At 46.6% G+C, this 57,671-nt stretch carries 43 protein-coding genes, 1 tRNA gene, 1 pseudogene and 1 riboswitch (1 of these 46 only partly in view); of the genes and pseudogenes, 30 read left to right on the forward strand and 15 right to left on the reverse strand.

Annotated features, from left to right (window positions below; all coding sequences use genetic code 11):
• Nucleotides 1–99 precede the first annotated feature (99 nt).
• Together holA and B5F34_RS07515 are read right to left on the reverse strand one after the other, a co-directional pair.
• A complete protein-coding gene (gene holA, locus B5F34_RS07510; RefSeq protein WP_087336784.1) occupies nt 100–1,119 on the reverse strand; it encodes a DNA polymerase III subunit delta in 1,020 nt (339 codons plus the stop codon).
• Between the two features lie 24 nt (nt 1,120–1,143).
• The gene (locus B5F34_RS07515) at nt 1,144–1,920 is read right to left on the reverse strand and encodes an AMP nucleosidase (RefSeq protein ID WP_087336787.1); all 777 of its coding nucleotides are present in this window, start codon (nt 1,918–1,920) and stop codon (nt 1,144–1,146) included.
• A gap of 96 nt (nt 1,921–2,016) precedes the next feature.
• Between B5F34_RS07515 and B5F34_RS07520 the strand changes: the two genes are divergently transcribed.
• Nucleotides 2,017–2,475: a type I restriction enzyme HsdR N-terminal domain-containing protein gene (locus tag B5F34_RS07520; protein ID WP_087336790.1), complete on the forward strand. Its 459-nt coding sequence runs from the start codon at nt 2,017–2,019 to the stop codon at nt 2,473–2,475.
• 16 nt (nt 2,476–2,491) lie between these two features.
• On the opposite strand, the gene B5F34_RS07525 is transcribed toward B5F34_RS07520, so the two are convergent.
• Together B5F34_RS07525 and B5F34_RS07530 are read right to left on the reverse strand one after the other, a co-directional pair.
• Nucleotides 2,492–3,331, reverse strand: coding sequence for a C4-type zinc ribbon domain-containing protein (locus B5F34_RS07525; RefSeq protein WP_087336792.1), 840 nt, complete (start codon nt 3,329–3,331; stop codon nt 2,492–2,494).
• A gap of 26 nt (nt 3,332–3,357) precedes the next feature.
• Nucleotides 3,358–4,140 carry a Nif3-like dinuclear metal center hexameric protein gene (locus B5F34_RS07530; protein WP_087336933.1) on the reverse strand — a complete coding sequence of 261 codons (783 nt, stop codon included), beginning with the start codon at nt 4,138–4,140 and terminating at the stop codon, nt 3,358–3,360.
• A gap of 438 nt (nt 4,141–4,578) precedes the next feature.
• Here B5F34_RS07530 and B5F34_RS07535 point away from each other — a divergent pair, with 438 nt between their 5' ends.
• Together B5F34_RS07535 and B5F34_RS07540 are read left to right on the forward strand one after the other, a co-directional pair.
• On the forward strand, nt 4,579–5,703 hold the full coding sequence (locus B5F34_RS07535; protein WP_087336795.1) for an agmatine deiminase family protein: 1,125 nt from the start codon (nt 4,579–4,581) through the stop codon (nt 5,701–5,703).
• A gap of 120 nt (nt 5,704–5,823) precedes the next feature.
• Nucleotides 5,824–6,711 (forward strand): carbon-nitrogen hydrolase, encoded by an 888-nt coding sequence (locus tag B5F34_RS07540; protein ID WP_087336936.1) that lies wholly within the window; start codon nt 5,824–5,826, stop codon nt 6,709–6,711.
• Here B5F34_RS07540 and B5F34_RS07545 read toward each other — a convergent pair.
• From B5F34_RS07545 to B5F34_RS07555, 3 genes are all read right to left on the reverse strand, one after another.
• Nucleotides 6,701–7,084, reverse strand: coding sequence for a GtrA family protein (locus B5F34_RS07545; RefSeq protein WP_087336798.1), 384 nt, complete (start codon nt 7,082–7,084; stop codon nt 6,701–6,703). The genes B5F34_RS07540 and B5F34_RS07545 overlap by 11 nt on opposite strands.
• A gap of 14 nt (nt 7,085–7,098) precedes the next feature.
• On the reverse strand, nt 7,099–8,853 hold the full coding sequence (gene aspS / locus B5F34_RS07550) for an aspartate--tRNA ligase (RefSeq protein WP_087336801.1): 1,755 nt from the start codon (nt 8,851–8,853) through the stop codon (nt 7,099–7,101).
• An 86-nt stretch (nt 8,854–8,939) separates the two neighbouring features.
• Nucleotides 8,940–9,980, reverse strand: a complete 1,041-nt coding sequence (locus B5F34_RS07555; protein WP_087336804.1) for a diacylglycerol kinase family protein — start codon at nt 9,978–9,980, stop codon at nt 8,940–8,942.
• A gap of 217 nt (nt 9,981–10,197) precedes the next feature.
• Between B5F34_RS07555 and B5F34_RS07560 the strand changes: the two genes are divergently transcribed.
• Nucleotides 10,198–11,382 (forward strand): aminotransferase class I/II-fold pyridoxal phosphate-dependent enzyme, encoded by a 1,185-nt coding sequence (locus B5F34_RS07560; protein WP_087336808.1) that lies wholly within the window; start codon nt 10,198–10,200, stop codon nt 11,380–11,382.
• 163 nt (nt 11,383–11,545) lie between these two features.
• Nucleotides 11,546–11,620 (forward strand) — tRNA-Pro (locus tag B5F34_RS07565).
• Nucleotides 11,621–11,869: 249 nt separating this feature from the next.
• Here B5F34_RS07565 and B5F34_RS07570 read toward each other — a convergent pair.
• Nucleotides 11,870–12,577: a methyltransferase gene (locus B5F34_RS07570; protein WP_087336811.1), complete on the reverse strand. Its 708-nt coding sequence runs from the start codon at nt 12,575–12,577 to the stop codon at nt 11,870–11,872.
• A 171-nt stretch (nt 12,578–12,748) separates the two neighbouring features.
• Here B5F34_RS07570 and lon point away from each other — a divergent pair, with 171 nt between their 5' ends.
• The 5 genes from lon to B5F34_RS07595 all read left to right on the forward strand — a co-directional run bounded on the left by lon (nt 12,749) and on the right by B5F34_RS07595 (nt 18,634).
• Nucleotides 12,749–15,244 carry an endopeptidase La gene (gene lon, locus B5F34_RS07575; RefSeq protein ID WP_087336814.1) on the forward strand — a complete coding sequence of 832 codons (2,496 nt, stop codon included), beginning with the start codon at nt 12,749–12,751 and terminating at the stop codon, nt 15,242–15,244.
• A complete protein-coding gene (tgt, locus tag B5F34_RS07580; protein WP_087336817.1) occupies nt 15,241–16,371 on the forward strand; it encodes a tRNA guanosine(34) transglycosylase Tgt in 1,131 nt (376 codons plus the stop codon). Before lon ends, tgt begins: the two co-directional genes overlap by 4 nt.
• Nucleotides 16,368–17,504: an LptF/LptG family permease gene (locus B5F34_RS07585; protein ID WP_087336820.1), complete on the forward strand. Its 1,137-nt coding sequence runs from the start codon at nt 16,368–16,370 to the stop codon at nt 17,502–17,504. The genes tgt and B5F34_RS07585 overlap by 4 nt, the downstream gene beginning before the upstream one ends.
• Nucleotides 17,505–17,601: 97 nt before the next feature.
• Nucleotides 17,602–18,030: a DUF1893 domain-containing protein gene (locus B5F34_RS07590; protein WP_087336823.1), complete on the forward strand. Its 429-nt coding sequence runs from the start codon at nt 17,602–17,604 to the stop codon at nt 18,028–18,030.
• A gap of 49 nt (nt 18,031–18,079) precedes the next feature.
• A complete protein-coding gene (locus tag B5F34_RS07595) occupies nt 18,080–18,634 on the forward strand; it encodes a DUF3332 domain-containing protein (RefSeq protein WP_087336825.1) in 555 nt (184 codons plus the stop codon).
• Nucleotides 18,635–18,766: 132 nt separating this feature from the next.
• Here B5F34_RS07595 and B5F34_RS07600 read toward each other — a convergent pair whose 3' ends face one another.
• The 5 genes from B5F34_RS07600 to B5F34_RS07620 form a co-directional block, all read right to left on the reverse strand.
• Nucleotides 18,767–21,079: a BamA/TamA family outer membrane protein gene (locus B5F34_RS07600; RefSeq protein ID WP_087336828.1), complete on the reverse strand. Its 2,313-nt coding sequence runs from the start codon at nt 21,077–21,079 to the stop codon at nt 18,767–18,769.
• A 237-nt stretch (nt 21,080–21,316) separates the two neighbouring features.
• Complete coding sequence (gene carB, locus B5F34_RS07605; RefSeq protein ID WP_087336831.1) at nt 21,317–24,547, reverse strand: carbamoyl-phosphate synthase (glutamine-hydrolyzing) large subunit; 3,231 nt, start codon at nt 24,545–24,547, stop codon at nt 21,317–21,319.
• A 170-nt stretch (nt 24,548–24,717) separates the two neighbouring features.
• On the reverse strand, nt 24,718–25,791 hold the full coding sequence (gene carA / locus B5F34_RS07610; RefSeq protein ID WP_087336834.1) for a glutamine-hydrolyzing carbamoyl-phosphate synthase small subunit: 1,074 nt from the start codon (nt 25,789–25,791) through the stop codon (nt 24,718–24,720).
• The gene (locus B5F34_RS07615) at nt 25,788–25,997 is read right to left on the reverse strand and encodes a hypothetical protein (RefSeq protein WP_087336837.1); all 210 of its coding nucleotides are present in this window, start codon (nt 25,995–25,997) and stop codon (nt 25,788–25,790) included. Before B5F34_RS07615 ends, carA begins: the two co-directional genes overlap by 4 nt.
• 4 nt (nt 25,998–26,001) lie before the next feature.
• The gene (locus tag B5F34_RS07620) at nt 26,002–27,885 is read right to left on the reverse strand and encodes an amidophosphoribosyltransferase (protein ID WP_087336839.1); all 1,884 of its coding nucleotides are present in this window, start codon (nt 27,883–27,885) and stop codon (nt 26,002–26,004) included.
• 441 nt (nt 27,886–28,326) lie between these two features.
• Between B5F34_RS07620 and gltB the strand changes: the two genes are divergently transcribed.
• The 16 genes and pseudogenes from gltB (at nt 28,327) to B5F34_RS07695 (ending at nt 48,887) form a co-directional block, all read left to right on the forward strand.
• Entirely contained in the window at nt 28,327–32,871 is a 4,545-nt protein-coding gene (gene gltB / locus B5F34_RS07625; RefSeq protein WP_087336843.1) for a glutamate synthase large subunit, read from the forward strand.
• 363 nt (nt 32,872–33,234) lie between these two features.
• The gene (locus tag B5F34_RS07630; RefSeq protein ID WP_087336939.1) at nt 33,235–34,581 is read left to right on the forward strand and encodes a glutamate synthase subunit beta; all 1,347 of its coding nucleotides are present in this window, start codon (nt 33,235–33,237) and stop codon (nt 34,579–34,581) included.
• Between the two features lie 21 nt (nt 34,582–34,602).
• A complete protein-coding gene (asnB, locus tag B5F34_RS07635; protein WP_087336847.1) occupies nt 34,603–36,282 on the forward strand; it encodes an asparagine synthase B in 1,680 nt (559 codons plus the stop codon).
• A gap of 59 nt (nt 36,283–36,341) precedes the next feature.
• Nucleotides 36,342–36,434: riboswitch (TPP riboswitch) on the forward strand.
• A gap of 68 nt (nt 36,435–36,502) precedes the next feature.
• Nucleotides 36,503–36,700: a sulfur carrier protein ThiS gene (gene thiS / locus B5F34_RS07640; RefSeq protein WP_087336850.1), complete on the forward strand. Its 198-nt coding sequence runs from the start codon at nt 36,503–36,505 to the stop codon at nt 36,698–36,700.
• A gap of 4 nt (nt 36,701–36,704) precedes the next feature.
• Complete coding sequence (locus tag B5F34_RS07645) at nt 36,705–37,319, forward strand: thiamine phosphate synthase (RefSeq protein ID WP_087336942.1); 615 nt, start codon at nt 36,705–36,707, stop codon at nt 37,317–37,319.
• A gap of 30 nt (nt 37,320–37,349) precedes the next feature.
• Entirely contained in the window at nt 37,350–38,126 is a 777-nt protein-coding gene (locus B5F34_RS07650) for a thiazole synthase (protein WP_087336853.1), read from the forward strand.
• Nucleotides 38,127–38,158: 32 nt separating this feature from the next.
• Nucleotides 38,159–39,856 carry a phosphomethylpyrimidine synthase ThiC gene (thiC, locus tag B5F34_RS07655; protein WP_087336856.1) on the forward strand — a complete coding sequence of 566 codons (1,698 nt, stop codon included), beginning with the start codon at nt 38,159–38,161 and terminating at the stop codon, nt 39,854–39,856.
• Between the two features lie 2 nt (nt 39,857–39,858).
• On the forward strand, nt 39,859–40,998 hold the full coding sequence (gene thiH / locus B5F34_RS07660) for a 2-iminoacetate synthase ThiH (RefSeq protein ID WP_087336945.1): 1,140 nt from the start codon (nt 39,859–39,861) through the stop codon (nt 40,996–40,998).
• Between the two features lie 175 nt (nt 40,999–41,173).
• Complete coding sequence (locus B5F34_RS07665; RefSeq protein WP_087336859.1) at nt 41,174–41,875, forward strand: HesA/MoeB/ThiF family protein; 702 nt, start codon at nt 41,174–41,176, stop codon at nt 41,873–41,875.
• A 6-nt stretch (nt 41,876–41,881) separates the two neighbouring features.
• A pseudogene (locus tag B5F34_RS17735) lies at nt 41,882–42,388 on the forward strand (thiamine phosphate synthase); the annotation flags it as partial.
• Nucleotides 42,389–42,448: 60 nt separating this feature from the next.
• Nucleotides 42,449–43,258, forward strand: a complete 810-nt coding sequence (thiD, locus tag B5F34_RS17740; protein WP_204245589.1) for a bifunctional hydroxymethylpyrimidine kinase/phosphomethylpyrimidine kinase — start codon at nt 42,449–42,451, stop codon at nt 43,256–43,258.
• Nucleotides 43,259–43,915: 657 nt separating this feature from the next.
• Entirely contained in the window at nt 43,916–45,040 is a 1,125-nt protein-coding gene (locus B5F34_RS07675) for a DUF362 domain-containing protein (RefSeq protein ID WP_087336866.1), read from the forward strand.
• Between the two features lie 28 nt (nt 45,041–45,068).
• Nucleotides 45,069–45,578, forward strand: coding sequence for an ECF transporter S component (locus B5F34_RS07680; protein ID WP_087336869.1), 510 nt, complete (start codon nt 45,069–45,071; stop codon nt 45,576–45,578).
• 100 nt (nt 45,579–45,678) lie between these two features.
• On the forward strand, nt 45,679–47,379 hold the full coding sequence (locus B5F34_RS07685; RefSeq protein WP_087336871.1) for an alpha-amylase family glycosyl hydrolase: 1,701 nt from the start codon (nt 45,679–45,681) through the stop codon (nt 47,377–47,379).
• Nucleotides 47,380–47,418: 39 nt separating this feature from the next.
• A complete protein-coding gene (locus B5F34_RS07690; protein ID WP_140392978.1) occupies nt 47,419–47,775 on the forward strand; it encodes a hypothetical protein in 357 nt (118 codons plus the stop codon).
• Between the two features lie 5 nt (nt 47,776–47,780).
• The gene (locus B5F34_RS07695) at nt 47,781–48,887 is read left to right on the forward strand and encodes a glutathionylspermidine synthase family protein (RefSeq protein ID WP_087336876.1); all 1,107 of its coding nucleotides are present in this window, start codon (nt 47,781–47,783) and stop codon (nt 48,885–48,887) included.
• A gap of 164 nt (nt 48,888–49,051) precedes the next feature.
• On the opposite strand, the gene B5F34_RS07700 is transcribed toward B5F34_RS07695, so the two are convergent.
• Both B5F34_RS07700 and rlmD read right to left on the reverse strand, forming a co-directional pair.
• Nucleotides 49,052–49,957, reverse strand: a complete 906-nt coding sequence (locus tag B5F34_RS07700; protein ID WP_087336879.1) for an RluA family pseudouridine synthase — start codon at nt 49,955–49,957, stop codon at nt 49,052–49,054.
• Nucleotides 49,958–50,005: 48 nt separating this feature from the next.
• Nucleotides 50,006–51,433 carry a 23S rRNA (uracil(1939)-C(5))-methyltransferase RlmD gene (rlmD, locus tag B5F34_RS07705; protein ID WP_087336883.1) on the reverse strand — a complete coding sequence of 476 codons (1,428 nt, stop codon included), beginning with the start codon at nt 51,431–51,433 and terminating at the stop codon, nt 50,006–50,008.
• Between the two features lie 488 nt (nt 51,434–51,921).
• On the opposite strand from rlmD, the gene ppdK reads away from it, so the two are divergent.
• The 4 genes from ppdK to B5F34_RS07730 all read left to right on the forward strand — a co-directional run.
• Nucleotides 51,922–54,648 carry a pyruvate, phosphate dikinase gene (ppdK, locus tag B5F34_RS07710; protein WP_087336886.1) on the forward strand — a complete coding sequence of 909 codons (2,727 nt, stop codon included), beginning with the start codon at nt 51,922–51,924 and terminating at the stop codon, nt 54,646–54,648.
• 975 nt (nt 54,649–55,623) lie between these two features.
• A complete protein-coding gene (locus tag B5F34_RS07720; protein WP_087336890.1) occupies nt 55,624–56,823 on the forward strand; it encodes a hypothetical protein in 1,200 nt (399 codons plus the stop codon).
• Nucleotides 56,813–57,370 carry a hypothetical protein gene (locus B5F34_RS07725; RefSeq protein ID WP_087336893.1) on the forward strand — a complete coding sequence of 186 codons (558 nt, stop codon included), beginning with the start codon at nt 56,813–56,815 and terminating at the stop codon, nt 57,368–57,370. Before B5F34_RS07720 ends, B5F34_RS07725 begins: the two co-directional genes overlap by 11 nt.
• Nucleotides 57,354–57,671, forward strand: the beginning of a protein-coding gene (locus tag B5F34_RS07730; RefSeq protein ID WP_087336948.1) for an ATP-binding protein. Its footprint extends 3,099 nt past the window's final position; only the first 318 of its 3,417 coding nucleotides appear in the window; the start codon lies at nt 57,354–57,356; the stop codon falls past the right edge of the window. The genes B5F34_RS07725 and B5F34_RS07730 overlap by 17 nt, the downstream gene beginning before the upstream one ends.

The raw sequence follows: 57,671 nt of genomic DNA on the forward strand, positions 1-57,671 counted from the left end.
CTCTGAAATAGGCGATTCTCAGGCCGTTTAAACAAAATTATCTGCCTGGTGTATATCAGTGAGCAATTTGGCCGGAGTCAAACCCTATTCATTGGGTTGTCAATGTAAAATTTTAAATACTAATTCACGCAAAATATCGGCATTACTTTGTGAGGAATTATCTACCCCTTTTGATGCGGCATCGGCATAACGGATCTCCCCGATAATCTGCATGGTTTTTATTCCGCTATATCTTTGCATGGCAATCATATATTCTTTGGATTGCCAAGCACTCTTCAATCCGAGGAAAGAAGCGATGCCCTGTTCGGTCTTTTGTGGGGCATAGTAAGCCAACATCAGATTGGAAAAGAATCCAAAAAGTAAAGATAAAGTCATTTGGATTGGGTTTGTTTTTGGATTTTCTTCAAAATATTTTACGATACGGTTGGCTTTCAGGACATCTCTTTCTATTAAGGCACTGCGAAGTTCAAAGTTATTATAGTCTTTGCTGATGCCGATATTCTGTTCTATCTGTCCGGGGGTAATTCGTGTCTGTTTGTGAGGAAGCGTAATAATAAGCTTTTCCATTTCGCCGGTCAAACGGCTCAAATCTGTCCCTACAAAATCGGCAAGCATGGACGCAGCCTTGGGTTCTATATCATATCCTCTGCGCTTTAAGTAAATATTTATAAACGATGGAAGTTGTGTCTCTTTTAGTTTTTTCGATTCAAACAGAATGCCGCATTTCTCAATTTCAAGTGCGATTTTTTTACGTTTGTCTAATGTTCCATGCTTGTGGCAGAAAACCAAAATTGTTGACTTTTGCGGTTTCTGCAAATAGTAAGACAGCTCTTCTGTGGCCCTCAGAGATTGTGCTTCTTTTACGATGATAACCTGATATTCTGACATCATCGGATAGCGCTTGGCTGCACTGATAATAGTTGGCATGTCTGTATCAGAGCCATAGACCACAGTCAGATTGAATTCTTTTTCGGCATCAGACAAAACATTTTCGGTAATATAGTCCGATAAGAAGTCGATATAATACGACTCTTCTCCCATCAGATAATATATGGGATAATAGTGTTTGGATTTCAACTCCTTGAGAATATCATCGAAGGTCACTTCTTGTTTGGGCATAATAATATGGAAGAAAACAATGATTTACCAATCAAATTTCAGATGTCTTACAGTCCGCTTTTCGTCTATAATCATACGGAGGGCAGAAATTCCGGTATCCAGATGTTCGGCAGCATAGTTTTGTGTCACCATGTTGTCGCTTTTATCTGTTTTCACTCCTTCCGGAATCATGGGCTGGTCAGAAACCAACAGCAAAGCCCCGGTTGGGATATGATTCGCAAAGCCGCATGTAAAGAGAGTGGCAGTTTCCATATCCACTGCCATGGCACGGGTTTTCAGGAGATAGGCCTTGAAACGGTCGTCGTGTTCCCAAATCCGGCGGTTGGTTGTATATACAGTTCCTGTCCAATAGTCATGAGCCTTATCACGGATAGCCGAAGAAACGGCACGTTGAAGCATAAAGGCAGGAAGCGCCGGCACTTCAGGTGGGAAATAGTCATTGGATGTTCCCTCACCTCGTATGGCGGCAATCGGCAAAATGAAATCGCCTAATTTGTTTTTCTCACTGATTCCCCCACATTTGCCCAGAAAAAGGCAAGCTTTGGGTTGGATAGCACTGAGCAAATCCATGATAATGGCAGCATTCGGACTCCCCATGCCGAAATTGATAATCGTAATGCCGTTGGCGCATGCCGAAGTCATGTTGGCATCCCGGCCTAATACCGGAACATCGAATTTTTCCGAAAAGAGATTGATATATTTATTAAAGTTAGTCAGCAGAATATATTCCGTGAAGTCTTCTAACTTTCTTTTTGTATATCGGGGAAGCCAATTTGCTACAATTTCTTCTTTAGTTTTCATTCGATTTCACTATTTTTGCACGATTAATGTTGCTTCCAGGCGAAGTGTAAATGCAACCTAATCTTTTATCCTTAATTAGTTTGACAAATATAGGAAATGTTATTGTTAAATTTACCCTCTTTCGACACCAAAATAATGAAAAGAGACGGAAAAAATGTCATCTTTGACATAATCCGGCGCAAATATGTGGCACTGACTCCAGAAGAATGGGTGCGGCAGCATTTTGTACATTTTCTCATAGAGCAAAAGGGTTACCCGCGGTCACTGCTTGCCAATGAGGTGCAATTGGTATTGAATGGCACAAAAAAGCGCTGTGATACCGTGCTTTACAAGCGCGATCTCACAGCGCAAATGATTGTGGAATATAAAGCTCCGGATGTAGAAATCACGCAATCCGTTTTTGATCAGATAGGCCGCTACAATCTGGTATTGCATGTAGACTATCTGGTGGTCAGCAACGGCATACGGCATTTCTGCTGCCGGATGGATTACGGGCAGAAAAAGTATGTCTTCCTGCCCGAAATTCCAGCTTACAAATGTCTGTCAATGGAATAAGTACAAACGGATTCTCTTATTCGCTTGTGATTCTCCGTCTGCGGGTAGGCTTATCCTTCGGAGCTTCCGACTTCACGTCAGGAGCAACGCCTGCCAATTCCGGGTCTATCATAATGCGGCCGCAATATTCGCAAACAATGATTTTCTTGCGCGAACGGATGTCCAACTGACGCTGAGGCGGAATTTTGTTGAAGCAACCGCCGCAAGCATCGCGCTGCACATAGACAATGCCCAGACCGTTGCGCGAATTCTTACGGATACGTTTGAACGACTGCAGGAGGCGCGGTTCTATTTTAGTTTCCAATTCCTTGGCTTTATCGCGCAGTTTTTCTTCTTCCTGTTTGGTTTCTGCCACAATCTCGTCCAGCTCGTTTCGTTTGGCTTCCAGGTCTTTGGTGCGCTCTTCTAATTTTTCAGAGCACTTCCCTACTTCCTTTTCTTTGTCGTTCTGCTGGTCGGTGAATTCGCGGATGCGCTTTTCGCAAAGTTCAATTTCCAATGTCTGGAACTCAATTTCTTTGCTCAAGAAATCATATTCACGATTATTGCGCACATTATCCTGCTGTTCTTTATATTTGGCAACCGAAGATTTTGCAGCTTCTATCTCTACCTTTTTCCCTGCAATAGAGGTTTTCAGTTCTGCAATCTCCGATTTCAGTCTTTCGATACGTGTGTTCAAACCGGCAATTTCATCCTCCAGGTCCTGCACTTCTAAGGGAAGCTCACCTCGAAGCGTTTTGATTTCGTCTATCTTTGACAGCATTGTTTGCAACTGGTACAAGGCTTTCAGCTTTTGTTCCACAGTTAAATCTTGAGGATTCTTTTTTGCTTCTTTTGTCGTAGTAGTTGTAGCCATATCTCGTTGATTAATAAATATTATTCTTACAAGTATTTTATAGGATTAGTATTGGTCCGCGTCTGACGCACGTCAAGCGTGGGGAACTGCTCCCGAATGATGTTCTCAAATATTTCCTTGGTATATTGCTCGCTCTCGTAATGCCCTAATGAGGCCAAAAGGATGTCATCGTCATGCCCGAAGAATTCGTGATACTTGATTTCACCCGTTACGAACACATCGGCACCTTCTTCCAATGCTTTAGGGATAAGAAACGAGCCTGCTCCGCCGCAAAGAGCCACCTTTTGTATCTCACGTCCGCGAAGCCGGTTGTGCATCAAGCACTCCGATTCGAATATCTTTTTTATCCTGCGAAGGAAATCCGTTTCGGTCTCGGGCACTTCTAAAGAGCCAATGACCCCCGACCCCGACAGACCGTCTTCGCCCTGCGGCTGCAAAATACGCAAATTGGCAAGCCCGATTTTTTCTGCCATCTTGAAATTCACTCCTCCCGGCGCATTGTCCAGATTGGTATGGGCGGCATATATGGTTATGTCATTTTTGATGGCTTTCATTACACAGCGTTCTATGTAGCTGCTGCCCGTAATGCTTTTCAATCCATGAAACAGCAACGGATGATGGGCAACAATCAGATTGTAACCCAAAGAAGCAGCTTCATCTACAACGTCTTCAGTAACGTCCAGACACAATAAAGCCCCTGTGGCGTGCGCTTCTGTCACTCCCGTCTGTAAGCCGGCGTTGTCAAATCCGTCTTGCAGGGGCAGAGGCGCAAATCGTTCAAGGGCTGCAATAATCTCCTTAATCTTCATTGCGTTGGCAAATTTTATGCAAAGGTAAGCAAAAAGTATGGTATTTTGCACTGAACACCCTGAAAAAGTGAGGTGATTTAGACTTTTTATGGAGTGCTCAGAAGCATCTGAGGGGCTGCTTGCGCCCAAAATAAACCGGAAGCAAATGTCCGGACGCTTACAAGCATCTTCCTAAGCACTTGGAAGCGCGCTCGCAAAGGCTTACGAGCAGTCCTCTGATAGGTATAGTTCAACATCCTGGTTGACAGCAAGATACAGATGCAGGTGGTATCTGTCGCTCATTTGCTGGTCTTCCAAAACCTCTTCAACGTTCTTAATTGACGCAATCGCCTGTTTTTATGCTGTATTAACAGTTTTTTTTCTCTCTATCGGTTGCCATCTTTTGGTGGTAAAGCAGGTTCCATGTATCTTTGCATAACTAATAAATGGAATATACTTATGGGTTATGTATTAGGAATGCCGCTGGAAGGCGCGGCAAACGAACAAGATTATCAGGTACGTTTTGGTAAGAACATGTCATACCAAGTTGAGATGCGTGCCCCGGTGCTGCCGGCTGAATGGGCTCTGCAGAGTGGCATCCAGCTCACTTGGCCGCATGAGCAGACGGATTGGGCATATATGCTGGACGAGGTGGAGGACTGCTTTACCCGTATAGCCCGTGAAGTAGCCCAACGCCAGCAACTGCTCATTGTGCATCCTCACCCTGAACAGGTTAAACGAAAATTAGAGCAGGCGAATGTATATCTGAATAATGTTTCTTTTGTCGCTTGTGATACCAACGATACCTGGGCACGTGACCATGGAGCAATCACGATGCTCGACGTGAACGGTCCTTCTTTGTTGGATTTTACCTTCAACGGCTGGGGACTGAAATTTGCGGCGGATAAAGACAACCTCATCACGCGACAACTGGTAAAAGCACGTGCCCTGAACGGGGCTTATGTCAACCGCTTAGGTTTTGTCTTGGAAGGAGGTTCCATAGAAAGTGACGGGGTCGGTACCCTGCTGACAACCAGCCGCTGCCTGTTGTCCCCTAACCGCAACGGGCAAATGAACCGGGCTGAAATAGAGGAATATCTGTGTTCTGTGTTTCATTTGCAACGCGTTTTATGGTTGGAGCATGGGTATTTGGCCGGCGATGATACAGACAGCCATATTGATACCTTGGCCCGTTTCTGCGATGCAGATACCCTTGCTTATGTGAAGTGTTATGACACGGAGGATGAGCATTATGAAGAATTGAGCCAAATGGAAGCAGAATTGCAGTCGTTCAGGAATCTGGCCGGAGAGCCCTATAACTTGTTGCCCCTTCCCCTGCCCGACCCTATTGTGGAGAATGGCGAGCGCTTGCCTGCTACTTATGCCAATTTCCTCATATTGAACGATGCCGTTCTTTATCCTACTTATGCACAGGCAGATAAGGATGCAGAAGCTGGCAAGATACTGAAGGAGGCTTTCCCTGGAAGAGACATCGTAGGGATTGATTGCTGTCCGTTAATCCGTCAGCACGGTTCTTTGCACTGTGTGACAATGCAATATCCCGCCGGGGTAATAAAAAGATAAAACGACGGAGAACTGGTGCTTATCCGTCTTGTATGGAACGAAAAATCAGTGTGGTTCCATGACTTTGTGTAAGATATAAGATGTATCTGATTAGTTACTTAATAAATAATGTATATAAATATGGCAAGGAAACTGAAAGTTGGAATTATACAGCAAGCCAATACGCCCGATTTGCATGAGAATTTGATGAATCTGGCACGCAGCATTGAAGCTTGCGCTTCTCACGGAGCCGAATTAGTGGTGCTTCAGGAGTTGCATAACACTCTTTATTTTTGTCAAACAGAAAACACCCGTCTTTTTGATTTGGCCGAACCTATTCCCGGCCCTTCCACAGGCTTCTTTTCGGAACTTGCTGCTTCTTTGAATATCGTTCTGGTAACTTCGCTCTTCGAAAAAAGAGCTCCCGGATTATATCACAATACAGCTGTTGTATTTGACAAAGATGGTAGCATAGCCGGTAAATATCGCAAGATGCACATTCCGGACGACCCCGCATATTACGAGAAATTCTATTTTACTCCAGGCGATTTAGGGTTCAATCCCATACAAACCTCCATTGGGAAACTGGGAGTTCTGGTCTGCTGGGATCAATGGTATCCCGAAGCTGCACGCTTAATGGCGTTGAAAGGAGCTGAGTTGCTGATTTATCCCACTGCTATCGGTTGGGAAAGTACTGATACCGATGATGAAAAAATGCGGCAATTGAACGCATGGGTCATTGCCCAACGTGCGCATGCCGTTTCTAACGGCTTGCCTCTCATTAGCGTCAATCGTGTCGGACACGAGCCCGATCCTTCCAAGCAAACTAATGGCATTCTGTTCTGGGGAAACAGTTTTGTTGCAGGTCCGCAAGGTGAGATTCTGGCTCAAGCTGCCAATGACCGACCAGAAAATATGGTGGTGGAAATAGATATGGAGCGTTCGGAAAACGTCCGCCGTTGGTGGCCATTCCTGCGCGACCGCCGTATAGACGCTTACGAAGGCCTGCTGAAACGTTTTATAGATTAAAAGTCAAACGTTTATTCATCAGGAACTGTACTGTACCGTATACAAACAGACCTAAGAATTGGGCAAGGTATTCATTGCAGCCTAAGCCTTCTACCAATCCGATAAGAAACAAAAACTGAGCTATATAAGCTAATCCGAAAGCGATAGAAAAGAGCAACACCTGGCGCCAGGTGCTGCTCTTTTTATCAGAAGGGAATATCCAGTACTTAGACCATAGGAAGTTATGAGTCTGAGCAACGATATAAGCCGTAACATTGGAGAGGCGGTAATTGACATCTACTACGTGCATCATAAACCAAACCATCAGTGCAGTAATCACGGCGTTTAATGTACCGATTACTGCAAAACGGAATATCCGAGTCGATTCTTTCACCGTCTTCCTTGTTTTTATTGCTCTTTCACTGTCAGTTTCAACTCTTCCAGCTGTTTGGGTTCCAAGAAAGAAGGAGCATCTAACATAACATCGCGGCCACTGTTGTTCTTGGGGAAAGCAATGCAATCCCGAATGCTGTCCAAACCAGCGAAAATGCTTACCCAACGATCCAGGCCATAAGCCAATCCTCCATGAGGAGGTGCGCCATATTTGAAAGCATTCATCAAGAAGCCGAATTGTTCCTGGGCACGCTCAGGTGTAAAGCCCAATATCTCAAACATTTTTTCCTGCAATTTTGCATCATGAATACGGATGGAACCTCCTCCCACTTCAATGCCGTTGCATACCATGTCATAGGCATCGGCACGGACAGCCTCCGGATTGGTATCCAACAAAGGAATATCTTCGTCTTTAGGATGTGTAAAAGGATGATGCATGGCCATTAAGCGACCTTCTTCCTCGCTCCATTCGAACATGGGAAAATCGACTACCCATAGCAAAGCGAATTTGTTCTTATCTCTTAATCCTAACTGGTTGCCCATTTCCAGACGAAGTTCGCACAATTGCTTACGCGTCTTCATTGTGTCATCGCCGCTCAAGATTAGAATCAAATCGCCCGGCTTTGCACCAAAAGCAGCCTTTACCTGCTGAAGCACTTCCTGAGTATAAAATTTGTCTACACTCGACTTGACATGTCCATCCGCTTCAATGCGTGCATAGACCAGTCCTTTGGCACCTATCTGCGGTTTCTTTACGAAATCGGTTAAACCGTCAATCTGCTTACGGGTATAATGTGCAGCACCTTCTGCGCAAATACCACCGATATAATTGGCATTGTCGAAAACAGAGAAGCCATGACCTTTCAGAATATCCATCAGCTCAACGAACTTCATGCCGAAACGCAAGTCCGGTTTGTCGCTTCCATAATACTTCATGGCTTCAGCCCATGGCATACGCAGGAAAGGTTCTGTTAATTCTACTCCACGAATAGTCTTGAACAGATATTTAGCCATGCCCTCAAATAAGTTGATGACATCATCTTGTTCTACAAATGACATTTCACAGTCAATTTGAGTAAACTCCGGTTGGCGGTCGGCTCTCAAGTCTTCGTCACGGAAGCATTTGGCAATTTGGAAGTAACGGTCGAACCCTGATACCATCAACAGTTGCTTCAGAGTCTGGGGGCTCTGAGGTAAGGCGTAAAACTGCCCGGGATTCATGCGCGAGGGAACGACAAAGTCGCGTGCTCCTTCAGGAGTAGAACCTACCAATATAGGAGTTTCCACTTCAATAAACCCTTGAGAATCCAGATATTTGCGCACTTCAATAGTCATCTTGTGACGCAATTCCAGATTTTTACGCACAGCTGCACGGCGCAAGTCCAGATAGCGGTACTTCATGCGAATATCATCTCCACCATCCGTATTATCTTCAATGGTAAAAGGAGGTACTAATGAAGTATTGAGTACATTCAACTCTGATACTATAATTTCTATATCCCCTGTTGGTATATTGTTATTCTTGCTGAACCGCTCATTGACCGTACCTGTTACCTGAATCACATATTCACGTCCCACATGGTTGGCCTGTTCGCAAAGCTCAGCGTTCACTTCTTCATTAAATACCAGTTGGGTAATACCATATCGGTCACGGAGGTCAATGAATGTCATGCCTCCCATTTTGCGGCTACGCTGTACCCATCCAGCCAACGTAACCTTCTGATTAACATTAGAAATGCGAAGTTCTCCGCATGTATGTGTCCTATACATATTTAATATATATGATGTTTACAAATAAGCGTTTGCAAAATTAGTGAAAACATAGTATGAAACCTCACAAGTAGATAAGAAAATCATCAATTTTCTCTATTTTCACCATTTCTGTGCAGCCATGGCTTTTCTCTTTCTTTCAATTCTCCCGCCATCTTTTGCAAAAACGAACGGTTCAATTGCTTCAACCCGTTAATGTAATCTTGAGCCCGCTGAAATACATTGGAAGAGTCCTGTTCCGCATCGCGAGGCACAATGACACGCAACTCTTTTTTTACTATGCTTACATTAATATCTGTCCCCATCACCACCGGGTCGCCATCATAATGAACGACACCCGGACTGCTCCGGTGAATCCTGAGTTTCTGGCAGCGGAAGGTTTTGATACAACTGTTCTGGTCAATGGTCTTATGAAACAGCTGATATGCCAACGTAGGCACATCTAAAACGGTAAATGGTTCTAAAATAGTGACATCCAACAAACCGTCATTCAAGGTTGCCTGTGGGGTAATGTAGGCGTTGTTTCCATATTGGGAAGCATTGCCGCAGGCAATCAAAAATGCCCGATAGCGCGATGTGCACCCATCCATTTCCAATTCATAGGTTTCCGGACGGTATTTTAAACTTTCAGACAATGTCTTTTCCAAGTAAGTCTGTGGTCCTCGCCGTCCGGCTTTGGAAAATTGAAGGCTTACAAACGCATCAAACCCTACACCGCAAGTACAAAAGAATGGCAATCCATTAATAAGTCCGTAATCTATAACATCCGTTACCTGCTCATTGATAATGTCTATGGCAGCCTTGGGATCTAACGGTATCTGCAAATGCCGCGCCAGCCCGTTCCCCGATCCACAAGGAATAATCCCCAAAGCAGTAGAGGTATGTACCAAAGAACGTGCAATTTCATTGATAGTTCCGTCTCCTCCAATGGCAATCACGGCAAAAGCGCCTTTTTTTGCTTGGTCGGCAGATATCTGAACGGCATGCCCTGCGTATTCAGTATGAATAAATTCAGGTTCATAAACACCCGTATCTAATCTTTCCTGAACCCATTTCATGATTTGCTCTTTATTTTTAACGCCAGAAATTGGATTTATAATAAATGCTATATGTTTTTTTTCAGCCATACTTTATCGGAATAAAGGAAATTGCTCTGCAAAAGTAATATAAATCTCATAGATTTGAAATCTTCTTGTGTTTTTAAACCGCATCAAGAGATTTTTAGCGGGAAATGAATGATGTAACCACGATTTTTATTATCTTTGCGCGCTGTTTAAAATACAAGTTTATTCTAAGAAAGGAACCTTAGAATGGTTAGGTAATTATTTTGTAAAAAGATAACACATGGGCTTATTACAAGACAAATTTGCAAAGTACGATGTGCCACAACAGTTTATGGCCAAAGGCGTATACCCTTATTTCCGCACAATCGACAGCCATCAAGACACAGAAGTGATAATGGATGGCAGAAAGGTGTTGATGTTTGGTTCGAATGCATATATGGGTTTGACGTATGACAAACGAATTATCGATGCTGCCAAAGCTGCTACAGACAAATATGGTACAGGGTGTGCGGGATCTCGCTTGCTGAATGGTACTCTTGATATTCATGTAGAATTGGAAAAAGAGCTGGCAGAGTTTGTCGGTAAAGACGAAGCCCTATGCTTTTCAACAGGATTCACCGTTAATGAAGGAGTAATCCCCCAACTTGCCGGCCGCGGAGACTATATAATCTGTGATGACCGCGATCATGCTTCTATCGTAGACGGACGCCGCCTTTCTTTCGCTACCCAACTGAAATATAAGCACAATGACATGGAAGCGTTGGAAAAGGAATTACAACGGTGTGAACCTGATGCAATCAAATTAATTATCGTTGACAGTGTCTTTTCCATGGAAGGCGATCTGGCCAATTTGCCGGAAATAGTGCGTTTGAAGAAAAAATACAATGCCAGCATTTACGTAGATGAAGCTCATGGATTAGGAGTGTTTGGCAAGGAAGGACGAGGAGTCTGTGATTACTTTGGCGTCACTGATGATGTCGATTTGATTATGGGAACCTTCAGTAAATCATTGGCATCTATTGGCGGTTTTGTTGCTGGCGATAAAGAGGTTATCAATTGGCTGCGGCATAATGCACGCTCCTACATCTTTCAGGCAAGCAATACTCCGGCAGCAACAGCGGCTGCCCGTGAAGCTTTGCACATCATTCGCACAGAACCCGAACGGATTCAGCGCTTGTGGGATGTGACCAATTATGCCTTGAAACGTTTCCGCGAAGCCGGTTTTGAAATAGGTGACACCCAATCACCGATTATTCCCCTTTATGTACGTGATACGGATAAGACATTCACGGTAACGAAGTTGGCTTTCGACGAAGGTATTTTTATTAATCCTGTCATACCGCCTGCATGCGCTCCACAAGATACTTTAGTGCGCGTTGCTTTGATGGCAACACATACAAAGGAGCAAGTAGACTATGCGGTCGAGAAGCTGACAAAATGCTTTAAACAGCTAAATATTATATAATTGTGTTCCGTATGTTTTCAAGCAAATAGCATGAAAACATACGGAATCTATTTGTTTCTTCATTTTACGAAAGTCTGATATTTTCCCGTCTAAAGATATAAAGACAAGAAAATATTTGCTAAAATGAAGCAAAATGCTTACCTTTGCCAGCGTTTTGGGAACACGGGGTGTAGCGCAGTCCGGTTAGCGCACCTGCTTTGGGAGCAGGGGGTCGAAGGTTCGAATCCTTTCACCCCGACACAAAAGAATCAAGGAGTTACGATAGAACGTAGCTCCTTTTTTATTTTTAATAACCGGTATTCGTTTCCGATGTAGATGACCAGCACATTGCTTATCGCTTGGCGATACGTGACTTATCGCTTGGAAACTCTTTAAGAAGAGCTTATCAGGAAAGTGCTTGTACGCAGGAGACAGCAGGGTTGAGTATGAAAGTTCAAATCACTTTTCCTTCATCTGTTTTTTATAATTTCCCATAAGGGAAGTGCATTTACATGGCCAAATAGAATTGACGGGTCAAATCTTTATAGGCATCTGAATAACTGCCATCTTCATTTTCAATATATAATTCGTTTTTTGGGCATGCTGTGTCAGTTCCAGAAAACTCAAATAAGATACGGCGGCATGGTTTGCCAGGTTTTGTAAATACGTAGGTTTGGCGTAGTGGATAAAAATGACTTTCCAAAGCTGCATCTGTTACCAATCTTTCCATTTCGGCCGGCACTATGATTGCTATATGTCCCGTAGGAGTCAGAACTTTGTAAGCATACCGAAATATCGAGTCATAATTTAATCCTTCTGCATGACGGGCTAAGCGACGCAGAATATTGGGAGAGCGTAGAGCATCCATAAAATATGGTGGATTGGTCACTATCAAATCAAACGACTTCGAAGGGCAATAATTTCTAAAATCAGTACAGACTACATGGATCCTATCATTCCAAGGCGACCGGAAAACATTTTCTGAAGCTTGCTTTGCTGCCTCTGCTTCAATCTCTACCGCCGTAATGTCAGCATGAGGGTTCCGCTGAGCTATTTGTATGGCTATGAGACCACTCCCCGTTCCGATGTCTAACACGCGATGAGCAGATTCCGCTTGACACCAAGCTCCTAATAAAACTCCATCTGTGCCCACCTTCATGGCGCAACGGTCGTGGAAAATGGTAAATTGTTTAAACTTGAAATAGCTATTTGACATACTCATCCATTTTTACTCGTTCCAAAAGTACGTAATAGCTATGGAAAATCCTCAAAAATACTACGCTTTTTTGTCTTTTTAAAAAAATAAGGATTTCAAGATATAAATAAATAGTTTAACTTTGCAGGCACTTTATAGGTTTGCCCAAATAGACAATAAACCAACAAGAAAATGAAAAAAAGAAATTACCTGCTCGATAGCGAAAACGAAGGTGGAAGAAGCGCATTCTCTGTGATTGCAGATTTTGAGGGGAATGAAGAACAGTTGATGAACATTGAGGTAAAAGAAATCTTACCTGTATTGCCGCTACGTAACATGGTCTTATTTCCAGGTGTAATCATGCCTGTTTCGTTAGGAAGAGCTTCTTCCCTAAAATTAGTGCGTGAAGCCGAAAAGAATAATTCTTATATAGCTGTTGTCTGTCAGAAAAGGTCAGAGACGGAATATCCTTATTTTGAAGATTTGCATCATATTGGTACTGTTGCGAAAATTATCCGTACTCTGGAAATGCCGGATCAGACAACGACAGTTATCCTGCAAGGTTCCAAGCGGATGAACTTGCTGGAAATAACAGAAACTGAGCCGTATCTGAAAGGCCGGATTGAAGTACGCGAAGAGGTCCTTCCGGAAAAAAACGACCGAGAATTCCAAGCTTTAGTAGAAGCCTGCAAGGATCTGACAGTCAGATTCCTTAAGTCATCGGACATGTTTCCACAGGAGTCATCGTTTGCTATACGCAACATAAGCAATCCGATGTTTCTGGTCGATTTTATCTGCACTAATTTGCCATTGAAGAAAGACGAAAAGATTGAACTTCTGCAAATCGATGCCCTCCGTGAACGAACCTACCGTTTGTTGGAAATCCTGAATCGTGAAGTTCAGCTGGCAGAAATCAAGGAGTCGATTCAAATGCGTGCCCGCGAAGACATTGACCAACAACAGCGGGAATACTTCTTGCAACAGCAGATAAAAACTATCCAAGATGAGTTGGGAGGAAACGGACAGGAGCAGGAAATAGAAGAAATGCGGGCCAAAGCCGAGACTATCAAATGGAGTGAAGAAATAAAGACAATCTTTCTCAAAGAAGTCGATAAATTAGAGCGCACCCATCCACAGTCGCCGGATTATAGCGTACAGCTCAACTACCTGCAAACCATGCTCAGCTTGCCATGGGGAGTGTATACAGTAGATAACCTGAACCTTAAGAATGCGGAAAAGACTTTAAACAAAGACCACTATGGCTTAGAAAAAGTAAAAGAACGCATTTTAGAGCATTTGGCTGTTTTGAAGCTGAAAGGAGACATGAAGTCGCCTATCATTTGCTTGTATGGCCCTCCTGGAGTAGGTAAAACTTCATTAGGGCGTTCCATTGCAGCTGCTTTAAAACGCAAGTATATTCGTATGTCCTTGGGAGGTGTGCATGACGAGGCAGAAATCCGTGGTCACCGGAAAACATACATCGGTGCCATGCCGGGTAGAATCATTAAAGGATTGATTAAAGCAGGCTCATCCAATCCGGTATTTATATTGGACGAGATAGATAAGGTTGGTGCCGACCGCCAAGGTGATCCGTCGTCGGCATTATTGGAAGTGCTTGACCCAGAGCAAAACACTACCTTTCATGACAACTTTCTTGATGTCGATTATGACTTGTCGAAAGTAATGTTTATCGCCACGGCCAATAACTTGAACACAATTCCCGCTCCCCTGCTCGACCGTATGGAATTGATTGAAGTAAGCGGTTATATCACGGAAGAAAAAATCGAAATAGCCCGCCGTCATTTGGTACCCAAGGAATTGGAAGCAAATGGAATGAAAAAAAATGACATTAAGTTTCCCAAAGCTACGTTGGAGGCCATTATTGAGAATTATACGCGCGAAAGTGGTGTGCGCGAATTAGAAAAGAAAATCAGTAAGATTCTTCGTAAATCAGCCCGCCAATATGCCACCACCGGCAGTTTTGATAAGGCGGAAATCAAACCTGAAGATTTGTACGATTTCTTAGGTGCGCCAGAATATACGCGTGACAAGTATCAGGGAAATGAATATGCAGGTGTGGTGACTGGACTTGCCTGGACAGCAGTAGGAGGAGAGATATTGTTTGTAGAGACAAGCTTAAGCCGTGGCAAAGGTGGCCGCCTGACTTTGACAGGCAATTTGGGAGATGTCATGAAAGAGTCTGCCATGCTGGCATTGGAGTACATCAAGGCTCATGCTTCACTATTGAATCTTGATGAAGAAATCTTTGATAATTGGAATATACATATCCATGTACCCGAAGGAGCTATTCCCAAAGATGGTCCGTCGGCAGGTATTACCATGGCCACTTCATTGGCTTCCGCACTTACACAACGCAAGGTAAAAGCCAATCTTGCCATGACCGGCGAAATCACTTTGCGCGGCAAGGTGCTTCCTGTCGGTGGAATCAAGGAGAAAATCCTGGCTGCCAAACGCGCTGGTATCAAGGAAATCATCTTATGTGAGGAAAACCGTAAGAATATTGAGGAGATTCAAGACATTTACTTGAAAGGTCTGACATTTCATTATGTAAAAGACATCAAAGAAGTGTTTGCCATCGCACTTACGGATGAAAAGGTCGCCGATGCCATTGACTTTACGGTAAAAAAGAAAGAGGATACCACCACTGAGAGAAAAGTAGAAGGATGACATTTGAATTACAACATACAGATAATAAGACGAATGCCCGTGCCGGGTTGATTACCACTGACCATGGACAAATCATGACTCCCATTTTTATGCCGGTGGGGACAGTGGGAACTGTGAAGGGCGTGCATTTATCAGAATTGAAGAACGATATAAAGGCGCAAATTATTCTGGGAAATACGTATCATCTCTATCTGCGCCCAGGACTTGACATCATTGAGAAAGCTGGCGGACTGCACCAATTCAATGGCTTTGACCGGCCAATGCTGACTGACAGTGGCGGCTTTCAGGTTTTTTCGCTCTCCAGCATTCGGAAATTGCACGAAGACGGAGCAGAATTCCGTTCTCATATTGATGGGAGCAAACACTTTTTCACACCAGAAAAGGTGATGGATATCGAGCGAACCATTGGAGCCGATATCATGATGGCATTCGACGAATGTCCTCCAGGGGATTCCGATTATGAATATGCCAAAAAATCATTGGGATTGACTCACCGCTGGCTGGATCGTTGTATTCAGAGATTTAATGAGACCGAACCTAAATATGGCTATCGGCAGTCTTTGTTTCCCATAGTGCAGGGGTGCGTTTACCGGGATTTGCGTATCCAGTCGGCAGAATTTGTTGCATCTAAAAATGCAGATGGCAATGCCATCGGAGGACTGGCAGTCGGTGAACCGGTAGAGAAGATGTATGAAATGATAGAAGTAGTTAATGAAATACTGCCTAAAGACAAGCCACGCTATTTGATGGGAGTAGGTACGCCGGTCAACATTCTGGAAGGCATCGAACGTGGTGTAGATATGTTTGACTGTGTCATGCCTACCCGGAACGGGCGGAATGGAATGTTGTTTACCAAAGATGGCATTCTCAATATGCGCAATAAGAAATGGGAAGCTGATTTTTCTCCTATTGAGGCAGATGGTGCTTCTTATGTAGACACTTTATATACTAAGGCATACCTGCGTCATTTGTTTCATGCACAAGAGATGTTGGCCATGCAGATAGCGTCTGTGCATAATCTGGCATTTTATCTCTGGCTGACAGCTGAAGCGAGAAAACATATCATTGCAGGTGATTTTGCTACTTGGAAAGCTACCATGGTAAAACGTGTATCAACAAGATTATGAAACGGTTTATCCTACATATAACGAAGAAGATAAAATGGCCGGAGAATATGCCTCTGAAGTTACTGGACTGGTATATTATCAAGAAGTTCCTCGGCACTTATGTATTTGCCATTGTTTTGATTTTATCCATAGCAGTAGTGTTTGACTTTAATGAGAAACAAGACCGTTTCATGTCTCACAATGCTCCTTGGAGTGCTATTATCTTTGACTATTATCTGAACTTCATCCCTTATTTTGCCAACCTGTTCAGTCCGCTCTTTGTTTTTATTGCCGTTATTTTCTTTACTTCCAAGCTGGCAGAAAACTCGGAAATCATTGCAATGTTTTCTACCGGTATGAGTTTTAAGCGCATGCTGCGTCCTTATATGATATCGGCTGCTATTATTGCGGTGGTTACTTTCTGCTTGGGAGCTTATGTCATTCCCAAAGGAAGCGTGACCCGAATTAATTTTGAAGACAAGTATTATAAACCCAGAAAGGTAAATACCGCGCATAATATTCAGTTGGAAGTAGATAGTGGCGTTATTGCTTATATTGACCGTTTTGAGAATTACAGCAACACGGGCTATCGTTTCTCTCTGGATAAGTTTAAAGGAAAGCAGCTTGTTTCCCACCTGACGGCACGAAGCATTACGTATGACACAACAGGGGTTCATAAATGGATTATCAAAGATTACATGATCCGTGAAATGGAGGGCATGAAAGAAAATATCACGACAGGGGCGCGTATGGATACGACCCTCTTCATGGAGCCTTCTGATTTCCTGATTATGAAAAACCAACAGGAAATCCTTTCCAGTCCTCAGTTAAGTGAATATATTGACCGCCAAAGACAGCGTGGCTTTGCCAATATCCAGGAATTTGAAATAGAATACCACAAGCGCATAGCCACATCGTTTGCTGCATTTATTCTTACTTTGATAGGTGTATCCCTTTCCTCGCGCAAAACCAAAGGAGGTATGGGATTGCATTTAGGTATAGGATTGGCTCTGAGTTTTTCTTACATTCTATTCCAAACCATTGCCGCCACATTTGCCGTAAACGGGAATATGCCGCCGGTTATTGCAGTATGGATACCGAATATTCTGTATTCCTTCATTGCTTTCTACTTGTATCAGAAAGCTCCCAAATAAATTTAATCACAAATAGAAGAGATAAAGAAACGGCATCAATCTATGGTGATTCAATTTTGTTACACTTCATCAATAAAGTAAAGGGTATCTTAGAATTATGACAGGTGAAAGTTTGATTGAATTATTGCACAGAGGCAATTATTCTTGCGTCATCGAAAAGGAGGGAGAAGTCCGAACCTTTCAACGCAAAGGTATCATAGATTTATACGAACTCTTCCAGACTGAGCGCTCTTTTCTGAAAGGGGCAACCGTGGCTGATAAGGTGATAGGAAAAGGAGCAGCCGCCTTGATGGTTTTAGGAGAAGTCGGTCATGTATATGCCGACACAGTCAGCGAGTCAGCCGCTACATTCTTCCGCCGTGCAAATATTCCTGTAACTTGGGGAGTACTGGCTCCTTTTATCATCAACCGTAGAGGAGATGGAAAATGTCCTTTGGAAAAGGCTTGTGAGGGAATAGGTACCCCGGAGGCAGCTTATCCCATCATACAGGATTTTGTCCGGCATACATTCGACACAGCATATTAAAATAGCTATCTATCGGATTTCAGATTTTATTAACAATAAAACTATTTCAATGAAAAAGTGTAATTTCAAAATGGCTGCAGCCAGTATGATATGCAGCGCCTTTCTTTTCAGTTCGTGCATTGGCTCTTTTGGTCTTCATTCTAAATTAATCAGCTGGAACCAAAGCATCAGCAACAAATTTGTAAATGAACTTGTATTTGTAGCTTTCAATATCGTTCCTGTATATGGAGTGTGCTATTTGGCTGATGCACTGGTTATCAACTCCATCGAATTTTGGAGTGGCAGCAATCCGATGGCAAGTATCGGTGATGTTAGAACCGTAAAGGGTGAAAACGGAAATTACCTGGTAGAAACCTTAGAGAATGGCTACTCTATCACCAAGGAAGGAGAAAATGAATCTATGCAGCTGATATATAACGCAGAACAGAACACATGGAATGTAGTAGCTGACGGAACAAGTGCAGAGCTTGTAAAATTGAATAATGATGGGACAGCTCAGATGACATTGCCCGATAATGAAAAACTGACTGTCACATTGGATGCGCAGGGAGTTTCAATGGCACGTCAGGCCGCAATGACAGACATGTATCTGACGCAGCGATAACGAAATTCGAAAAGTGCCGCAGAGTTCCTGCCCGACTTTTTTTACCCATCTGTTCCTAATATGTGGGGAGCCGACTCCTCATATATTAGGAATTTTGTTCTAATATATAAGAATCAGACTTCTTATATATCATCAGAATGGATAGCCTACGGCAAAATGAAAGGCAAAGTCTCTTTTAAAATTTGGATGAATAATCGGATAGCGCAGAGGACCGCTCTCGTAAACAGGATTAATAGCTTTCATGCCCCCATCAAAGCGTAAGACAAAGAAGTCTAAATCAAGACGTACCCCCAATCCGTACGCTACGGCTATCTGTTTATAAAACTTATTGAATTCAAATTTACCGCCAGGCTGTTCTTCATAATCGCGCAATGTCCAGATGTTTCCGGCATCAATGAAAGCTGCTCCGCGGAATTTCCAGAAAAGGCGTGTACGATATTCGATGCTGGCATCCAATTTAATATCACCCGACTGGTTTAAGAAATTGTTGTCACCCGGAAAAGAACCCGGTCCCAAATCGCGCACAGACCATCCCCGCACGCTGTTTGCTCCACCCGAGAAATAGCGTTTCTCGAAAGGCACTACCGAAGCATTTCCATAAGGCACGGCAATGCCTGCTCCAAGGTGGAATGCCAAAGAGTTTCGGCTGTCAATCACTATATTTTTTGCAAAGTCCACATCGGCTTTCACATATTGGGCAAATGGAATGCCCAACAGGGCATATTCTCCGTTGGAGTTTTTTCTCATGCCCGTTGCTTTGGCTAAAGCATAAAGCACATTACCTGCCGATTCAAAATTCAGACGAATAGTATAAGAATTGCCTAAAGTGGCATTGTTCATCAAAGCCCGACCGGCACTATTGTATGTATAACTGTATCCTGTCCGCACAATCAAACGGTCTTCGTAGTTGTATTTCAAAATATAGTTCTCTTCCTGTTCCAGGTAAAGGTTCTTGAACGAAGGGTCTATCCATGGCATATACAGATAGTTGATGTCCAACAGGTCCAACCGGTGCTGGGCTCTCATCCGAGTCAGTCCCCAATTATAGCTCCAACCGGCGGAAGCAACAATGCGTGTAAATTCCGGGCGCATTTGATAGTTATATTGCAAACCGAATTCTGTTGTGGCCGATACACGCCGGGTGAAATTGCTGGAGAGGAAAGGAAACAGGAAACGCGGAAAATTAATGGAGGTTTCCGCTCCTAACTCAATGTAGTTCTGATTGTATCCCGTACCTTGCAGCCCCGAAACAGCCTCATACGCTCCGCGCAATTTCAGCATAAAAGCTTCGGAGCCCCGGAACAAGTTGCGGTGATTGTAGGATACTGAAGCTCCCGCTCCCAAATCGCCAGCGGAGTTAGTGCCCTCAACTTCAAACGATATGGATTGTGGCTTGTTTTTTGTGAGCATCACATAGGCATTAAGGCTTGTTGAATCGTTTTGTTGAGTTTCCAGAAAACGTATATTCGTATATTTCAAAGCCTGAAGCCGACCGAAATTGGTATAAGTTCTCTGTACAGACCTGTCATTATACAAATCGCCTGGTTCAAAATGCAAGTTGTTGACCAACACTTGCGGACGCAGGTAAAGTCTGTCTTTAAAATAGATGGGGTATCCCTGGTAGTGCAACGAATCATTCACCTGAATGCTATTCTCGGCAGATGCCTCAAGCATGTTATAATCGGTGATAAAAGATATATGCCGGATGTGATATTGCGGGTGAGGTCCTAAAGAATCCGTCGGCTGACGCCGGTATTGATTCAAGTGTAAAGTCAAATCTACCAGAAAGGTATTGCGTACCGTATCAGCCGTGTAGAACAGATAGTCTTTGTTGAATTTGTAATAACCGTTTCTGAGCAGATTGGCAGTAATGCGCTGGCGTTCGGCATCCAAGACGTTGACATCAAAAAACATGCCTTCGTACAGCAGAGTGTTGGCAGAATCTTTCTGCATATAACTGTTGATTTTCGCGTCGGGAATATCATAACTCAAGGTGCGTACCTTGTAGGGCTTTCCTGTACGCACCCGATAGGTCAACTTCAATTTTTTTTTGTTTACCTCACGCAGAGGTTCTACCGTGGCTCCCATATATCCCATGTTTCGGACAGCCTTCGTGATTTCTTCCGTCGTCCGGGCGGTTTCCTGCTCACTGTAGATGACCGGCGCATCGCCTAAGCGGCGCAATATCCGGTTTATCCAGCGGGTAGTGTCACGGCCGGACCAGTTGTAGACATACAGTTGGGTCTTTATCAAGCTGAACCATTTGGAGTTGGGTTTCTGACGGACGTACATGGACAAATCGGACGAGGTTATATTTTCATTGTCCGTACGTATGCGTACTTCATCCAGTAAATAGGCTCCTTCTGGAACATATTTTGTAGATGAACAAGCTGCCAATAATAGCAAAATAAAGACATACAATGTGCCCCGGATAGTACTTACCATGCCTCCTCTCCCAATTTTATGTTCTATATTTTGCAAATATAACTCTTCTTTTCGGGTTTGTAAAACGAAAATGAAAGAAATAAGAAGCACGAAACATCTTTCCTGACATAAGACTGTAAAAGTCCGACGAAGAAGGGTCCGGTGTTTGGTATGAAGCTGCCAAGCAATTGGCATGATGTAAAAATAATAGGCTGACATCTGCCAGCCTATTATCAAAGAAATCAGTTTGTCCGCTTCTTATTTGTATTCCGCCCACGATTTAATCTGCAGGTCGTCTACCGACATGGTGCAGAAGGCGTTGATGAAAGCGCTGGCCAAACGGGCATTGGTGATAAGCGGAATGTTCAAGTCGATAGCCGCGCGGCGTATCTTATAGCCGTTGGTCAATTCACCTGCTGTCAGGTTCTTCGGAATATTTACCACCATATCTATCTCCTTGCGGTGCAACATGTCGAGTGCCTGGGGCTGACCTTCTTCGCTGGGCCAGTAGACGCGTGTGTTCTCCACGCCATTCTCGGTGAGGAACTTGGATGAACCACCCGTGGCAAAGAGCTTATAACCTTTCTTCTGGAGCATGCGGGCAGCCTGGAGCATTTCAACCTTTTGCTTGGGACCGCCGGTGGAGAGAAGGATGTTCTTTTCCGGTATGCGTTGGCCTACGGACAGCATAGCTTTGAGGATGGCGCAGTTGGTGTCGTCACCCAGACAGCCTACCTCACCGGTAGAAGCCATGTCTACACCCAACACGGGGTCGGCTTTCTGCAAGCGGTTGAAGCTGAACTGGCTGGCCTTGATACCTACGTAGTCGAGGTCGAACAGATTCTTGTCCGGCTTCTCCACCGGAATGCCCAACATGATTTTGGTGGCCAGTTCGATAAGATTGATCTTCAACACCTTGCTCACGAAGGGGAAAGAGCGCGAGGCGCGCAGGTTGCACTCAATGACCTTGATGTCATTGTCTCTTGCCAGAAATTGTATGTTGAAGGGACCGGATATTTTCAATTCTCTGGCAATCTCGCGGCTGATGCGTTTGATGCGGCGCACGGTCTCTACGTAAAGCTTCTGAGGCGGGAACTGAATGGTGGCGTCTCCTGAGTGTACTCCGGCAAACTCGATATGTTCGCTGATGGCATAGGCAATGATTTCACCGTCGCGGGCCACGGCATCCATCTCCACCTCTTTGGCGTGTTCGATGAACTGGCTCACTACTACGGGATGTTTCTGGCTGACGTTAGCCGCCAGTTGCAGGAAGCGTTCCAATTCCTCCTGGTTGGAGCAGACGTTCATGGCGGCACCGCTCAGTACATACGAAGGACGCACCAAGACAGGGAAACCTACTTTCTGCACAAAGGCATTAATGTCTTCCATGCTGGTCAGTGCGCTCCATTCGGGCTGGTCCACGCCGATGCGGTCCAGCATGGCAGAGAATTTGTCGCGGTCTTCAGCGTTGTCAATGCTCTTGGCCGAGGTGCCGAGGATGGGTACATGTTGCTCGTCCAATCGCATAGCTAAGTTATTGGGTATCTGCCCTCCGGTAGAAACAATGACTCCATGCGGGTTCTCCAGGTCGAGAATATCTATGACACGCTCGAAGGTCAGTTCGTCGAAGTAGAGGCGGTCGCACATGTCGTAGTCAGTCGATACCGTCTCAGGGTTATAGTTAATCATCACGCTGCGGTAACCTTGCTTGCGGATGGTGTTCAATGCCTGCACGCCGCACCAGTCGAACTCCACACTGGAACCGATGCGGTAGGCACCCGAACCGAGCACGACAATAGATTTGTGGTCGCCCAGGTAATGTACGTCGTTCTCCGTGCCACTGTATGTCAAGTACAGGTAGTTGGTCTGGGCAGGATACTCGGCAGCCAAGGTGTCTATCTGCTTCACCACAGGCACGATGCCGCGTTGCTTGCGATGCTGCCGCATGGTGACGATGGCGTCTTCCATCTCGCCTTCCATGCCGATGGCTCGTGCCACCTGGAAGTCGGAGAAGCCCTGGCGTTTTGCTTTATATAATAAGGTATCGGGCAGGTCGGTCAGTTGCTTGTGGTTGGCCCCCCAGGCGTGAAGCTCTTTCGAGGTCTGCATGATGTTCATCAGCTTCTCGAGGAACCAACGGTCAATCTTGGTCAGCTCGTGCACCTGGTCGACGGTGTAACCGGCGCGGAATGCCTTGGAGATGACAAAGATGCGCTTGTCTGTCGGCTCGCGCAATGCTTTATCAATGTCGGGGATGACCAGTTCTTTGTTCTCCACGAAGCCGTGCATGCCCTGTCCTATCATGCGGAGGCCCTTCTGGATGGCTTCCTCAAAGGTGCGGCCGATGGCCATGACTTCACCCACGGACTTCATGGAGGAGCCCAGTTCTTTGTCCACGCCGTGGAACTTACCCAAGTCCCAACGGGGTATCTTGCAGACCACGTAGTCCAACGCAGGCTCAAAGAAAGCGCTCGTAGTCTTGGTAACGGAGTTCTTCAGTTCGAAGAGGCCATATCCCAATCCTAACTTCGCGGCCACGAAAGCCAGGGGATAGCCTGTCGCTTTTGAGGCCAAGGCAGACGAACGGGACAATCTCGCGTTGACTTCGATGACGCGGTAGTCTTCCGACTGCGGGTCGTAGGCATACTGCACGTTGCACTCGCCCACGATTCCGATATGACGGATGATGCGTATGGCCAGTTCGCGGAGCTTGTGGTAGTCGGTGTTGGAGAGTGTCTGGCTGGGTGCGATGACGATGGACTCACCGGTGTGGATGCCCAGCGGGTCGAAGTTCTCCATGTTGCAGACGGTGATGCAGTTGTCGTAGCGGTCGCGCACCACTTCGTATTCCACCTCTTTCCAACCGCGAAGACTCTTCTCCACAAGCACCTGGGGCGAGAAGGAGAAGGCTTTTTCAACCAGCACGTTCAGTTGCTCCTCGTTGTCGCAGAAGCCGCTGCCCAAGCCTCCGAGGGCATAGGCGGCACGGACAATGACGGGATAGCCCAATGCTGCAGCGGCACGGCGGGCGTCTTCGGCGTTTTCTACCGCCTCGCTCTTGATGGTCTTCACGTCAATCTCGTTCAGACGCTCCACGAACAGCTCGCGGTCTTCCGTGTCGATGATGGCCTGCACCGGCGTGCCCAACACACGGACGCCGTACTTCTCCAGTACACCGCTTTTGTAGAGTGACACGCCGCAGTTCAGTGCCGTCTGTCCGCCGAAGGCCAGCATAATGCCTTCCGGGCGCTCCTTCTGGATGACCTTCTCCACGAAGTAAGGCGTGACAGGGAGGAAGTAGATTTGGTCGGCCACGCCCTCTGACGTCTGCACGGTGGCGATGTTGGGGTTGATGAGGACGGTCTCGATGCCCTCCTCCTTCAGGGCCTTGAGAGCCTGAGAGCCGGAGTAGTCAAACTCGCCTGCCTCACCTATCTTCAGTGCGCCGCTGCCCAAGAGCAGCACTTTCTTTATGTCTGTTGGTTTCATATCTTTTTCTGTTAGGAGTTGGTTAGAATATAAAAATATTTACAGATATACCCTCTGCAGGCTAAGGTCAGACCTTTGGTATGATTATCCCCGACTTGGTTCTGGTTCCCTACGGGAATGCTCATTCCCAATGTGTTAGGTAAAACAGCCTGCATGGTAACAAATGCTTACTAAAGCAGCTTCACGAACTCGTCGAACAAGAACTCCGTGTCTGTCGGCCCTGAGGCTGCTTCGGGGTGGAACTGCGCGGAGAACCAGGGATTCGTGCGGTGGCGGATGCCCTCGTTCGAGCCGTCGTTCATGTTCACGAAGAGAGGTTCCCAGTCGGCGCCCAGCGTGTTGTTGTCCACCGCATAGCCGTGGTTCTGGCTGGTGATGAAGCAGCGCTCCGTTCCTACCATGCGTACAGGTTGGTTGTGGCTTCGGTGTCCGTATTTCAATTTATAGATTTTCGCCCCTCCGGCCTTGCTAAGGAGTTGGTTACCCATGCAGATGCCGAAGATGGGGAGCTTCTCATTGGCCATAGCCCGCCGGATGTTCTGCACGGCGGCATCGCATGTGTCCGGGTCTCCGGGACCGTTGGAAATGAAGAGGCCATCGAACTCCAAGCCGTTGAAGTCGTAGTCCCAAGGCACACGGATGACCTCTACGCCCCTCTTGATAAGACAGCGGAGAATGTTCGCCTTGACGCCGCAGTCGACAAGAACCACCTTCTTCCCTGCCCCTTCGTTGTAACGGATGACACTCTTGCAGGACACTTTGTCTACATAGTTCACGCCAGAGTATTGCGCGGTGGGTATGTTGTCCGGTTCATCATCGAAGACAATCTTGCCCATCATCACGCCATGCTCTCGCAGGGCCTTGGTCAGTGCTCGCGTGTCGATGCCGGTGACACCGGGTATGTGCTCGCGCTTGAGCCAGTCGCCCAGACTCTCTACAGCGTTCCAATGGCTGTAGTTCTCGCTGTAGTCGCTTACGATGATGGCCTCGGCATGAATCTTCTCGCTTTCCATGAAGTGAGGCAGCCCATTCTCAGCGAAGGTGAAGGGCGGCACACCATAGTTGCCCACCAAGGGATATGTCAATGTCATCAGCTGCCCGGCATAGCTTGGGTCGGTCAGGCTTTCGGGGTATCCCGTCATCGCCGTGTTGAAGACCACCTCGCCCGCCACGGGCTTCTCATAGCCGAACGACTGCCCGTGGAAGCGGGTCCCGTCGTCGAGGATAAGGGTTACGTTTCTCATTCTTTATCTGATTCGTTAGGATTGTTGTCTTTGTTATTCTTCTTAATTCTTTTCATCGCAGGCCCCACCAGTCCGATGCACACGCCAATGGGTAGCCACAAACCGATATTCTCGAAGATGATGCCGAACGCCACACCGAGTGCTATGCCCATGGCCAGCCACTCGCCCGCGATGTCGGGTTTCTTCTTTCGTCCTTCGTTCTTCATTTATTTAGAATTGATAGACCTGCTCGATGTAGTCGATGAACGCTTTGTTCAGCATCTTCACCCCGCCCGGCGTAGGATAGTCGCCGCTGAAGTACCAGTCGCCCGGATGGTTGGGACAAGCTTGGTGCAGTCCCTGAAGAGGTTGGTAGACAATCTCTACCTTAGCCTTGGTTCCCTTGGGCGTAAGCAACTCAGCAATCTTAGCGGAGATTTCCTCGTCGCTGAAAGGGGCATAGATGTCTTTCACATAGTTCACCATCTGTTCCTTGGGCAGGTCTGCCTGCTCTTTCGACTTGCGGTAGGCAGAAGCGATGATATTGCGCATTTCCCTATCTTTCAGCAATTCAATGGCAGCCTTGAAGGCTATGAACTCACTCATACGGGACATGTCGATGCCGTAGTAATCGGGGTAGCGCACCTGAGGCGAGGAGGAGACAATGATAATCTTCTTCGGTCCCAAGCGGTCGAGGATGCCGATGATGCTCTGCCTGAGGGTTGTACCACGCACGATGCTATCGTCTATGATAACCAAGTTGTCTTCGCCCGGCACCAGGCTACCGTAGGTAATGTCATACACGTGTGCCGCCAGGTCGTTGCGCGTATTGCCCTCGGCAATGAAGGTGCGCAGTTTGATGTCTTTGATGGCTACCTTCTCGCTGCGTATGCGACGGGACAGGATTCTGACCAGTTGCTCGTGCGTAGGAGTATGTTCCAAGGCATCTATCTGGTAAACTTTCTCTTCATTCAGGTACTCGTTCAGTCCTTCCATCATGCCACAGTAAGCCACTTCGGCCGTATTGGGGATGAAAGAGAAAACCGTATGGTCAATGTCATTGTCGATAGCCCGGAGGATACTGGGCACCAACTCCTTGCCGAGAAGTTTCCGTTCCCGGTAGATGTCTGCATCACTGCCCCGGCTGAAATAAATGCGCTCAAAGGAGCAGGGCTTCAGGGCACGTTGTTTGTTCACCTGTACCGAACGCATCTTGCCGCCTTTAGTGAAGATGACTGCCTGTCCGGGCTGCATTTCCTTGATAGATTCGATAGGTACATTGAACACCGTCTGTATCACAGGGCGCTCGCTGGCCAGCACAGCCACCTCATCGTCCTGATACCAGAAAGCGGTACGGATACCCCACGGGTCACGAATGGCAAACGACTCGCCGCTGCCCGTCAGTCCGCAGATAACGTATCCTCCATCCCACTCCTTGCTCGACGTGCGCAACACATTAGTCAAATCTATATGGTCTTCTATATAGTGAGTGATGTCCATCCCAGCCAATCCCTCAGCTTCAGCAATGTTGAAGAGCCGTTCCACTTCCCGATCCAACCGATGTCCCACCTGCTCCAACATGATATAGGTATCGGCATATTTGCGGGGGTGCTGCCCCATGGCAGTGATGCGGGCAAATATCTCATCCACATTGGTCAGGTTGAAGTTGCCGCATAGAGCCAGGTTCTTCGCCCGCCAATTATTCCTTCTTAAGAAAGGATGCACATACGAGAGGCCAGACTTGCCTGTAGTCGAATAACGCAGATGTCCCATATAGACTTCGCCGGCAAAGGGCAGGCACTTCTTGGCATAGTCTGCATCATGCCATTGCTCAGGCGTCAGATCCTTGAATTGGTTATGCACGGTATTGAATATCTCCGTAATGGCCCCCGAGCCTAAAGCCCTTTCGCGAAACATGTATTCCTCTCCGGGGTTAGCTTCCAGCTTGACGCAAGCCAGACCGGCTCCCTCCTGCCCCCGGTTATGTTGCTTCTCCATCAGCAGATAGAGCTTGTTCAGCCCGTACATCCATGTCCCGTACTTCTGTTCGTAGTACTCCAAGGGTTTCAGCAGGCGTATCATGGCCACGCCACATTCATGCTTCAGTTGTTCCATTCTCTATATATAATAATATTGTGTATGAGCTTGCCTTTTACCAAAGAGCACCCACTATTTCTTTGTCGGCACTCTCACCTCCCATCAAAGACAAAAGCTGGAGGATTTGTGGTGCAAAGATAGTGATTATTGAAAACATAATGTTCATCATTGCACCTTTTGTTAGTCAAATAAGCAGAAAAAACTCTTTCACATAACAAAATGTTAAAGAATCTGTTATTTATGTTTCAAATAGGCGAAAATTCAAATCAAAAGCATTACACCCTATTATTCTTTCAATCTGTAAGCAATTCACCCTCTATCAGCCTTGATTATCATACTACACTCCAGCAGGGTCAAATCGCCCAAATAGAATATATCAATTTAAAAGTGTTTTACTACTTTTGCAGAACAAATTGCTAATAAATAACGCGATTACACAATCAGAAAGATATAAATACAATGAAAAGAGAACCTTTTAGCGACCAAACAAAAGAAACAGAACAGGCTTGGATACCTGAATCTGAGGGATTGTATCGTGCAAGCAATGAGCACGATGCCTGCGGAGTCGGTATGCTGGTAAACATTCATGGAAACAAATCGCATGAATTGATAGATTCGGCCTTAAAGGTATTGGAAAACATGCGCCATCGCGGAGCCGAAGGAGCCGATAATAAGACTGGAGACGGTGCAGGTATCATGATACAAATACCTCATGAGTTTATCTTATTGCAGGGCATACCGGTACCTGAAAAGGGGAAATACGGCACAGGACTGTTGTTCCTCCCTAAAGACGAGAAAGAACAGTCTGCCATACTTAGTATCATTATCGAAGAAATTGAAAAAGAGGGACTGACACTGATGCATCTGCGCAATGTGCCCACCCGCCCGGAAATATTGGGAGAGGCCGCGCTGGCTTCGGAACCGGACATCAAGCAGATATTCGTCACAGGATTTGCAGAAAATGATGTGGCCGACCGCAAACTCTACACGATTAGGAAAAAAATTGAGAACCGGGTACGTGAATCGGATATTCCCGGCCGCAAGGATTTTTATATTGTATCCCTGTCTACCAAAAACATCGTATATAAAGGGATGCTTTCCTCCATGCAGTTGCGGAACTATTTTCCAGACCTGACCAACAGATATTTCACCAGTGGCCTGGCATTGGTACATTCACGCTTCAGTACCAACACCTTTCCTACATGGGGATTGGCCCAACCTTTCCGCCTGCTTGCCCATAACGGCGAAATAAATACGATAAGAGGCAACCGGAGTTGGATGGAGGCCCGCGAAAGCGTACTTTCCACTGCTACATTGGGAAATATCAAAGATATACGTCCTATCATACAACCGCACATGAGCGATAGCGCCTCGCTGGACAACGTATTGGAGTTTCTTGTCATGTCCGGACTAAGCCTGCCCCATGCCATGGCCATGCTGGTGCCTGAGTCGTTCAACGAAAAGAACCCTATCAGCGAAGATTTGAAGGCATTCTACGAATACCATTCCATCCTGATGGAGCCGTGGGACGGTCCTGCTGCTTTACTGTTCAGCGACGGGCGTTATGCCGGTGGCATGTTGGACAGAAATGGCTTAAGACCTGCACGCTACCTCATTACACGCAACGATATGATGGTAGTGGCAAGCGAAGTGGGGGTAATGGATTTCGAACCGGGAGACATCAAGGAAAAGGGACGTCTGCAACCCGGTAAGATTTTACTTATAGACACTCAGGAAGGCAGAATTTATACAAATGACGAATTGAAATGTCAACTGGCAGAAGCCAGACCTTACCGCACTTGGTTAGCTACCAACCGGATAGAACTGGATGAACTGAAAAGTGGAAGAAAAGTGCCCAACACCGTGGAACACTATGATGCCAAATTGCGTTTCTTCGGTTATTCCAAAGAAGATGTGGAACGAATCATTCTTCCTATGGCACAAAACGGCTCCGAACCCGTGAGTGCCATGGGCAATGATACCCCTCTGGCTGTGTTGAGCAGCAAACCTCAGTTGTTTTACAACTATTTCAGGCAACAATTTGCTCAAGTAACCAATCCTCCTATTGATCCGATTCGCGAAGAGTTGGTTATGTCTCTAACAGAGTACATAGGAGCAGTAGGCATGAACATTCTGACCCCCAGCGAAAGCCATTGCAAGATGGTCAGACTGAATCATCCTATTCTAACCAATACGCAGCTGGATTTGTTGTGCAACATCCGATACAAGGGCTTTAAGGCTGTCAAAATACCAATGCTTTTTGAAACATCCCAAGGAAAAGTTGGATTACAGGAAGCTTTGACCCGCTTATGTAAGCAGGCCGAAGAATCGGTCACGGACGGAGCCAATTACATTATATTGACAGACCGTGATGTAGATGCCGCACACACGGCTGTTCCTTCGCTACTGGCTGTAAGCGCAGTACATCATCATCTTATTTCTGTCGGAAAACGCGTACAGACAGCCCTTGTGGTCGAAAGCGGCGAGATTCGCGAAGTGATGCATGCCGCCCTGCTTTTAGGTTTTGGCGCAAGTGCCCTCAATCCCTACATGGCTTTTGCCGTAATTGACAATTTGGTACGCAACAAAGAACTTCAGCTTGATTATGCGACAGCTGAAAAGAAATATATCAAAGCCATCTGCAAAGGTTTGCTGAAGATAATGAGCAAAATGGGCATTAGCACGATTCGGTCTTACCGGGGGGCAGAAATATTTGAAGCCGTCGGCCTGAGTGAAGAGCTAAGCCATGCTTACTTGGGAGGACTTCCTTCACCTATAGGAGGCATTCGGTTGGAAGAGGTGGCTAAAGATGCCATAGCGTTCCACAACGAGGGAATGGAAATCATCCGCAATGGAGAAACTTCCGCTCCTTTGTTGCCAAACAAGGGAATGTATGCGTGGCGTAAAGGCGGTGAACCTCATGCATGGAATCCGGAAACTATCAGCACGCTACAGTTAGCCACCCGCTTAGGAAGCTACAAGAAATTCAAGGAGTTTACTAAACTGGTCGATGAAAAGACAACTCCTATCTTCGTGCGTGATTTCTTCGGGTTTAAGAAGAATCCTATTGATATAAACCGTGTAGAGCCTGTTGAGAATATTCTGCATCGTTTTGTTACAGGTGCCATGTCTTTCGGAGCAATCAGCCAGGAAGCACATGAAGCAATAGCCTGGGCCATGAACCGTTTGCATGGTCGAAGCAATACAGGCGAAGGAGGTGAAGACTCGATGCGCTTTGGTACCGAACTGAATAGTGCCACCAAGCAGGTGGCTTCGGGAAGATTTGGGGTAACCACCGAATATCTGGTCAATGCCGATGAAATTCAGATAAAAATAGCCCAAGGCGCCAAGCCGGGAGAAGGCGGGCAGTTGCCTGGCTTCAAAGTGGACAAGGTGATAGCCCGTACAAGGCATTCTATCCCCGGAATCTCACTGATTTCACCTCCGCCTCACCACGACATTTATTCGATTGAAGACTTGGCGCAGCTTATCTTTGATTTGAAAAACGTGAACCCGAGGGCCAGAATAAGTGTAAAACTGGTGGCTGAGAGTGGCGTGGGAACCATTGCTGCCGGTGTGGCAAAAGCCAAAGCAGACTTGATTGTCATATCGGGAGCAGACGGAGGAACGGGAGCATCGCCCGCTTCAAGCATCCGATATGCAGGTGTATCTCCTGAGTTAGGATTAAGTGAAACCCAACAGACCCTGGTGCTCAATGGTCTGCGTGGCCAGGTTATCCTACAAGTGGACGGACAACTGAAGACCGGACGGGATGTGGTGCTGATGGCCATGTTGGGGGCTGAAGAATACGGTTTTGCTACAGCGGCACTTATTGTACTGGGGTGTGTCATGATGCGGAAATGCAACCAAAACACGTGTCCGGTGGGTGTTGCGACCCAAGATCCGGAATTGCGCCGACGTTTTCATGGGAAGGGTGAGTATTTGGTCAATTATTTCACCTTCCTGGCTCAGGAAGTCCGCGAGTATCTGGCACAAATCGGGGTAGAAAGAATAGACGACATCATTGGCCGGTCGGATTTGATTATACGACGCCCGGAGGTACATGTCGGCGGCAAAGAAAACCTTCTGCATTTTGACCGCCTGCTGAAGCGGATAGACAAGGAAACGGCTATTCGACACATTATCGACCAAGAACATGGCATCAGCCGTGTGAAAGATGTAGATATTCTGAATGCAGCCCAAAACATTGTGGACGGCGGGCAAGGGGAATTGTCATTGGAATATACGATTGCCAATACGGACCGTGCCACCGGTGCTATGCTCTCTGGAGCTGTTGTCAAAAGACATGGCGCACAAGGTCTACCGGAACATACGCTCAATGTCCGGTTTAAAGGTTCGGCAGGCCAAAGTTTCGGAGCATTCCTTGCCTCCGGCATCAATTTCAAATTAGAAGGAGAAGCCAATGATTACTTGGGCAAGGGACTCAGTGGGGGGCGCATCATCGTAATGCCTCCCATCCGGTCGAACTTTGAAGCAGAAAAGAATGTCATCGCCGGCAATACATTGCTTTACGGAGCCACATCGGGTGAGGTGTATATTAACGGACGCGTCGGCGAACGCTTTGCTGTCCGCAACTCTGGCGCAACAGCTGTAGTTGAAGGTGTAGGCGATCACTGCTGCGAATACATGACCGGAGGACGTGTCGTAGTATTGGGTACTACGGGTCGCAATTTTGCTGCGGGCATGTCTGGGGGTGTAGCTTATGTATGGAACAAAAAGGGCGATTTTGACTACTTCTGCAACATGGAGATGGTCGAACTGTCGCTGATTGAAGAAGCTTCCTACCGCAAAGAGCTACACGAGCTGATTCGACAACACTACTTATATACGGGCTCCAAACTGGCACGCACCATGCTGGACGACTGGGGACGATATGTGGAACAGTTCATTCAAGTAGTGCCCATTGAATACAAAAAGGTCTTGCAGGAAGAGCAAATGAAAAAGCTGCAACAGAAAATTGCCGACATGCAACGTGATTATTGAAGTGATATAAACTTCTTCTGCACAACGGTAGGATATCCTATATAGGGGAGCTGTTCTGATAAGCCTTTCGCAGGAAATTGCTAAGCGATAAGCATCCAGCTTTCAAGCGATAAGCAGGATGCTCGTTATATAGGTAAAATAGAACGCTGATTGTCAGCGGGATATTAACAACCCGATTCGTTGACCGAAAAAGATGAATTACTTCATGAACCAGAACCCGTTAAAATAATCGCCTTTCGCCATACCGGGAGAAATGCAGTGAGGTTGGGATATTCTATTAATACATTGTGAGCCAACCGACTACCACCGTAATGATAGCAAAGGCAGGATTTAAACAAGTTTTTTATAAAGAAAAACAATATGATGGAAAAATTGAACGCATTTCTTACCATCCCCCGACAGGAAGCGGGATACAGACCTATAAATGAACGCATTACCGACTTCAGCCAGGTGGAGCAGACGCTCAACAGCCGCGACCGCAAGCTACAGGCTTCGCGTTGCATGGACTGCGGTGTCCCCTTCTGCCATTGGGCCTGTCCTTTGGGCAACAAGCAGCCGGAATTTCAGGACGCCCTTTCCAAAGGCAAATGGGAAGAAGCCTATCGGGTATTGACAGCAACAAACGACTTTCCGGAGTTTACCGGTCGCATCTGCCCTGCTTTGTGTGAAAAATCGTGTGTGCTGAAACTTTCGTGTGATGCTCCTGTCACAATCCGTGAGAACGAAGCCGCCATCGCCGAAGCTGCCTTTCGTGAAGGATACGTCCGTCCCATACGTGGAGAAAGAAAAGGACTGCGGGTAGCAGTCGTAGGAAGCGGTCCGGCAGGACTGAGCGCTGCCGTCAGACTCAATGCCCGCGGATATGATGTCACCGTCTACGACCGTGCCCCCCTTCCTGGTGGATTATTGCGATATGGCATCCCTAATTTCAAGTTGCCCAAAGAGGTAATCGACCGTCGTATCCAATATCTGAAAGATGACGGCATTCGCTTTGAAATGAACGTAAATGTCGATCAGGCACACTTGCCCGAAGGTTTTGATGCTTATGCTCTTTGCACGGGCACACCTCAAGCCCGCGACCTTCAGATTCCTGGACGTGAGCTTCGGGGCATTTACTTTGCCCTTGAGTTGCTGAGTCAGCAGAACCGTTTGTTGGACGGCGAAACCTTTCCAAAGGAACAGCTGGTCAATGCCCACGGACGGCATGTATTGGTCATAGGCGGAGGTGACACGGGCAGTGACTGCATAGGAACGGCCATCCGTCAAGGCGCTGCCAGTGTCACTCAGATTGAAATCATGCCCCAGCCTCCCATCGGACAGAATCCTGCCACGCCCTGGCCCCAATGGCCCGTTGTACTGAAAACCACCTCATCCCACGAAGAAGGCTGCCTTCGACGCTGGTCGTTGGCATCTCAACGTTTTATAGGGAAAAACGGTCGCGTCTGTGGAGTAGAAGTAGAAGAAGTGCAATGGCTTCCTGCCGAAACAGAAAATGGGCGTCCGACCATGAAACTCACCGGGAAAAAGGAAATAATAGAAACTGACATGGTGCTATTGGCAATGGGTTTCCTACGTCCGGTTCTTCCTGAATTGCCACCACTGGTCTTTCCTGCTGGCGATGTACGTAATGGAGCCAGTTTGGTGGTACGCGCCCTGGCCGATGGACGGAAAGTGGCACAAGATATAGAAACGTATTTGTCAAATCTCTAACCTCAACAATATAATACTATTATGTGTGGAATAGCTTGTATCTTCAACATTAAGAAACAAAGCGCGGAGTTGCGTGAGAAAGCACTCTGCATGGCTCGGAAAATACGTCACCGGGGACCCGACTGGAGTGGTATCCATGTCGGTCCTTCCGCCATTCTGGCCCACGAACGGCTGAGCATTGTCGACCCCCAGTCGGGTGGCCAGCCCCTCTACTCGCCCGATGCCCGGCAAATATTGGCTGTCAATGGCGAAATATACAATCATCGGGACATACGTGCCCGCTATCAGGATACTTACCCTTTCCGTACAGGTTCTGACTGCGAAGTCATTCTGGCACTTTATAGGGAAAAAGGCATTCATTTTCTGGAAGACCTGAATGGCATTTTTGCCTTTGCCCTCTATGACGAAGAGAAAGACGAATATCTTATAGCCCGCGACCCGATAGGCGTCATTCCGCTCTATATCGGACACGACCTTGAAGGACGCATTTATGTGGCAAGCGAACTTAAAGCGCTCGAAGGGTTCTGCGATGAATACGAGCCTTTTCTTCCCGGTCACTATTTGTGGAGCAAGGAGGGGAAAATGAAGCGTTGGTACACCCGCGACTGGATGTCCTGCAGCAGTCTGCCACACAACTCTGATGCCATTGCTCCCGCCCGGCAAATACGTCAATCGTTGGAAGATGCAGTCAGAAGGCAACTGATGTCTGACGTACCGTATGGCGTACTTCTTTCTGGTGGACTCGACTCTTCGGTCATCTCGGCCATCGCCAAGAAGTATGCCGCCAAACGTATCGAAACAGACAGCAAGAGCGAAGCCTGGTGGCCTCAATTACATTCCTTCGCCATCGGACTGGAAGGGGCACCCGACTTGCTAAAAGCCCGTGACGTGGCCGACTATATCGGAACGGTACACCATGAAATACACTACACGATTCAAGAAGGACTTGATGCCCTGCGCGATGTTATATATTACATCGAAACATACGATGTCACTACCGTCCGCGCATCTACCCCCATGTATCTGCTGGCAAGGGTCATTAAATCGATGGGCATCAAGATGGTACTGAGCGGAGAAGGAGCCGATGAGGTATTCGGAGGTTACCTTTATTTCCATAAAGCTCCCACTCCACATGCATTCCACGAAGAGACAGTACGCAAACTCTCTAAACTTTATCTGTATGATTGTCTTCGTGCCAACAAGAGTCTGGCTGCTTGGGGAGTAGAAGGCAGAGTGCCCTTTCTTGACAAAGAATTCCTCGATGTTGCCATGCGGATTGACCCGGCAGTCAAAATGTGTCCGGGCAAGAACATTGAAAAACGGGTAGTACGCGAAGCCTTTGCCGACATGCTGCCCGAAAGCATTGTTTGGCGACAGAAAGAGCAGTTCTCTGACGGCGTAGGATATAGCTGGATTGATACACTGAAAGCCATCACTTCGGCTGCCATTTCCGACGAACAAATGGCCCGTGCTGCCGAACGTTTTCCCATCAACCCGCCCCGAAATAAAGAAGAGTATTATTACCGTTGCATATTCGAAGAGCATTTTCCCAGTGCCAGTGCAGCCCGCAGTGTGCCCAGTGTACCCAGCGTGGCCTGTTCTACAGCCGAAGCTTTAGCTTGGGACAGCTCCTTTAAAGACATGAACGAACCGAGCGGGCGAGCTGTAGCCGGCGTACATGAACAAGCCTATCAGCACTGACAGATAAAAAAACGTCCTGATAGAACGTTTTTTCGCCAAAATCTTCTATCTTTGCCCCCGTAAAATCAAAGGGGTGCCCCAAGCGGGCTGAGATTATACCCTCGAACCTGATGCAGTTAGCACTGCCGTAGGAATTGGATATATACACTTCTCTATTTGCCCGTTCGGAGCATTCCTTTGTCTTTTTCTATGTCATAACCTTAATACAGCAAGAGGAAAGATGAAGATTATAATCAACGACAAAGAGCAGGAGACGCAGGCAACCACGTTACTCCAACTGACCGAAGAACTGTCTTTGCCCGTGCAGGGAGTGGCCGTAGCCATCAATAACCACCTAATCCCTCGCACAGCGTGGGGAGACACGCTCTTGTGCGAAGGAGCATCTATCGTTATCATTCATGCAGCTTGTGGAGGATAATATCATGATACCGATACAATTTATAACCCACTATACAGAGCGCTATTCTTATTTGGATAGTGCACGGATAGCCTTGGAAGGCGGCTGCCGGTGGATACAGCTGCGCATGAAAAATTGTCCCCTCAGTGAGGTGGAAGCCGTAGGCAGACAAGTAAAAGCCCTTTGTAAAGAGCATGATGCCATTTTCATTATTGACGATTACGTAGAATTGGCTCAGAAACTGGAAGCCGACGGAGTGCATTTGGGCAAAAATGACATGCCTGTAGCCGAAGCGCGCCAAGTGTTGGGCGAAGGTTTCCTGATTGGCGGGACAGCCAATACATTCGAAGATATTGTCCGGCATTATCAAGGCGGGGCAGATTATATTGGTTGCGGTCCATTCCGTTTCACTACCACTAAACAGAATCTTAGTCCAGTGCTGGGTTTGCAAGGCTATGCCAGTCTGATGCAACAAATGAAGGAAGCTGACATTCACTTGCCTGTAGTAGCCATCGGGGGCATCACTCGTCAGGACATTCCCGACATCTTAAGAACGGGGGTACACGGCATCGCACTTTCGGGTGCCGTACTCCATGCCGACAACCCGGTGAAAGAAATGCAAGACATTCTGAACCTGTGAACTCAACAACCAAACGTTATCAAAAAAGATATGAAGAAACTTATCATTGCCGGACACGAGTTCGACTCACGCCTTTTCTTGGGAACAGGCAAATTCAGTTCTAACGAAATCATGGAACAAGCCATTCTTGCTTCAGGCACCCAAATGGTAACTGTAGCCATGAAACGCATTGAATTGGAAAACAAAGAGGATGACATGTTGTGTCACATCCATCATCCGGGTATTCAGCTTTTACCCAACACCAGCGGAGTACGTACAGCAGAAGAAGCCGTATTTGCCGCTCAAATGGCCCGCGAAGCTTTCGGTACCAACTGGTTGAAACTGGAGATTCATCCCGATCCCCGCTATCTGTTGCCCGACTCGATTGAAACATTAAAGGCTACCGAAGAACTTGTAAAACTCGGATTTGTAGTCCTCCCTTATTGCCAGGCAGACCCGACTTTGTGCAAGCATCTGGAAGAAGCCGGCGCTGCTACCGTCATGCCTTTGGGAGCCCCTATCGGTACCAATAAAGGCTTGCAGACGCGCGATTTCCTGCGTATCATCATCGAACAGGCTAACATCCCCGTAGTGGTAGATGCCGGTATCGGAGCCCCAAGCCACGCTGCCGAAGCAATGGAAATGGGAGCATCGGCGTGCCTGGTCAATACTGCCATCGCCGTAGCAGGAGACCCGGTGCAGATGGCTATGGCATTTAAGGAAGCCGTAGAAGCCGGACGCCGTGCTTATGAAGCCGGATTGGGCGTACAGGCCGAATCAATGGTGGCAGAGGCAAGTTCGCCATTGACAGCTTTTCTTAATGAATAATCCCCTATTAATAACTATCTATCAAGACGACAATGAACCAACGTATCAAATACTCCCGTTCCGAGAAGGTTTATCTGCCTGGACAGCTGTACTCTGATCTGCGCGTGGCTATGCGCCGGGTAGAGCAAGTGCCCAGCACCACCTTCGATGCTAAAGGCGAAAAGATAATAACCCCCAATCCTCAGGTGTATATCTATGACACGAGTGGTCCTTACAGCGATCCCAATGTATCGGTCGACCTGAAAAAAGGGCTTCCCCGTTTACGCGAGTCTTGGATTTTGAAACGCAATGATGTAGAACGCTTGCCTGAAATCAGTTCGGAATACGGCCGTATGCGTCGTGATGACCATTCGCTGGATCACCTCCGGTTTGAGCATATCACATTGCCCTTGCGGGCTAAAGAAGGATGCCGCTGCACACAGATGCACTACGCCAAGCAGGGCATCATTACCCCGGAAATGGAGTATGTGGCTATCCGTGAGAACATGAATTGTGCCGAATTAGGCATTGAAACCTACATCACCCCCGAGTTCGTCCGCCAGGAAATAGCAGCCGGACGTGCCTTGCTGCCAGCTAATATTAATCATCCCGAGGCAGAGCCCATGATTATCGGACGTGCTTTTTTAGTAAAGATTAATACGAACATAGGCAATTCAGCCACGACATCAAGCATTGAGGAGGAAGTGGAGAAGGCTCTGTGGAGCTGCAAATGGGGAGGAGACACCCTCATGGATTTATCTACTGGGGCGAACATACACGAAACGCGGGAGTGGATTATCCGTAACTGTCCGGTACCGGTAGGGACTGTACCTATCTATCAGGCATTGGAGAAGGTGAATGGCCGAGTAGAAGACCTCACGTGGGAACTGTATCGTGATACGCTCATTGAGCAATGCGAACAAGGAGTGGACTACTTTACCATACATGCGGGCATACGCCGACACAATGTGCACTTGGCAGATAAACGCTTGTGTGGCATCGTAAGCCGGGGGGGAAGTATCATGAGCAAATGGTGCCTGATACACGACCGGGAATCTTTCCTCTATGAGCACTTTGACGATATTTGCGACATCCTTGCACAATATGACACAGCCATCTCGCTGGGTGACGGGCTGCGCCCCGGTTGCATACAAGACGCCAATGACGAGGCACAATTCGCAGAACTCGACACCATGGGCGAACTTGTGACACGTGCCTGGGACAAAGACGTGCAAGCCTTTATTGAAGGGCCCGGTCATGTGCCCATGCACAAAATCAGGGAAAACATGGAACGACAGATGGAGAAATGCCACCAGGCACCGTTCTATACCTTAGGCCCCATTGTAACGGACATTGCCCCCGGCTACGACCACATCACCTCGGCTATCGGAGCGGCACAGATAGGATGGCTGGGAACAGCTATGCTGTGTTATGTCACCCCGAAAGAACATTTAGCCCTGCCCGACAAGGAAGATGTGAGGACAGGCGTGGTGACCTATAAGATAGCTGCTCATGCAGCCGACCTGGCCAAAGGACATCCCGGAGCCCAGGTGCGTGACAATGCCTTGAGCAAGGCCCGCTATGAATTCCGTTGGAAAGACCAGTTCGACTTGTCGCTCGACTCAGAAAGGGCTATGAGCTATTTCCACGCAGGTAAGCACGTGGACGGTGAGTATTGTACCATGTGCGGACCCAACTTCTGCGCTATGAAGCTTAGCAGAAGCATCAACAAAAATACGTCAAAAGAATGAATATGTTTAGCGAAGAATTAAATAAAATCAGCTGGGACGACACCACCGCCCGCATCCAAGGAAAAACTGATGCTGACGTGCGTCGAGCCCTAACCAAAGAGCATTGTGACGTGGAGGATTTCATGGCACTTATCTCACCGGCCGCCGAGCCTTATTTAGAGACAATGGCCCGACTCAGCCGGAAATATACGGAAGAGCGCTTCGGCAAGACTATTTCGATGTTCGTGCCCCTCTACCTCACCAATTCATGCACCAACTCGTGTGTGTATTGTGGCTTCCACATCTCTAACCCTATGAAGCGTACCATCCTGACGGAGGAGGAGATTGTGAATGAATATAAGGCCATCAAACGCTTGGCTCCTTTTGAAAACCTGCTTCTCGTTACAGGAGAGAATCCTGCCAAGGCAGGCGTACCCTATATAGCCCGAGCCCTTGACTTGGCCAAGCCTTACTTCTCAAACCTGAAAATAGAAGTCATGCCCCTGAAGGCCGAGGAATACGAAGAATTGACGCACCATGGCATGAATGGAGTTATCTGCTTCCAGGAAACGTATAACCGTGCGCACTACAACATTTATCACCCAAAGGGCATGAAGTCGAAATTTGAGTGGAGACTCAACGGCTTTGACCGCATGGGACAGGCAGGCGTACACAGCATCGGAATGGGTGTACTCATCGGCCTGGAGAAGGAGTGGCGCACAGACATCACCATGATGGCCTATCATTTGCGCTACCTGCAACATCATTATTGGAGAACGAAATACAGCGTGAATTTTCCCCGCATGCGCCCATCGGAAAACGGAGGGTTCCAGCCCAACGTGGTAATGACCGACCGGGAACTGGCTCAGGCTACCTTCGCCATGCGTATTTTTGATCACGATGTGGACATCTCCTACTCTACCCGGGAACCTGCTTCCATACGTGACCACATGGCCACTCTGGGTGTTACCACCATGAGCGCCGAAAGTAAAACGGAACCGGGAGGATATTACAGTTATCCGCAAACACTCGAACAATTCCATGTGAGCGATGAGCGTACAGCCCGTGAAGTGGACGCCGCACTCCGACGTATGGGACGTGAACCTGTATGGAAAGATTGGGACGCTTCGTTCGACTTGAAAAAATATGCCCCCGCCGTATAGTAACGTTTGCTTACGGTGAGGCCAAAATGAAAGGTATGTGGCAGACGCTCTCCTGGGTGTATGGATGACACACATATCCATAAGAGGGATAACAATGAGGGTGTATCAAATGATAGCCGTTTGTCATTATGACACACCCTCAAAAATTAAGTAATAATGATACAGAATACAAAATATGGAAGATAAACAGCGGTATGACCGCCAGATAGCCTTGCCTGAAATAGGAGCCGAAGGACAGAAACGTATTTCACAGGCACGTGTGCTGTTAGTAGGCGTAGGGGGACTGGGATGCCCTGCTGCTCTCTACCTGGTTGCGGCAGGTATCGGAACATTAGGAATGGTGGACGACGACATCGTGAGCCTGAACAACTTGCAACGACAGATACTCTATGCCGAAGCCGACCTGGATCAGCCTAAGGTTCTTTTCGCTACCCGGCGCCTCCGCGAACTGAACAGCCGCGTAGCGATACAAATGCACCCCTATCGGCTGACTAAACGCAATGTCGAAGAACTTGTTGCAAACTATGATGTGGTGGTAGATGGCTGTGACAATTTCCAGACCCGCTATCTGCTGGCAGATGCATGTGCTATGCAAGCCAAACCCTACGTCTATGGTGCAGTCCGGGGCTTTCAGGGACAAGTGTCCGTATTCAACTACGGTCCCCATCCCCGCCATTATCGACATCTCTATCCGGACGAAGAAGAGATGCTGCGTCTACTTCCCGATAAAGCAATAATCGGTGTAACGGCAGGCATCACAGCTTGCGCGCAGGCTTCGGAAGTACTGAAAATCATAGCAGGTTTTGGTCAAGTGCTCAGCGGGCGACTCTGGACCATTGACCTCCGCACACTCCAGTCACACATCCTCGAATTTTAATGTCCTATGAAGCTCATCGTCATTACCCGTCCAGACATTTTCTCCGGCGAAGCCGAAGCGGTTACTACCCTCTTCCGCAATGGACTGCAGACGCTGCATCTGCGCAAGCCTCAGGCCAAAGAGCAAGAAGTAGAAGAGTGGATTCACAACATCCCCCTCTCCTACCACTCCCGCATTGTCCTGCACGACCATTTCCACCTCGCCGGTGTCTTTCAGCTACAAGGCATCCACCTGAACAGTCGGCATCCACAGAAACCGGTCGGGTATCACGGGCAGACAAGCCGCTCATGCCACACCCTGGAAGAGGTGGAACGCTACAAACAAGAATGCGACTATGTATTCCTCAGCCCGATATATAACAGCATATCTAAACCCGGCTATGACTCTGCTTTCAGCCATGAGGACCTGCGCCAGGCCAGAGATTGCCAGCTGATAGACGACCGGGTCATCGCTCTGGGAGGAATCGACCACACACACATAGAAGAAATCCGAAGCTTAGGATTCGGCGGAGTTGCTGTCTTGGGCGATGTCTGGAAACAGTCTTCTGAAAGCTTTTTGCCACACTTCCACCGTCTGTGGCGACAAACCCACGGAGCTCCTCCCACCGTGCTTACCATAGCCGGCTCCGACAGCTCCGGAGGCGCAGGTATCCAGGCAGACATCAAAACCATCTCGGCATTGGGAGCCTATGCCGCTTCCGCCCTGACCGCCCTGACCGCCCAAAACACGCAGGGAGTACAAGGCATATCTCCGGTTGACCCTGAATTCATGGTGCTCCAAGTATCCTCTGTCCTGAACGACTTGCAGGTAGATGCCATCAAGATAGGAATGGTAGGTGACAGCGCCATGACTCTGGCCTTGTCGCACGTATTGCAACGATATACCGGTCCTATCGTGTACGACCCCGTTATGATTTCAACCAGCGGACATCGGCTGATGGAAGAAAACGCCATAGAAGCGGTTTGCCGTTATCTCCTTCCCCAATGCACCCTGATTACCCCCAACCTGCACGAAGCCCGTTTGCTTGCCTCCCGTCCTATCAATACGATAGAAGACATGGAACAGGCGGCCCTCTACTTGTCCGAATGTTATCACACTGCCATACTCATCAAAGGCGGACATCTGGAAGGGCATTCGATGTGTGATATTCTTTCTTGCCACGGCAAGGTTACCCGCTTCACCGCCCCCAAGGTGGAAAGCCGTAATCTGCACGGCACGGGATGTACCCTGTCATCGGCCATCGCCACCTATTTGGCTATGGGAAATGTCATGGAAGAAGCCATCAAATGCGCCAAGGCATACGTGAGCCAAGCCATCATCGAAGCCCGGAACCTGCACATCGGTCAGGGACAAGGTCCCCTATGGCACGGTTCTTTTATCTAAAAAGAGCAAATAGACCTTGTTAATGCAATCTTGATTGGTTTGACGGGAAAAATGCCTTCACGTTTCTTTCACAGCCTTCTGAACACAGACAGATAGGACGGAATCCGCTCTGTCTTTCTCCTTATACGTTGAAAGCAACTTCCTCTGCCCTTGGAAGCGTAGTCCTTATTGCTTGGAAGCAAGCGGCTTCTATATAAGAAGCCGAAGGACATCATTGTGAAAGTGGTGAAAGATGCGTGAAGGATGTTATCTTTCATAGCAATACGCTAAATCACAACGGATTATCCGTGCGTGAAGCCGTGAAGGAAGTTCGGGGGGATTCTAGTTTGTAGGCTAATGGGCGACATCAGGCGGATTTTAGGATTATTCTGTCCTGGGTAGAGCCACGATGGATTTGTCTCTACCTAAGTAATCTTGGGATTCCTCACAATATGCACTGCTCACATAAAGGTTTAGCGTGCTCATATAAAGGTTTAGCGCGCTAAACCTTAGTTTTGTGTGAAGCTGTTGTCTGGGTTTAAGGATTTTCATTGGAATGACAAGGCTGATTGAAATGAAAAGCCGTACCACTATGACACTTTTTTACATAATATAACTAAACTAATTGAAAGATAACCGCTAACTTTGTAGCGACTAACTAACAAGACCGATAGAAATATGCAGACATCAAAAGTCTTTTTCTCTGACCTACGCACTTCGCCCACCTGCAACCTGCTGGACAAGATGGAACGTTTGTTGCGCAGAGCAGGTATAACCGACCTGCCTCTGAAAGATGCCTTCACTGCCATCAAGATACATTTCGGAGAACCCGGCAACTTGGCATATATCCGCCCGAATTATGCCGCACGGATGGCTCGCCTGCTACGCAATTTGGGAGCCAAACCTTTTCTGACAGATTGCAACACACTATATTCCGGACGACGCTCCAACGCCGTAGACCATTTGGAAAGTGCCATGGAGAATGGGTTCAACCCCATATCTGCCCAATGCCAGGTTATCATCGGCGATGGCTTGAAAGGTACCGATTACCGGGAGATTCCCATCGAGGGAGCCGAGTATTGTCCTACCCCTAAGATTGGAGCTGCCATTGCCGATGCTGATGCCATTATCAGTATGAACCATTTCAAAGGGCATGAACAGGCGGGATTTGGTGGTGCGCTCAAGAATTTAGGTATGGGATGTGCCAGTGTTGGCGGCAAATTGGAGCTGCACGCTTCTTCTCAGCCTAAGATTGAGGCGGAACATTGTATCGGATGCGGTATCTGCATAAAACATTGTGCGCACGATGCCATCCACTTGAACAGTGAGCGCAAGGCTGAGATAGACTACTCCCGATGCGTGGGATGCGGACAATGTGTAGCCTTGTGCCAACACGATGCCGCTGTAATAAGCGACTGGGACACATCGGAACATCTCAATTACAAGATAGCCGAGTATACCAAAGCGGTATTAAAAGACAAACCGCATTTCCACATCAGTTTCATCATGAATGTATCTCCCGAATGTGACTGTTGGAATCATAACGATGCTGCCATTGTGCCCGACCTCGGTATGTTGGCTTCAGCTGACCCTGTTGCCTTAGACAAGGCATGTGCCGATATGGTAATGCAAGCTCCTATACTTCATGGCAACAATGTATTAGGTGAGAAACACGAGCATGATGACTTGTGCGGATGCGACAAATTCCATATCATCCATCCGGATACAGATTGGATGGCGGGGCTCCGCCATGCCGAGAAGATAGGCATAGGAACTCTGCACTATGAACTTATTAAGATTTAACGAACCCCTATTCTATTTCACAACAAATATGGAAACAACTACCAGACTTTATGCATTGTCTTTCCATGATGTAAAGACTTATCTGTTTGCTGCACTTTTCATAGCAGGGAACATGGCGCTGCCACAACTCTGTCATCAGATACCAGCGGGTGGCCCCACATGGTTGCCAATCTACTTCTTTACTTTGATAGCAGCCTATAAATGCGGCCTTAAAGTAGGATTGTTCACTGCATTACTGTCACCTACGCTTAACAGCCTTTTATTCGGGATGCCTGCCTTGCCGGTATTGCCTGCCATCTTAATCAAATCGACTTTATTGGCCTGTGCAGCCTCCTTTGTGGCTCGCCGGACAGGCAAGATAACATTTATCGGTATCTTGGGCGTCATATTGACATACCAGGTTGTAGGAACAGCCATTGAATGGCCTCTGTGCGGCGATTTCATGACAGCCGTTCAAGATTTCCGTTTAGGAATACCCGGTATGCTTCTACAATGGATAGGAGGTTATACCATATTAAAAGCACTCCAACGTATTTGATTATAATATTGAGCATCCCATAAGTACACCCGCAGAGCTCCACATAGAGTAACCGCGGGCGTACTTGTTTACATACAAACTCATTAAACATCCATATATTATGAGCAATCAGAAGAAGATAATTATTTATCAGATATTTACCCGACTTTTCGGCAATAGCAACAACCAGTGCGTGCCCCATGGGGACATCCATACAAACGGATGTGGCAAACTGGCTGACTTCACCTCCAAAGCCTTGGGAGAAATTCGCCAGTTAGGAGCCACACATATCTGGTACACTGGCCTGATAGAACATGCAACCCAGACCGATTACCGTCGTTACAACATCCGACCGGATCATCCGGCAGTAGTAAAAGGGAAAGCAGGTTCTCCTTATGCCATCAAAGATTATTACGATATTGACCCCGACCTGGCCAAGGATATTCCGGGACGCATGAAAGAGTTTGAAGACCTGGTTCAGCGCACACATCGAAATGGTTTGGGATTCATCATGGATTTTGTTCCCAATCATGTAGCACGGCAATACTTTTCGGATGCTTTGCCAGAGGGATGCAAACAACTCGGGGAAGACGATGACAAGACCCGTGCTTTCGCTCCCGACAATAACTTCTATTACATACCGGGTACCTCCTTGCAAGGGAATTTCGACATGAAAGGCACAGCTTCTGAGCCATATACCGAAATGCCCGCCAAGGCTACGGGAAACGATCGCTTCGATGCCTATCCGGAAGTCAACGACTGGTATGAAACAGTCAAACTAAACTATGGAGTAGATTATACAGGCGGACACCGCCACTTCTTCACTCCTGTTCCCGATACTTGGCACAAGATGCTGGATATTCTCCTTTTTTGGGCAGCCAAGGGCATTGACGGATTCCGCTGTGACATGGCAGAGATGGTTCCTGTTGAATTTTGGGAATGGGCCATTCCTCAGGTAAAAAAGCAATATCCCAAACTGATGTTTATAGCTGAAGTCTACAATCCATCTCTTTATCGCGACTATCTGCACCGGGGACAATTTGATTATTTATATGATAAAGTAGGCTTATATGACACGCTGCGTGCCATTGTTTGCTGTCAGGAGTCAGCCACAGCCATCAGTCGTCGTTGGCAAGAATTGGATGGCATAAGCGAACACATGTTGAATTTCTTAGAGAATCACGATGAACAACGCATAGCTTCCGATTTCTTTGCCGGAGACGCGCGCAAGGCTATCCCCGCCTTTATCGTATCTGCCTGCCAAAATGTTAGCCCGGTTATGATATATTTCGGTCAGGAACTGGGAGAACGGGGTATGGATGCTGAAGGATTCAGCGGACGTGACGGACGTACCACCATCTTCGATTATTGGAGTGTGGATACAATTCGTCGCTGGCGCAACGGAGGAAGTTTTGACGGGAGCATGCTGACCAATGAAGAAAAAAATCTGCAGGCCATCTATCGCCGCATCCTCAATCTGTGTCATACAGAAGGGGCTATCCGACAGGGAGCCTTCTTCGATCTCACCTATGTCAACCAGGGAGGGTGGCGCTTTAACGAGCACCGGCAATATGCTTTTCTGCGTAAATGGGGCAAAGAAGTGCTGCTTTGCGTAGTTAATTTCGACCCGTATCCTGCCGATGTGGCTGTCAACATTCCCTTGCATGCTTTCGAATTCCTTCACATGCCGGAATTGGAGCAATGCCGGGCTACAGATTTGCTTTCTGGAGAAAGCACCACACTCAGTTTTGTTTCCTATCGTGGGTCTGAAGTTTCAGTAAACGGTTATAGCGGAAAAATTCTCAAAATTGTATTACCTTGATGCTTATCAAGATAAGTTATATTTCTATTGATTACCTGTATGAACAAGAAACATATTCTGGCAGCAGCCATCGCATCAATGAGTTTATTCGTATCCTGCACGAATACTTCCTCTCAATTGCCCGAAGAGCCTAAAGACAAGCAAGAATATACTGATAAAAACGGAAATACATGGATCTATAATGCTGCCATGATGTATTGGATGATGCGAGCCTCACAAAATGTGGGCGGTGGAACTTATTATTATTATCCCAATTCCGGAAAGTTCACCAACTCTGCCGGAGCAACCGTTACTCCCCCACCTTCCGTGGCATCAGGCATTAAGTCTGCCACTTCTTCATCCGGAGCCAAACCGGCTTTCGGCTCTACGGGGAAAAGTCATTCATCGGCAGCGTGACATTTATGGAAAGGAAAACTATAGACGAGCGGAAGAATTACGCTCAAAAAATAGAAGAATTAGGTTTCTTCTATCATCCCGATTACTGGGGCGAAGGGCGTTACTATGAATTTACATCGGAAGAGGTAACTGCCTTGGAACGAGCCACCCAGGATTTGTATTCCATGGTTTGTGATGCAGTGGAGTATCTCATTACCCACGACCGCCTGCCAGAGATGCAGATTCCGGTCGGTGTGAAAGACTATATCCGGCAATCGTGGGAGCGAGATGAACTGTCAGTATACGGCCGCTTTGATTTGTTTTTTGATGGGCATGAAATCAAGCTTTATGAATTCAATGCTGATACGCCGACCTCTTTACTCGAATCTGCCATTATCCAATGGAACTGGAAGGAAGATTGTTTTCCGGACAAAGACCAATACAACTCTATCCATGAAGGATTGGTGCAATCGTGGAAAGACATAGCAGCCCACCATAACACAGACCGCCTTTTTGTTGCTTGCAGCCGTGAGAATGAAGAGGACCTGTGGAATTTGCGCTATATGGCATACACAGCCATGGAAGCAGGATTGGATGTGGCAGAGATAGACATCAGTCAGCTTTATTACCGCGAAGGATACCTGCAAACGCCTCAGGGAGAAACCATACAGCATTGTTTCAAACTCTATCCGTGGGAATGGATGTTCAATGAATCGCCTGAGGCATGTGGAGCACACCTGCATTGGTATGAACCCATGTGGAAAGCTGTAATGAGCAATAAACTTATTCTCTACATCATGTACCTGCTATTTCCAGATAGTCCATACTTGCTTCCGACATGGAATTTCCTTCCCAAAACCGTCCGGCAATATTGCAGGAAACCTATTTTCGGGCGTGAAGGAAGCAATGTCAAACTACAAATGGATACTTTGACATCGGAAGAAACCGGTGGTGACTATGGCGTGGAGGGTTTCGTATTTCAGCAGTTGAAGCTGCTTCCTTCCTTCAGCAACCATCACCCTGTTATAGGAAGTTGGGTTATAGGTGGAGAGCCGGGAGGCATAGGTATTCGTGAAACAGAAAACTACATTACGGGAAATACCTCCATGTTCATTCCCCACATTATTGTCTGAATACAAGAGCCTGTTTATATTCAGCCTCTTTTAGGTGCTGAGCAAAATTTAAACAGGCTCTTCCATTGTCCACGCACTGGGAAGGTGGAGTATATGTGCCGGAATGAAGTATTTCTTTCCGGCTCTCCTCCCCTACTCTCACAGTGGAAGCTCAAGTCATATATTTATAATAGCGCCTTGAATGATGCCGGATAGGGCGTTTCAAAATGCATCATTTCACCCGTAACAGGATGATAAAAACAAAGTTTGAAAGCATGCAAAGCCAATCGTCCCAAGGGGTTGGCATCTTCTTCACGTCCGTAACGCCCGTCTCCAACAATGGGATGATTCAGATCCTGCATGTGGACACGAATCTGATTTTTCCTGCCTGTTTCAAGATTCAGTTCTATCAGCGAATAACCATTACCCCGTTTAACAGTATGGTAATGTGTGACAGATTCCTTGCCACCGTCGTCCGTAGGACTGGAAGAAACATAAAGCGTACGATCAGTAAGCCATGAATGCACAGTACCCGCATTACGCTCCATTTCTCCATGAACCAAAGCTACATAACGCCGGTCGAAGACAATCTCATGCCAATTATCCCGCAATGTATGTTGCGTCTTCTCATCCTTGGCAAACATCATGAGTCCCGAAGTATCCCTATCCAGACGATGAACGATATATATACGGTTGCGCTTATTGGCACGACGTACATATTCAGATAAAATCGTGTAAGCCGTACGTTCTTTCTGCCGCTCGGTATTGACAGAAAGCAGTCCTTCACTCTTCTCTACTACAATCAGATAAGCATCTTCATAGACAATTTTCAGCAATCGCGAGTGAAACTCCTGCACTTTTTTATTACGGCTTATCTGTACCTTCATGCCTGGTTTAAGAGGAAAATTGTATTGTGTGGTAATGACATTATCCACGTAGACAATACGTTTAGTAAGCAAAGATTTTATCTTTGTCCTACTGGCTTGAGGCATTACAGTCGAGAGGAAAGTCATCAGTTCCATGGGTTCTTTCACCATATAATCGGTGTATTGGGAACGGGCCTTGGCATAGGGAGCTGGTCTCTTATTCATAATGATATTGTTATTAACCTTACAATATTAAGTTGCTTAATTGTCCATTCATTCTTCTTGTCTTATTTCCAACAACACCACATTTTCCACATGGTATGTGTGCGGGAACATATCTACCGGTTGCACAGCCTTTACACTATATTTGGAGTCGAGCAACTGAAGGTCGCGCGCTTGAGTAGCCGGATTACAACTTACATAAACGATGCGTTTAGGAGCCGACTGGAGGATGACATTCACCACATCGGGATGCATACCGGCCCGGGGAGGATCCGTAATGATAACATCGGGACGCCCGTGTTCACGAATAAAGTCTTCGGTCAATATATCCTTCATATCTCCGGCAAAGAACAGTGTATTGTCAATGCCGTTTATCTCGGAGTTTATCCGTGCATCTTCGATGGCCTCGGGCACATATTCAATGCCGATTACCCGATGCGCCTGACGAGAGACGAAATTGGCTATGGTACCAGTGCCCGTATAGAGGTCATACACCAACTCATTACCCGTAAGCCCGGCAAATTGACGTGCTACCTTATATAAGTTGTAAGCCTGCCGTGAATTGGTCTGATAAAACGACTTCGGTCCCACTTTGAAGCGCAACCCTTCCATTTCTTCAAAGATATGGTCCTCTCCCTTGAATGTGTGTACCTCCAAATCGCCGATAGAATCATTTACTTTATTATTAATAATGTATAACAAAGAAGTGATTTCGGAGAAAGAATCAGCTACGTATTGCAGCAGCGTTTCAAACAACCGCATTTCCTCCCCCGTCTTTATTTGTGCCACCAGAATCACCATAAGTTCTCCCGTCGTTGAAGTACGTATGATAAGATTACGCAACATTCCTTCGTGGGTACGCAGATTGATGAAAGTGTACTGATGTTCATAAGCATAATCACGGATGGCATTACGTATGCGGTTGGAGACATCGTCTTGTAGCCAGCACTTCTCAATAGCCAGCACCTTGTCGAACGCCCCAGGGATATGAAAGCCTACAGCATTCATCTGGTCATACACCACATTTTGGGCGACCTCTTCCCGTGTGAGCCATCGCTTATTAGAAAAAGTATATTCCAGTTTGTTACGATAACCCTGTGTCTGCTCTGAGCCTAAAATGGGAGATATTTCGGGCAACACCACTTTGCCGATACGCGACAGATTGTCCACCACTTGCTGCTGCTTATATTTCAGCTGTTCGGAATAGTCAAGCACCTGCCATTGACACCCGCCACACACACCATAGTGCTGGCAAAACGGGATGGCACGCTTGTCCGAATATTGATGCACCTTCACCGCTTCGGCCTCGGCATAACTATGCTTTTTCCGTTTGATTTGCAAATCCACCACATCGCCAGGAACTACATAAGGTACAAAAACCACCAAGTTATCCACCCGTGCAATTGCCTTTCCTTCAGCAGCTACACCCGTAATGGTTATTCCTTCCAGCAAGGGGAGTTCTTTTTTCTTTCTTGCCACTTCTATATCTGATTAAATGTTTTGCGGCACAAAAGTAGGCATTTCATCTTTAAAAACAGCTTAGTTTGCTGTAATTTTTGGAGTTTCGGCAGCGATAAACCTGCTGTGAAGCAGCAAAGAGAAAGAAAGCAACTATCCCAAACAGCAAACAGACTGCCCAATGTTCATTGATATGCGGGAGGCATCGGCATTACCCACTACGCAAGGCACCGCCCTACAGAGCAGGAAGAAATATGCCAACAATATCACAGTGTAACATCCCCTTCCCCAGGGACATTCGCAGCGTATCCGTATGAGGCTTGTTTCCAAGCCCGTAGCAGCCGCCTTCCAAGCTATAAGGAATCGCCTTCCAAGCTATAAGAAAGAAGCGGTTAAACCCCGTATTGCAAATTTTTCTACATTTTTCTCCCCAAAAAGTTTTATAGTCTGCGAAATATCCTTAGCTTTGCGAACAGAAAAGAATTTGTTCAATAACTTAAACTTTTATCATGGACAAAAAAAGAGTTTATACTTTTGGAAATGGCCAGGCCGAAGGCAGAGCTGACATGCGCAACCTTCTGGGTGGCAAGGGGGCCAATTTGGCTGAAATGAACTTAATCGGAGTGCCTGTTCCTCCCGGTTTTACCATCACAACCGAGGTTTGCTCGGAATATTATGAAATGGGACAGGAAAAAGTTGTCGAACTTCTGAAAGATGATGTGGAAAAATCCATCGCACAAGTCGAAAAATTGATGAATTCGAAATTTGGCGATGTCGAGAACCCGTTACTCGTATCTGTACGTTCGGGCGCACGTGCTTCAATGCCGGGTATGATGGACACAATCTTGAATCTTGGTTTGAATGACGAAGTAGTAGCCGGATTATCCCGTAAGACGGGCAATGAGCGTTTTGCCTGGGATTCTTATCGCCGCTTTGTACAAATGTACGGCGATGTGGTGCTGGGCATGAAACCGACCAACAAGGATGACATCGACCCCTTCGAAGCCATCATTGAAGACGTTAAGAAAGCCAAAGGTGTACGTTTGGATAACGAGTTGGAGGTAGACGATTTGAAGACATTGGTAAAACGCTTCAAAGAAGCCGTAAAGGCTACTACCGGAAGCGACTTCCCCACCAACGCTTACGACCAGCTTTGGGGAGCTATCTGTGCTGTATTCAACTCATGGATGAATGAACGCGCCATTCTTTACCGCAAGATGGAAGGCATACCCGACGAATGGGGAACAGCCGTTAATGTGCAAGCCATGGTATTCGGAAACATGGGCGACACATCAGCTACGGGCGTATGCTTCAGCCGCGATGCCGCTACGGGTGAAGACCTTTTCAACGGTGAGTACCTCATCAATGCCCAGGGTGAAGATGTAGTGGCAGGCATTCGCACTCCGCAGCAAATTACCAAAATCGGTTCTCAACGCTGGGCTAAACTGGCCGGTATCAGTGAAGAGGAACGCGCTGCCAAATATCCATCCATGGAAGAAGCCATGCCCGCCATCTATAAGGAACTGGACGAACTGCAAACCAAATTGGAAAACCATTATAAGGACATGCAGGACATGGAATTCACCGTTCAGGAAGGCAAACTGTGGTTCCTCCAGACACGCAATGGTAAGCGCACAGGTGCCGCTATGGTGAAAATAGCCATGGACTTGCTTCGTCAGGGCATGATTGATGAAAAGACAGCCCTTATGCGTTGCGAACCCAACAAGTTGGATGAGCTGCTTCACCCCATCTTCAACAAAGAAGCACTGAAACAAGCCAAAGTGCTTACACGGGGTCTGCCCGCTTCTCCGGGCGCAGCCTGCGGACAAATCGTCTTCTTTGCCGATGACGCTGCTACATGGCGTGCCGCTGGCAAACGCGTGGTAATGGTTCGTATTGAAACCTCACCAGAAGACTTGGCCGGTATGACTGTGGCTGAAGGTATCTTGACGGCTCGCGGCGGCATGACTTCACACGCTGCCGTAGTTGCCCGTGGCATGGGTAAGTGTTGTGTATCGGGTGCAGGTGCTTTGAACATTGATTATAAGAAACGTACTGTAGAAGTAGATGGTGTTGTGTTGAAGGAAGGTGACTTCATCTCCTTGAACGGAAGCACAGGAGAAGTGTATGAAGGCGAAGTAGAAACCAGAGCTGCTGAACTTTCCGGAGATTTTGCAGAGCTGATGAAATTGGCCGACAAATATACCAAGTTGCAAGTTCGTACTAATGCCGACACTCCACACGATGCTGCTGTAGCACGTAGCTTTGGTGCCGTAGGTATCGGACTTTGCCGTACGGAGCACATGTTCTTTGAGGGTGAGAAGATCAAAGCCATGCGTGAAATGATTTTGGCAGAGGATGCCGAAGGACGTAGCAAGGCATTACAGAAGATCCTCCCCTATCAGCAAAACGATTTCAAAGGCATCTTCCGCGAAATGGCTGGATACCCCGTCACGGTACGTTTGTTAGATCCGCCGTTGCATGAATTTGTACCCCATGATTTGAAAGGACAAGAAGAGATGGCAGAAGCCATGGGCGTGGACTTGAAATATATCCAACAACGAGTAGAAGCTCTTTGTGAGCACAACCCGATGTTGGGACATCGCGGATGCCGTCTGGGTAACACCTATCCCGAAATCACACAGATGCAAACCCGTGCTATCTTGGGTGCAGCTCTTGAACTGAAGAAAGAAGGCGTTGAAACACATCCCGAAATCATGGTTCCTCTCACCGGCATTCTCTATGAATTCAAGCAGCAGGAGGAAGTTATCCGTTCTGAAGCAGCCAAATTGTTTGAAGAAACAGGCGACAGCATTGAATTCAAAGTAGGTACGATGATTGAAGTGCCGCGTGCAGCTTTGACCGCCGATCGTATTGCGTCCTCCGCCGAATTCTTCTCTTTCGGTACGAATGACTTAACCCAAATGACCTTTGGTTATTCACGTGATGACATAGCTTCTTTCTTACCGATTTATTTAGAGAAGAAGATTCTGAAGGTTGACCCCTTCCAGGTACTCGACCAGAATGGTGTAGGTCAGCTTATCCGCATGGCCACAGAAAAGGGTCGCGCCGTACGTCCAGACCTGAAGTGTGGCATTTGCGGTGAGCATGGTGGTGAACCTTCATCTGTAAGATTCTGCCACAAAGTCGGATTGAATTACGTAAGTTGCTCACCTTTCCGCGTGCCTATTGCCCGTTTAGCTGCGGCGCAGGCGGCTGTGGAGGACACTCTCTAAGAATATCTTAAGCATTGATTTAGGCTGTAATGTCCTGTATGACAGGCATTACAGCCTAAACTGTTTTTATACGGTTCGTTCATTTGACCGCATAAATTGCGCCAAATAAACGGCTCTCGCATACAATAATACTTCGTTAAAGTAACAGCTAATCCGTTGATAACAAATAAGTTAATTAATAAAGTTTAGCAGAATAAAATAGGTCAAGTAGCTGATTTCATTACCTTTAATGGTATCCAACCACACATTAAAGCAATGAACAGAACAGCACTTGACCAATATGAGGAACTCGTAACCGATGCGGCAGCGATACTATCCCTCGTTTTCCATCGGACTGCTAAAGGCCTATCTGAGTAATATTTATATGCTCAAAAGAATTTTTAGCAAGTCCGGTCTGAAACCGAACAGAACTTTTAATCCTAAACTTACTCAAAGAACTCTTTGGCATAGTGGCAGAAGCCGCTTAGCCGATAGGTTGAATTCTTAACGGACTATTATATCACGAGAAGATAATTCTTTCAATAAGTATGGCAATTCTTGGTCTCAATGATTTGATATTTTTACTCAATAATGATTCTGTACTGCATAAAATAGTATATATTTTATGCAACATACATTGCTGTTTGAATAAAATATAGTAATATTGCACTTGAATAACAATATAGTAGAATCAAGTTTTCATAGAACTTATACGCCGGGGCTATGATGTTGAAAAGACCATGTTTTATTATCGTTCACGGAATGATAAGGGAGTTGATTTTGTCCTTCGTGAAGGACCACGCATATTACGCCTAGTCCAGGTATGTTATGATATGAGTAATCCTAAAACGGAGAAGCGAGAAATAGACAGCATTGTTGAATGTGCCGGAGAATTAAAGTGTGATAATCTTGTTATTGTGACTTATAATGATAAGCGCACAATTGAGAAAGATGGTTATAGGATAGATGTAGTGCCAATCACAGAGTTTTGAATATATGGATATCCTGACGCATTTCAGAAGTATAGAAGAATTGACCAAAACACTTTCACGTGAGCAAGGATTGCTGAGTGAGATGTTTGAGAAGCGGAAGCTTATGAAGTTCCCGTTGGGGCTTGCCATTGACCTTGTTGGTGGAAATGAACAAAGATTGAGAAAGCTGGTTGATTATGGTGTGCTGGTGGAATCCGGAAATGCGGTTGAGATTGAGAGCGACTATCTGAACTTCTTTGAGGAAGTGCTGAATGTCAATGAGGAAATTAGCGTATTAAGCGTACAGGAATGCATCAACACCCTGAAAGAGAATATCGGTTATTTCTTGCAAGAGACTAATCCCAACCGCAAAGCCGGATATCAGGATAGTGTGCGGCAACTTTTAAAGAAGACCGGATTCAGGACCCTGAAAAATGTGGTGGATTTGAAGCGTAATATGGATAATGCCTATAAGCAGGAACCCAATTATGTCATCAAAAAGAAGAAACTGGAGAATCTGGATGAAAAGAGCCATAGCATTCGTGCCATGATACGTGAATGTGAAAAACTAATGGATAATGAACACGCCTTTTTCATCATGGCCAATGATCCGCACATGGCAAAAACGTGTAGCGATGTGAAACATGATTTTGTAGAAGCCTATCATGCGCTAATGGAAATTGACAGACAGATTATTTCCTATATCAATCAGATAGACCTGCAAAATCAACTTTACAAAAAGATACGGAAGTTGAAGTACCTGCAAGATCAGTTGCTTATCAAGACTGACACGAACCTTGTACAAGTTCTGGAAGAAAGAAATCCTCTTTGGATGGAATCTCGCCAATACAATAAGATTCGCCTGTCTTTAGAAATGCTAAGGGAAAACGATCAGGTAGTAAAGTTGCTGAGACGAATTGCCGAACGGAATGGAATACAGAAAACAGCCAGAACGGAAGCCGGACCTCTGACAGAGGAAGACCTGCAGGAACATATCCGGCAACTGAAGGAGGTGGATTCTGCTGAAGTCTGGAATGCATTTTTAGCATCAAGTTATAATCTGTTTGAATTCATTCTGAAGTATGACTATAGAGTAAAACGTAGCATAGAAGAACATGCTACCCTCTTCTGTCAGCTGGTTATCTTGCATCCTGATGAATGCCGGATAACAGGCGAATATGCAATTTATCAAGACATTGAATATCCTATAATTTATGCGAAATAATACTCAAAGAATATACGAGCGGTTAAGCCGAGGGGAGTTTCTTTCGGTAGACAGTGCAGATACCTCTGTCCGTCATCTGTATGAGGATATCGAGGAAAATTTGGAGGATTATACAGAATATTTCAAGGAAATCGGTCTGCAACTGGAATCCGGTAATGGTTACTTCTATTTCTCAAGAATGGGAGAAAGTAAACAGACGATAGAGCAGAAATTGGACAGCTTTTCAAAATGGCTTGACTATCTGGATTTTCTGAAATGCTATAATCAGTCATTTGCTGCAGGATATCAGTTTCGCAAAAGTCATTTGGTAGAACAGATCAGTCTGGATATCGAACTGAAGGAAAAGGCAAACCGTTTGTTCAAGAAATACGGTGTGGGGTCTAATGTTGAAATAGTAAACAAACTGCTTCAGGAAATGCAGAACATGGGCTTTGCAGAGTGTATCAGCGAACTTGATGAGACCTTTAAGGTTACTTCGGCATTCCGCTATGCCGAAGAATTGGTTAAAATAATTCAAATTGCAAATGAAGATGAAATACCTGAATAAGATTATTTTTATCAATAGTGCCAATATTCCGTATGCAGAGATATCTGTAGACGGGAATGTGCATTTCACAGGGACTCAGGGTGTCGGTAAAAGTACGGTATTGAGGGCACTGCTGTTTTTCTACAATGCGGATAAACAGCATTTGGGTATTCAACAAGGACAGAAATCGTTTGATGAATTTTATTTTCGCCAGTCAAACTCTTATATACTTTATGAAGTGATTCGAGACAATGGAGCATATACGATACTTGTCGGCAGATATCAGGGACGCGCTTCATGGCGGTTTATTGATGCACCTTAT

The organism is Mediterranea sp. An20, assembly GCF_002160055.1.
Classification (GTDB): Bacteria; Bacteroidota; Bacteroidia; order Bacteroidales; family Bacteroidaceae; genus Bacteroides; species Bacteroides avicola.

Coding starts and splice junctions, on each gene's coding strand:
- B5F34_RS07615 (WP_087336837.1), bottom strand. CDS start 25,997: ATGAAGAACGAAGGACGAAAGAAGAAACCCGACATCGCGGGCGAGTGG.
- gltB (WP_087336843.1), top strand. CDS start 28,327: ATGAAAAGAGAACCTTTTAGCGACCAAACAAAAGAAACAGAACAGGCT.
- B5F34_RS07720 (WP_087336890.1), top strand. CDS start 55,624: ATGGATATCCTGACGCATTTCAGAAGTATAGAAGAATTGACCAAAACA.
- B5F34_RS07520 (WP_087336790.1), top strand. CDS start 2,017: ATGTTATTGTTAAATTTACCCTCTTTCGACACCAAAATAATGAAAAGA.
- asnB (WP_087336847.1), top strand. CDS start 34,603: ATGTGTGGAATAGCTTGTATCTTCAACATTAAGAAACAAAGCGCGGAG.
- carA (WP_087336834.1), bottom strand. CDS start 25,791: ATGAGAAACGTAACCCTTATCCTCGACGACGGGACCCGCTTCCACGGG.
- B5F34_RS07650 (WP_087336853.1), top strand. CDS start 37,350: ATGAAGAAACTTATCATTGCCGGACACGAGTTCGACTCACGCCTTTTC.
- B5F34_RS07675 (WP_087336866.1), top strand. CDS start 43,916: ATGCAGACATCAAAAGTCTTTTTCTCTGACCTACGCACTTCGCCCACC.
- thiH (WP_087336945.1), top strand. CDS start 39,859: ATGTTTAGCGAAGAATTAAATAAAATCAGCTGGGACGACACCACCGCC.
- B5F34_RS07645 (WP_087336942.1), top strand. CDS start 36,705: ATGATACCGATACAATTTATAACCCACTATACAGAGCGCTATTCTTAT.
- B5F34_RS07540 (WP_087336936.1), top strand. CDS start 5,824: ATGGCAAGGAAACTGAAAGTTGGAATTATACAGCAAGCCAATACGCCC.
- B5F34_RS07680 (WP_087336869.1), top strand. CDS start 45,069: ATGGAAACAACTACCAGACTTTATGCATTGTCTTTCCATGATGTAAAG.
- carB (WP_087336831.1), bottom strand. CDS start 24,547: ATGAAACCAACAGACATAAAGAAAGTGCTGCTCTTGGGCAGCGGCGCA.
- B5F34_RS07690 (WP_140392978.1), top strand. CDS start 47,419: ATGAACAAGAAACATATTCTGGCAGCAGCCATCGCATCAATGAGTTTA.
- tgt (WP_087336817.1), top strand. CDS start 15,241: ATGACATTTGAATTACAACATACAGATAATAAGACGAATGCCCGTGCC.
- B5F34_RS07585 (WP_087336820.1), top strand. CDS start 16,368: ATGAAACGGTTTATCCTACATATAACGAAGAAGATAAAATGGCCGGAG.
- B5F34_RS07665 (WP_087336859.1), top strand. CDS start 41,174: ATGGAAGATAAACAGCGGTATGACCGCCAGATAGCCTTGCCTGAAATA.
- B5F34_RS07530 (WP_087336933.1), bottom strand. CDS start 4,140: ATGAAGATTAAGGAGATTATTGCAGCCCTTGAACGATTTGCGCCTCTG.
- B5F34_RS07595 (WP_087336825.1), top strand. CDS start 18,080: ATGAAAAAGTGTAATTTCAAAATGGCTGCAGCCAGTATGATATGCAGC.
- holA (WP_087336784.1), bottom strand. CDS start 1,119: ATGCCCAAACAAGAAGTGACCTTCGATGATATTCTCAAGGAGTTGAAA.
- B5F34_RS07685 (WP_087336871.1), top strand. CDS start 45,679: ATGAGCAATCAGAAGAAGATAATTATTTATCAGATATTTACCCGACTT.
- B5F34_RS07560 (WP_087336808.1), top strand. CDS start 10,198: ATGGGCTTATTACAAGACAAATTTGCAAAGTACGATGTGCCACAACAG.
- B5F34_RS07525 (WP_087336792.1), bottom strand. CDS start 3,331: ATGGCTACAACTACTACGACAAAAGAAGCAAAAAAGAATCCTCAAGAT.
- B5F34_RS07700 (WP_087336879.1), bottom strand. CDS start 49,957: ATGAATAAGAGACCAGCTCCCTATGCCAAGGCCCGTTCCCAATACACC.
- B5F34_RS07515 (WP_087336787.1), bottom strand. CDS start 1,920: ATGAAAACTAAAGAAGAAATTGTAGCAAATTGGCTTCCCCGATATACA.
- B5F34_RS07725 (WP_087336893.1), top strand. CDS start 56,813: ATGCGAAATAATACTCAAAGAATATACGAGCGGTTAAGCCGAGGGGAG.
- ppdK (WP_087336886.1), top strand. CDS start 51,922: ATGGACAAAAAAAGAGTTTATACTTTTGGAAATGGCCAGGCCGAAGGC.
- B5F34_RS07695 (WP_087336876.1), top strand. CDS start 47,781: ATGGAAAGGAAAACTATAGACGAGCGGAAGAATTACGCTCAAAAAATA.
- B5F34_RS07620 (WP_087336839.1), bottom strand. CDS start 27,885: ATGGAACAACTGAAGCATGAATGTGGCGTGGCCATGATACGCCTGCTG.
- B5F34_RS07600 (WP_087336828.1), bottom strand. CDS start 21,079: ATGGTAAGTACTATCCGGGGCACATTGTATGTCTTTATTTTGCTATTA.
- B5F34_RS07535 (WP_087336795.1), top strand. CDS start 4,579: ATGGGTTATGTATTAGGAATGCCGCTGGAAGGCGCGGCAAACGAACAA.
- aspS (WP_087336801.1), bottom strand. CDS start 8,853: ATGTATAGGACACATACATGCGGAGAACTTCGCATTTCTAATGTTAAT.
- B5F34_RS07570 (WP_087336811.1), bottom strand. CDS start 12,577: ATGTCAAATAGCTATTTCAAGTTTAAACAATTTACCATTTTCCACGAC.
- B5F34_RS07590 (WP_087336823.1), top strand. CDS start 17,602: ATGACAGGTGAAAGTTTGATTGAATTATTGCACAGAGGCAATTATTCT.
- lon (WP_087336814.1), top strand. CDS start 12,749: ATGAAAAAAAGAAATTACCTGCTCGATAGCGAAAACGAAGGTGGAAGA.
- B5F34_RS07630 (WP_087336939.1), top strand. CDS start 33,235: ATGGAAAAATTGAACGCATTTCTTACCATCCCCCGACAGGAAGCGGGA.
- thiS (WP_087336850.1), top strand. CDS start 36,503: ATGAAGATTATAATCAACGACAAAGAGCAGGAGACGCAGGCAACCACG.
- thiC (WP_087336856.1), top strand. CDS start 38,159: ATGAACCAACGTATCAAATACTCCCGTTCCGAGAAGGTTTATCTGCCT.
- B5F34_RS07555 (WP_087336804.1), bottom strand. CDS start 9,980: ATGGCTGAAAAAAAACATATAGCATTTATTATAAATCCAATTTCTGGC.